This window comes from Devosia sp. Soil_C_22, from assembly GCF_057657195.1.
Map to the genome: position 1 here is coordinate 560,328 of NZ_JBDGIY010000002.1, position 55,799 is coordinate 616,126.

General features: G+C 65.8%; 55 protein-coding genes and 1 tRNA gene (2 of these 56 cut by a window edge). 39 read left to right on the forward strand and 17 right to left on the reverse strand.

The window, feature by feature from the left end:
• Positions 1-1,085, reverse strand: the 5' portion of a protein-coding gene (locus AC3A6I_RS19795; RefSeq protein WP_487545588.1) for an efflux RND transporter permease subunit. Its footprint begins 2,050 nt before the window's first position; the window shows 1,085 of its 3,135 coding nt (coding positions 1-1,085); it begins with the start codon at positions 1,083-1,085; the stop codon falls past the left edge of the window.
• Between the two features lie 3 nt (positions 1,086-1,088).
• On the reverse strand, positions 1,089-2,309 hold the full coding sequence (locus AC3A6I_RS19800) for an efflux RND transporter periplasmic adaptor subunit (protein WP_487545589.1): 1,221 nt from the start codon (positions 2,307-2,309) through the stop codon (positions 1,089-1,091).
• A 157-nt stretch (positions 2,310-2,466) separates the two neighbouring features.
• Between AC3A6I_RS19800 and AC3A6I_RS19805 the strand changes: the two genes are divergently transcribed.
• The 3 genes from AC3A6I_RS19805 to AC3A6I_RS19815 all read left to right on the forward strand — a co-directional run bounded on the left by AC3A6I_RS19805 (position 2,467) and on the right by AC3A6I_RS19815 (position 7,077).
• A complete protein-coding gene (locus AC3A6I_RS19805; RefSeq protein WP_487545590.1) occupies positions 2,467-3,141 on the forward strand; it encodes a response regulator transcription factor in 675 nt (224 codons plus the stop codon).
• Between the two features lie 44 nt (positions 3,142-3,185).
• Positions 3,186-4,511, forward strand: a complete 1,326-nt coding sequence (locus tag AC3A6I_RS19810; RefSeq protein WP_487545591.1) for a sensor histidine kinase — start codon at positions 3,186-3,188, stop codon at positions 4,509-4,511.
• 136 nt (positions 4,512-4,647) lie between these two features.
• Positions 4,648-7,077 (forward strand): membrane-bound PQQ-dependent dehydrogenase, glucose/quinate/shikimate family, encoded by a 2,430-nt coding sequence (locus AC3A6I_RS19815; protein WP_487545592.1) that lies wholly within the window; start codon positions 4,648-4,650, stop codon positions 7,075-7,077.
• Positions 7,078-7,296: 219 nt separating this feature from the next.
• Here AC3A6I_RS19815 and AC3A6I_RS19820 read toward each other — a convergent pair whose 3' ends face one another.
• From AC3A6I_RS19820 to coxB, 5 genes are read right to left on the reverse strand one after another with little or no spacing between them, the layout of a single operon-like run.
• Entirely contained in the window at positions 7,297-8,316 is a 1,020-nt protein-coding gene (locus AC3A6I_RS19820; RefSeq protein WP_487545593.1) for a c-type cytochrome, read from the reverse strand.
• A complete protein-coding gene (locus AC3A6I_RS19825) occupies positions 8,313-9,044 on the reverse strand; it encodes a cytochrome c oxidase assembly protein (RefSeq protein WP_487545594.1) in 732 nt (243 codons plus the stop codon). The genes AC3A6I_RS19820 and AC3A6I_RS19825 overlap by 4 nt, the downstream gene beginning before the upstream one ends.
• Positions 9,041-9,433, reverse strand: coding sequence for a hypothetical protein (locus AC3A6I_RS19830; protein ID WP_487545595.1), 393 nt, complete (start codon positions 9,431-9,433; stop codon positions 9,041-9,043). Before AC3A6I_RS19830 ends, AC3A6I_RS19825 begins: the two co-directional genes overlap by 4 nt.
• Positions 9,434-9,441: 8 nt before the next feature.
• Positions 9,442-11,937: a cytochrome c oxidase subunit I gene (gene ctaD / locus AC3A6I_RS19835; protein ID WP_487545596.1), complete on the reverse strand. Its 2,496-nt coding sequence runs from the start codon at positions 11,935-11,937 to the stop codon at positions 9,442-9,444.
• Positions 11,934-12,788 (reverse strand): cytochrome c oxidase subunit II, encoded by an 855-nt coding sequence (coxB, locus tag AC3A6I_RS19840; RefSeq protein ID WP_487545597.1) that lies wholly within the window; start codon positions 12,786-12,788, stop codon positions 11,934-11,936. Before coxB ends, ctaD begins: the two co-directional genes overlap by 4 nt.
• A gap of 207 nt (positions 12,789-12,995) precedes the next feature.
• Between coxB and AC3A6I_RS19845 the strand changes: the two genes are divergently transcribed.
• The 7 genes from AC3A6I_RS19845 (at position 12,996) to AC3A6I_RS19875 (ending at position 21,596) form a co-directional block, all read left to right on the forward strand.
• Entirely contained in the window at positions 12,996-13,505 is a 510-nt protein-coding gene (locus AC3A6I_RS19845; RefSeq protein ID WP_487545598.1) for a cytochrome b, read from the forward strand.
• 270 nt (positions 13,506-13,775) lie between these two features.
• Entirely contained in the window at positions 13,776-13,862 is an 87-nt protein-coding gene (gene kdpF, locus AC3A6I_RS19850; RefSeq protein WP_487545687.1) for a K(+)-transporting ATPase subunit F, read from the forward strand.
• 12 nt (positions 13,863-13,874) lie between these two features.
• Positions 13,875-15,584, forward strand: a complete 1,710-nt coding sequence (gene kdpA, locus AC3A6I_RS19855) for a potassium-transporting ATPase subunit KdpA (protein WP_487545599.1) — start codon at positions 13,875-13,877, stop codon at positions 15,582-15,584.
• A 6-nt stretch (positions 15,585-15,590) separates the two neighbouring features.
• Complete coding sequence (gene kdpB, locus AC3A6I_RS19860; RefSeq protein WP_487545600.1) at positions 15,591-17,639, forward strand: potassium-transporting ATPase subunit KdpB; 2,049 nt, start codon at positions 15,591-15,593, stop codon at positions 17,637-17,639.
• 8 nt (positions 17,640-17,647) lie between these two features.
• Entirely contained in the window at positions 17,648-18,226 is a 579-nt protein-coding gene (gene kdpC, locus AC3A6I_RS19865; protein ID WP_487545601.1) for a potassium-transporting ATPase subunit KdpC, read from the forward strand.
• Positions 18,226-20,916 carry a DUF4118 domain-containing protein gene (locus AC3A6I_RS19870; RefSeq protein WP_487545602.1) on the forward strand — a complete coding sequence of 897 codons (2,691 nt, stop codon included), beginning with the start codon at positions 18,226-18,228 and terminating at the stop codon, positions 20,914-20,916. Before kdpC ends, AC3A6I_RS19870 begins: the two co-directional genes overlap by 1 nt.
• The gene (locus AC3A6I_RS19875; protein ID WP_487545603.1) at positions 20,913-21,596 is read left to right on the forward strand and encodes a response regulator; all 684 of its coding nucleotides are present in this window, start codon (positions 20,913-20,915) and stop codon (positions 21,594-21,596) included. The genes AC3A6I_RS19870 and AC3A6I_RS19875 overlap by 4 nt, the downstream gene beginning before the upstream one ends.
• Before the next feature lie 86 nt (positions 21,597-21,682).
• On the opposite strand, the gene AC3A6I_RS19880 is transcribed toward AC3A6I_RS19875, so the two are convergent.
• Positions 21,683-21,758, reverse strand: a tRNA-Ala gene (locus AC3A6I_RS19880).
• Between the two features lie 160 nt (positions 21,759-21,918).
• A complete protein-coding gene (locus tag AC3A6I_RS19885) occupies positions 21,919-22,956 on the reverse strand; it encodes an SDR family oxidoreductase (RefSeq protein WP_487545604.1) in 1,038 nt (345 codons plus the stop codon).
• 89 nt (positions 22,957-23,045) lie between these two features.
• On the opposite strand from AC3A6I_RS19885, the gene AC3A6I_RS19890 reads away from it, so the two are divergent.
• Positions 23,046-23,585 carry a TetR/AcrR family transcriptional regulator gene (locus AC3A6I_RS19890; RefSeq protein WP_487545605.1) on the forward strand — a complete coding sequence of 180 codons (540 nt, stop codon included), beginning with the start codon at positions 23,046-23,048 and terminating at the stop codon, positions 23,583-23,585.
• A 280-nt stretch (positions 23,586-23,865) separates the two neighbouring features.
• Here AC3A6I_RS19890 and AC3A6I_RS19895 read toward each other — a convergent pair whose 3' ends face one another.
• The gene (locus AC3A6I_RS19895) at positions 23,866-24,879 is read right to left on the reverse strand and encodes a Gfo/Idh/MocA family protein (protein ID WP_487545606.1); all 1,014 of its coding nucleotides are present in this window, start codon (positions 24,877-24,879) and stop codon (positions 23,866-23,868) included.
• Positions 24,880-25,110: 231 nt separating this feature from the next.
• On the opposite strand from AC3A6I_RS19895, the gene AC3A6I_RS19900 reads away from it, so the two are divergent.
• The gene (locus AC3A6I_RS19900; RefSeq protein WP_487545607.1) at positions 25,111-25,482 is read left to right on the forward strand and encodes a DUF6152 family protein; all 372 of its coding nucleotides are present in this window, start codon (positions 25,111-25,113) and stop codon (positions 25,480-25,482) included.
• Positions 25,483-25,929, forward strand: coding sequence for a hypothetical protein (locus AC3A6I_RS19905; protein WP_487545608.1), 447 nt, complete (start codon positions 25,483-25,485; stop codon positions 25,927-25,929).
• Positions 25,930-26,169: 240 nt separating this feature from the next.
• Here the strand turns inward: AC3A6I_RS19905 and AC3A6I_RS19910 are convergent, their stop codons facing one another.
• Complete coding sequence (locus tag AC3A6I_RS19910) at positions 26,170-27,363, reverse strand: BaiN/RdsA family NAD(P)/FAD-dependent oxidoreductase (RefSeq protein ID WP_487545609.1); 1,194 nt, start codon at positions 27,361-27,363, stop codon at positions 26,170-26,172.
• A 414-nt stretch (positions 27,364-27,777) separates the two neighbouring features.
• Between AC3A6I_RS19910 and AC3A6I_RS19915 the strand changes: the two genes are divergently transcribed.
• The gene (locus AC3A6I_RS19915) at positions 27,778-28,815 is read left to right on the forward strand and encodes an aspartate-semialdehyde dehydrogenase (RefSeq protein WP_487545610.1); all 1,038 of its coding nucleotides are present in this window, start codon (positions 27,778-27,780) and stop codon (positions 28,813-28,815) included.
• A gap of 273 nt (positions 28,816-29,088) precedes the next feature.
• Positions 29,089-29,991 (forward strand): EamA family transporter, encoded by a 903-nt coding sequence (locus tag AC3A6I_RS19920; protein WP_487545611.1) that lies wholly within the window; start codon positions 29,089-29,091, stop codon positions 29,989-29,991.
• A gap of 53 nt (positions 29,992-30,044) precedes the next feature.
• Here AC3A6I_RS19920 and AC3A6I_RS19925 read toward each other — a convergent pair whose 3' ends face one another.
• Complete coding sequence (locus AC3A6I_RS19925) at positions 30,045-30,683, reverse strand: carbonic anhydrase (RefSeq protein WP_487545612.1); 639 nt, start codon at positions 30,681-30,683, stop codon at positions 30,045-30,047.
• A 73-nt stretch (positions 30,684-30,756) separates the two neighbouring features.
• On the opposite strand from AC3A6I_RS19925, the gene AC3A6I_RS19930 reads away from it, so the two are divergent.
• A complete protein-coding gene (locus tag AC3A6I_RS19930; RefSeq protein WP_487545613.1) occupies positions 30,757-30,963 on the forward strand; it encodes a DUF1737 domain-containing protein in 207 nt (68 codons plus the stop codon).
• Between the two features lie 227 nt (positions 30,964-31,190).
• On the opposite strand, the gene AC3A6I_RS19935 is transcribed toward AC3A6I_RS19930, so the two are convergent.
• Complete coding sequence (locus tag AC3A6I_RS19935) at positions 31,191-31,766, reverse strand: NUDIX domain-containing protein (protein WP_487545688.1); 576 nt, start codon at positions 31,764-31,766, stop codon at positions 31,191-31,193.
• A 176-nt stretch (positions 31,767-31,942) separates the two neighbouring features.
• Between AC3A6I_RS19935 and AC3A6I_RS19940 the strand changes: the two genes are divergently transcribed.
• The 19 genes from AC3A6I_RS19940 (at position 31,943) to lpdA (ending at position 49,998) form a co-directional block, all read left to right on the forward strand.
• Positions 31,943-32,176 (forward strand): hypothetical protein, encoded by a 234-nt coding sequence (locus AC3A6I_RS19940; protein WP_487545614.1) that lies wholly within the window; start codon positions 31,943-31,945, stop codon positions 32,174-32,176.
• A gap of 108 nt (positions 32,177-32,284) precedes the next feature.
• Complete coding sequence (gene sdhC, locus AC3A6I_RS19945; RefSeq protein WP_487545615.1) at positions 32,285-32,671, forward strand: succinate dehydrogenase, cytochrome b556 subunit; 387 nt, start codon at positions 32,285-32,287, stop codon at positions 32,669-32,671.
• Positions 32,668-33,060 (forward strand): succinate dehydrogenase, hydrophobic membrane anchor protein, encoded by a 393-nt coding sequence (gene sdhD / locus AC3A6I_RS19950; RefSeq protein ID WP_487545616.1) that lies wholly within the window; start codon positions 32,668-32,670, stop codon positions 33,058-33,060. Before sdhC ends, sdhD begins: the two co-directional genes overlap by 4 nt.
• Positions 33,061-33,063: 3 nt before the next feature.
• A complete protein-coding gene (gene sdhA / locus AC3A6I_RS19955; protein WP_487545617.1) occupies positions 33,064-34,875 on the forward strand; it encodes a succinate dehydrogenase flavoprotein subunit in 1,812 nt (603 codons plus the stop codon).
• Complete coding sequence (locus tag AC3A6I_RS19960; RefSeq protein ID WP_487545618.1) at positions 34,875-35,318, forward strand: DUF3052 domain-containing protein; 444 nt, start codon at positions 34,875-34,877, stop codon at positions 35,316-35,318. The genes sdhA and AC3A6I_RS19960 overlap by 1 nt, the downstream gene beginning before the upstream one ends.
• A complete protein-coding gene (locus AC3A6I_RS19965) occupies positions 35,315-35,605 on the forward strand; it encodes a hypothetical protein (protein WP_487545619.1) in 291 nt (96 codons plus the stop codon). Before AC3A6I_RS19960 ends, AC3A6I_RS19965 begins: the two co-directional genes overlap by 4 nt.
• 7 nt (positions 35,606-35,612) lie before the next feature.
• On the forward strand, positions 35,613-35,867 hold the full coding sequence (locus AC3A6I_RS19970; protein ID WP_487545620.1) for a DUF2164 domain-containing protein: 255 nt from the start codon (positions 35,613-35,615) through the stop codon (positions 35,865-35,867).
• Between the two features lie 2 nt (positions 35,868-35,869).
• The gene (locus tag AC3A6I_RS19975) at positions 35,870-36,196 is read left to right on the forward strand and encodes a hypothetical protein (RefSeq protein WP_487545621.1); all 327 of its coding nucleotides are present in this window, start codon (positions 35,870-35,872) and stop codon (positions 36,194-36,196) included.
• Between the two features lie 33 nt (positions 36,197-36,229).
• Complete coding sequence (locus AC3A6I_RS19980; protein ID WP_487545622.1) at positions 36,230-37,012, forward strand: succinate dehydrogenase iron-sulfur subunit; 783 nt, start codon at positions 36,230-36,232, stop codon at positions 37,010-37,012.
• 44 nt (positions 37,013-37,056) lie between these two features.
• A complete protein-coding gene (locus AC3A6I_RS19985; protein WP_487545623.1) occupies positions 37,057-37,236 on the forward strand; it encodes a hypothetical protein in 180 nt (59 codons plus the stop codon).
• 454 nt (positions 37,237-37,690) lie between these two features.
• Positions 37,691-38,290: an AprI/Inh family metalloprotease inhibitor gene (locus AC3A6I_RS19990; protein WP_487545624.1), complete on the forward strand. Its 600-nt coding sequence runs from the start codon at positions 37,691-37,693 to the stop codon at positions 38,288-38,290.
• A 60-nt stretch (positions 38,291-38,350) separates the two neighbouring features.
• Positions 38,351-39,502 (forward strand): cell division protein ZapE, encoded by a 1,152-nt coding sequence (zapE, locus tag AC3A6I_RS19995; RefSeq protein WP_487545625.1) that lies wholly within the window; start codon positions 38,351-38,353, stop codon positions 39,500-39,502.
• 130 nt (positions 39,503-39,632) lie between these two features.
• A complete protein-coding gene (gene mdh, locus AC3A6I_RS20000; RefSeq protein WP_487545626.1) occupies positions 39,633-40,595 on the forward strand; it encodes a malate dehydrogenase in 963 nt (320 codons plus the stop codon).
• 163 nt (positions 40,596-40,758) lie between these two features.
• Positions 40,759-41,958 (forward strand): ADP-forming succinate--CoA ligase subunit beta, encoded by a 1,200-nt coding sequence (gene sucC / locus AC3A6I_RS20005; RefSeq protein WP_487545627.1) that lies wholly within the window; start codon positions 40,759-40,761, stop codon positions 41,956-41,958.
• Positions 41,959-42,041: 83 nt separating this feature from the next.
• Positions 42,042-42,950: a succinate--CoA ligase subunit alpha gene (gene sucD / locus AC3A6I_RS20010; protein ID WP_487545628.1), complete on the forward strand. Its 909-nt coding sequence runs from the start codon at positions 42,042-42,044 to the stop codon at positions 42,948-42,950.
• Between the two features lie 159 nt (positions 42,951-43,109).
• Positions 43,110-46,106: a 2-oxoglutarate dehydrogenase E1 component gene (locus tag AC3A6I_RS20015; protein ID WP_487545629.1), complete on the forward strand. Its 2,997-nt coding sequence runs from the start codon at positions 43,110-43,112 to the stop codon at positions 46,104-46,106.
• A 35-nt stretch (positions 46,107-46,141) separates the two neighbouring features.
• Positions 46,142-47,452, forward strand: a complete 1,311-nt coding sequence (gene odhB / locus AC3A6I_RS20020; protein WP_487545630.1) for a 2-oxoglutarate dehydrogenase complex dihydrolipoyllysine-residue succinyltransferase — start codon at positions 46,142-46,144, stop codon at positions 47,450-47,452.
• 134 nt (positions 47,453-47,586) lie between these two features.
• A complete protein-coding gene (locus AC3A6I_RS20025) occupies positions 47,587-48,345 on the forward strand; it encodes an SDR family oxidoreductase (RefSeq protein ID WP_487545631.1) in 759 nt (252 codons plus the stop codon).
• A gap of 246 nt (positions 48,346-48,591) precedes the next feature.
• Positions 48,592-49,998: a dihydrolipoyl dehydrogenase gene (gene lpdA, locus AC3A6I_RS20030; protein WP_487545632.1), complete on the forward strand. Its 1,407-nt coding sequence runs from the start codon at positions 48,592-48,594 to the stop codon at positions 49,996-49,998.
• A gap of 147 nt (positions 49,999-50,145) precedes the next feature.
• Here lpdA and AC3A6I_RS20035 read toward each other — a convergent pair whose 3' ends face one another.
• Positions 50,146-50,283, reverse strand: a complete 138-nt coding sequence (locus AC3A6I_RS20035; protein ID WP_487545633.1) for a glycine zipper domain-containing protein — start codon at positions 50,281-50,283, stop codon at positions 50,146-50,148.
• Positions 50,284-50,466: 183 nt separating this feature from the next.
• Here AC3A6I_RS20035 and AC3A6I_RS20040 point away from each other — a divergent pair, with 183 nt between their 5' ends.
• Positions 50,467-50,670, forward strand: a complete 204-nt coding sequence (locus tag AC3A6I_RS20040) for a hypothetical protein (RefSeq protein WP_487545634.1) — start codon at positions 50,467-50,469, stop codon at positions 50,668-50,670.
• Here the strand turns inward: AC3A6I_RS20040 and AC3A6I_RS20045 are convergent.
• Positions 50,667-51,647: a DMT family transporter gene (locus AC3A6I_RS20045; protein WP_487545635.1), complete on the reverse strand. Its 981-nt coding sequence runs from the start codon at positions 51,645-51,647 to the stop codon at positions 50,667-50,669. The two genes, AC3A6I_RS20040 and AC3A6I_RS20045, sit on opposite strands and share 4 nt — an antisense overlap.
• A 373-nt stretch (positions 51,648-52,020) precedes the next feature.
• A complete protein-coding gene (locus AC3A6I_RS20050; protein ID WP_487545636.1) occupies positions 52,021-52,947 on the reverse strand; it encodes a tyrosine recombinase XerC in 927 nt (308 codons plus the stop codon).
• A gap of 136 nt (positions 52,948-53,083) precedes the next feature.
• On the opposite strand from AC3A6I_RS20050, the gene AC3A6I_RS20055 reads away from it, so the two are divergent.
• Together AC3A6I_RS20055 and AC3A6I_RS20060 are read left to right on the forward strand one after the other, a co-directional pair.
• The gene (locus AC3A6I_RS20055; protein ID WP_487545637.1) at positions 53,084-53,404 is read left to right on the forward strand and encodes a hypothetical protein; all 321 of its coding nucleotides are present in this window, start codon (positions 53,084-53,086) and stop codon (positions 53,402-53,404) included.
• Positions 53,405-53,470: 66 nt separating this feature from the next.
• Positions 53,471-54,133: a L,D-transpeptidase gene (locus AC3A6I_RS20060; RefSeq protein ID WP_487545638.1), complete on the forward strand. Its 663-nt coding sequence runs from the start codon at positions 53,471-53,473 to the stop codon at positions 54,131-54,133.
• Positions 54,134-54,341: 208 nt separating this feature from the next.
• Here AC3A6I_RS20060 and AC3A6I_RS20065 read toward each other — a convergent pair whose 3' ends face one another.
• Positions 54,342-54,824, reverse strand: coding sequence for a VOC family protein (locus tag AC3A6I_RS20065; protein WP_487545639.1), 483 nt, complete (start codon positions 54,822-54,824; stop codon positions 54,342-54,344).
• Between the two features lie 127 nt (positions 54,825-54,951).
• Between AC3A6I_RS20065 and AC3A6I_RS20070 the strand changes: the two genes are divergently transcribed.
• On the forward strand, positions 54,952-55,799 hold the beginning of the coding sequence (locus tag AC3A6I_RS20070) for a primosomal protein N' (protein WP_487545640.1). 1,321 nt of this gene lie beyond the right edge of the window; only the first 848 of its 2,169 coding nucleotides appear in the window; its start codon is at positions 54,952-54,954; the stop codon falls past the right edge of the window.

Genomic DNA, 55,799 nt, shown 5'->3' on the forward strand with positions numbered 1-55,799 from the left:
GTGATGACGGTCGAACGCCAGGAGTTGAGGAACAGGAACACGATCAGGACGGCGAGCGCCGCGCCCTCGACGATCATGTTCTGCACGGTGTGGAAGGACTGCTCGACCGGCTCGGCATTGTTGGCCACGACCTCGATGCTTACGCTTTCAGGAAGCTCGCGCTCTTTCAGCGCCTCGATTTCATGCAGCACGGCCTCGGCCACGCCTACCGTGTTGGCGCCCTGCACCTTGATGATGTTGATGGCCAGCGCCCGCTCGCCATTGACGAAGGCAAGGCTTTCCTCGTCGCCCTGGCCCTGCGTGATGGTGGCGACATCGCCCAGCCGCACCGCCTGTCCGCCGGTGCGGGCGACGATGATGTTGCGGAAATCCTCGATATCCTCGAGCCGGCCCTCGACCTGGATGGCGCGTGTGACGGCGCCTTCGGTGATGGTGCCCGCCGGCATGTCGACATTGTTCTGTCCGATGGCCGTCATGACCTCGGCCATGCTGACGCCGAAGGCATCGAGGCGGTCCGGGTCGACCAAGACGTCGATCTGGGCGGGCACGCCGCCCACGAGGTCGGCGCTGCCGACGCCGGAGATGTTGCGCAGCCGGTCGACCAGCACGTCCTCGGCGAGCTGGGTCAGCTCACGCGACGACAGGGCGTCGGAGCGGATGGCCAGCGACAGGATCGGCAATGCATTGGGATCGAAGCGCAGAATCTGCGGCTTGCCCGCATTGTCGGGCAAGTCGGCCTCGATAGGGGAGATCTTGTCGCGAACCTCCTGCACCGCCTCGGTGGACTTCACCTCCATGTCGAACAGCATGATGACCATGGCGGCGTTCTGCTGGGCGATGGACTGCAGCGTGTCGATGCCGCTGATCGAGGCGACGGCGTCCTCGATCGGCTTGATCACGTCATTCTCGACCGACTGGGCCGAGGCGCCGGGGTAGCTCACCACGACCGCCACCACCGGCAGGTCGATATTGGGCATCTGCTCGATAGGCAGGCGAGAATAGGAGTAGATGCCGAATACCAGCAGCGCCACCATGATCATGGTGGCGAAGACCGGATGCCGGACGGAGATCTTGGTCAGAAACATCGATCAGTTCTCCAGCACGGTGACCGGCATGCCCGGCTGCAGGTCATCGAGCCTGCCCGAGACGAAGGTGGTGCCGGCCTCGAGGCCAGTGGAAAGCTCGGTGCTGGCGCCCGCATTCCACGTGCGCACTACATCCACGGCGCGGCGCTCCAGCGTGCCGTCGGCAATCACCAGCACATGGTCGCCCTCGGCGTCATGGCGCATGGCGGCGGTGGGCACCGCAAAGGCGTTTTCCTTCTGCTCGACGACGATCTGGGCGGTAGCGAACATGCCACCGCGCAATACGCCGTCGGGGTTGGCAACGCTGACCAGCACCGGCACTGTGCGGGTGCCTTCGACAGCGACAGGGCTGATACCGTCCACGACACCCTCGAAGGTACTCGGCAGTCCTTCCACCGAGAGGGATACCTTCTGGCCCGGCTGGATGCGCGGGCTGGCGCTGACGGGGACGAAGGCCGTCAGCTCCATCGAGGACAGGTCGACGATCTGCACCAGGGCGGCACCGGCGGTGACCACCTGGCCAGGCTCGATACTGCGGGCAGAAACGACGCCGTCGTAGGGAGCGACGACCGTGGCGTTGCGGATCATGATCTCGGCCGAGGCGACGCCCGCCTCGAGCGCTTCGAGATTGGCCTTGAGCGCCTCGATGCTCGACCGCTCCGATTCAATGGTGGCGTCGGGTGTCAGGCCGCGCTCGGCCAGCCCCAGGCTGCGCTCGAGCTGGCTTTCCGCCTGCGCCAGCTGGGCCCGCGTTGCGGCCGCGGTGGCACGCTGCTGGGTCAGCTGGATGGTGGAGCTCTCGACATCGACCTGCACCAGCAGGTCGCCGGCCTTTACCTGGTCGCCGACGCGCACCGGCACGTCCTCGACGGTGCCGTTGACCTGGGAGGTCATGGACACCAGTCGCCGAGGCGCCAGTGAGCCCGTGGCCTTCAATATCTCGGACAGCGTCTGCGGCTCGGCCGTTGCCACGTCGATGCTCAGTATCTGCTTGGTCACCGGTGTTGCAGTCACCGGAGCAGGGAGCTCTGCCGGCGGCGGTGCCAGCAGGGACGGCAGGACGAAGGCGCCGATGGCGCCCAGCACCACAACGCCGATCACGATCGGCCACGGGAAACGGCGCGGCTTGATGCCGGCTGCGCGCAACGCCTCACGCTCCTGTTCCTTGCGGGTCATCGCCCATTCGGGCTTCACGGCACTGGTCTGTGGTGCGGGCTGATCCATCGGAACGGTCCTGTCGAGAATGGGTTTGCGTGCCTTTGGCGAGCAAAGCACAGCCTATGACGGGACCAACATTGCGCGAACATTGCGGGCATGCCGGCTCTGGCGCAGGGCCGCCATGCCGTTGCCTCGTGGCCGCGTGGCATGGCATGGAGGCGCCATGAGGATTTTGCTGGTCGAGGACGAGCCCGAACTGGCCTCCATGCTGCGCGGCGCGCTGGAGAAGCAGGGCTATGTGGTGGATCACGCTGCAACGCTCGAGGTGGCCGAAGAGGCCGTGGCCCTCATCGAGCACGACGTGGCCCTGCTTGACCGACAGTTGTCCGACGGTGACGGCATTTCCCTGCTCGCGCTGATCCGAAAGCGTCGACCCGGACTGCCGGTCATCGTGATCTCGGCGCTGGGCAAGCCGACGGATCGCATCCATGGCCTCGACAAGGGTGCGGACGACTATCTCGCCAAACCCTTCCTGATCGAGGAGTTGATCGCCCGCATCCGCGCGCTGCTGCGCCGCCCCGCCAACGTGCAGACCGAGGCGGTCACGGTCGCCAATATGGAGTTCGACATCACGCGAGGCATCATCCAGGTGAACGGCACTATCCTGGATTTGCCACGACGCGAGTATCTCGTGCTCGAGACGCTGGTTCGCCGCACCGGCCAGACGGTGCGGCGCACGACGCTCGAGGCCAGCGTCTACGGCGCCGACGACGAGATTCAGTCCAACTCGCTCGATGCCAACATCTCACGCTTGCGCCGTAAGCTCGCCGATGCGGGGGCGCAGGTCGAGATTCATCCGGTGCGGGGCGTCGGCTACCTGCTGAAAGCCACAAGGTGATCGCTCCCGCCACCCGCCCCCTGGCGCACAGGCTGACCCGCCGCATGATCCGGGTCCAGCTGATCACGCTGGGGCTGTTCTTCGGCCTCGTGCTGTTGCCGGTCTTCGTGCTGCCCATCGCCTCGGGCGCGCGTAATGTCCATCCCCCCAATCCCTCGGTCGTGCCGGTGATCGAGGGCTCGTTGAGCATCGAGGGCGGTCAACTGACCCTGACACCGTCGGCCGCGCTTGAAAAGCTGGCCGCGGACTATCCTGCATTCTGGTTCATGGCCGTCCCGACCGACGGCAGTTCGATGGTCAGCCTCGGCCCACTACCCGAGGAAGCCGAAGCCATTCGCAACGGGTTGAACGACATCGTTTCCCTGCAGGTGATGATGGAGCTCTCGACCGACGGTCCCGACACGAGCCCCACCATGCTCGTCCGCACGGTCGATTTACCCGGCGGCACCGTGAAGATCGCGCTGGGCGGTGGTCCCACGCTGGGCGTGCCGGAGATCATCCAGGGGCTGACCCTGACGCTGATGATCGCCACCTTCATCGTGCTCGCCATCGCCAGCGCGATCGCCATCCCACGCTTCATCAGGCTCGAGATGCGCGGGCTGAGCGCCGCCTCGGCGGCGGCGGCCAGCATCGATGTCAACCAGCGTGGGATCCGCATCCCCGAGGGCGACCTGCCGGCGGAGGTGCTGACGCTGGTGCACGCGGTCAACGAAGCGCTGGAACGGCTCGACGAAGCCCATTCGCGCCGCGAGCGCTTCCTTGCGGATGCAGCGCACGAGTTGCGCACGCCCATCGCCGTCCTGCTGGCTCGTATCGAAACGGCCGAGCCGTTCAAAGAGCGCCAGCGCCTGCTCGCGGACGTGAGCAGGCTGGGAGAGCTGACCAACCAGCTGCTCGATGTCCAACGCCTCACGCTGGCCGAGCCGGTGCTCATTCCGGTCGACCTCGTCGAGCTCGGAGCGGCAGTCGTCGGCGACCTTGCCCCACTGGCGATCGCCGCCGGGTATGGATTGGAGCTCGATGCTCCCGATGTGCCGGTAATGGTCGCCGCGGATCCGGGCAGCCTCTATCGGGCGGTGGCCAACCTCGTTCGCAATGCGATCAGCTACGCCGGCAATCGTGGGCGGATCGTCATCACCGTACGGGAGAGCCGTATGATCGAGGTCAGCGACGATGGGCCCGGCATCCCGAGCGGCGAAGAAGCGAAGATCTTCGAGCCGTTTCATCACTCCACTCCGTCGTCGGATGGTGCCGGGCTCGGCCTCAGTCTCGTCGATTCGATCGTCCGTCGGCACGGAGCGAGCATCGCGGTGGGCCGTTCAGCCTCGGGTGGTGCGCGCTTCACCATCGTTTTCCCCAAGCCGGCCTGATCGGCGTTTGACGCGCTGGCCGCTTCAGAACGAGCGATGCGCTCCAATTTGCCGCACCCGCGATACCGGCGGCTAGTCGGAACGACTCCACCCTCCCCACGTTCGCGACATAGCAAGAACAGGTGCGAGGATCGACATGGCCGGAAGCAACGAAGGGGGAATGGGCTTCTGGCTGATCATGGCATTTGCCACCATCGTAGCGCTGGCTGGATTGGCGCTCATCGGGGGCGGCGCCTACCTCATCATGCTGGGTGGCTCCTGGTATTATGGCTTGGCCGGGTTGAGCCTGCTTGCCACGGCCATCTTCCTGTTCCGCCGCTCGCGCCTCGCCGTCTGGATTTACCTGGTGCTGTTTGCAGTCACAGTCGCCTGGGCGCTGTGGGAATCCGGCCTCAACGGCTGGGCGCAAATCCCGCGCATCTTCACGCCGTTCGTGGTGCTCCTCCTCTTCCTGGCCTGTCTGCCTGGTTTGCGGAGCGGGCCCCGATTCCAGCGGAACGCCGTCGCCGCCAGCGTGGCGGGTCTGGCTGGAGCGTGTGCCCTCGGCTTCACACTCAACAGCCTGGATCGCGAGCTCGTGGCGCAGGAGGCGACGCCGGGCACGCCCGCCGAACAGCCGGCGGCCGGGCCCGCGACGCCGCCCGGCGACACCTTCCCCATGCCCGAGATCGGCGCCGATTGGCCCGCTTACGGTGGCTCCAACTTCGCCACCCGCTATTCGCCGCTCGGCCAGATCACCAAGGCGAACGTGACCCAGCTCGAAAAGGTCTGGGAGTTCCGCACCGGGGACCTGCCCGAAGGCAACGAGAAGTTCGGCAACCAGAACACCCCGATCAAGGTGGGGGATCGGCTGTTCGTCTGCTCGGCGCTGAACAAGGTGTCGGCGCTCGATGCCGCGAGCGGCAAGGAGTTCTGGACCTACGATCCGCAGGTCTCGACCGACGCCATCGGCTACAACGCTACCTGCCGCGGCCTCGCCTATTACGAGAATACCGCCGCGGCTGCGACCGACCTCTGCGCCGAGCGCGTGGTCATGAACACGCTGGATGCCCGCCTCATCGCGCTGGACGTCGAAACCGGCCAGCTCTGCGGCGATTTCGGCAATGGCGGCATCGTCAACCTGCTCGACGGGATCGGCGACACGGCGCCGGGCTTTTACTCGCCCACCTCGCCGCCGACCATCGTGCGCAACGTCGTCGTCACCGCCAGCCAGGTGAGCGACGGGCAGACCCGCGAAGCGCCCTCGGGCGTCGTGCGCGGCTGGGACGTGCTGACCGGCGAACTGCTCTGGGCCTGGGATCTGGGCCGTCCGGGCCAGACCGGGCCGCTGCCCGAAGGCGAAATCTACACTCCCGGTACGCCTAACATGTGGACCATCGCGACCGGCGACAACGCGCTCGGCCTCGTCTACCTGCCGATGGGTAACTCCGCCGTCGACTACTGGGGCGGCGACCGCAGCGCCGAGGAGAACCAGTTCTCTACCGCCTTGGTCGCACTCGACGTCACCAACGGCACGGTGCGGTGGTCCTACCAGACCGTGCACTACGATGTCTGGGACTATGACCTCGGCTCGCAGGGCACGCTGCTCGACTATCCCACCGCCGATGGTCCGGTTCCGGCCCTGCTGCTGCCCACCAAGCAGGCCGAGTTCTACGTCTTCAACCGCGCTACCGGCGAACTGCTGGTCAACGTAGAGGAACGGCCTGTGCCGCAGGGCGGCGTCGAGCCGGAGCGGCTGTCGCCGACGCAGCCCTTCGTCACCGACTTCCCCAACCTGCTGAAGGCCGATCTGACCGAGGCGAACATGTGGGGGATCACCCCGCTCGACCAGCTGTTCTGCCGCATCCAGTTCCACGAGGCGAGCTACGAGGGACGCTATACCCCGCCGACCACGGACACGTACTGGATCCAGTACCCCGGCTATAATGGCGGCGTGGACTGGGGCGGTGTCGCCGTCGACACGCAGCGCAACATCCTCGTCACGAACTATAACGACACACCGAACTACAACCGACTCGTCCCGCGCGAGGAGGTCGACCGCATCGGCATCGTCCCGCGCGGCGATCCTGGCTATGCCAATAACCCGCAGGGCACCGGGATCAGCCCGCAGGCCGAGACGCCCTTCGGCATCCATGTGAATGCCGGCTGGCGTGTGCCGCTGACCGGCATGCTGTGCAAGGAGCCGCCGTATGGGGGCATTGCGGCCATCGATCTCAACACGAAGCAGGTCCTGTGGGACCGGCCTTTCGGCACCGCCCGCAAGAACGGTCCGTTCGGCATTCCTTCGATGCTGCCCTTCGACATCGGGACGCCGAACAACGGGGGCTCGGTCGTAACGGCCAGCGGATTGATCTTCATCGCCTCGGCCACCGACGATCTGATCCGCGCCATCGACATCGATGGCGGGGAGACGATCTGGACCGACGAGTTGCCCGCCGGTGGCCAGGCCGGTCCGATGGTGTACGAAGCCGAGGGGCGGCAGTTCCTGGTCATCAATGCGGGCGGGCACCAATTCATGCAGACGCCAATCGGCGATTACTTCATCGCTTACGCGCTGCCGGAATGAGGCCGAGACGGCCCGAGTCTACCTCCCGTTCGGGGGAGTGGTCCTTCGGATGCAATTGCCCACCGGGTCATCCCCGCGGAAGCGGGGACCTCCGTTTGATGGCATCCACCGCAAACAGAGATTCCCGCTTTCGCGGGAATGACTCCGCGCAGAATGGCCTCTCCGATACGCAGTCCAAGCTGAACACTTCCCCATGAGGCCGGGAGCGGGAGATCTCCATCAGTCAGTCGCCCCGCCGTAGTGGTCCGCCAGCGCCTCGATTTCCTCGTGCGTCAGCGGACCTCCTTCCATGCCCGGCAGCACCCGCAGCGCCTGGGCCATGATCTCGGCGTGGGCGCCGCCGCGTTCAGCGCCGTGTTCGTTGAACAACTTCAGCTGCCGGACCAAGTAGTGTCGCTCCTGTCCCATGAGGCGAGGATACTCGGCCCGCGCCCCACCATGGCAGGAGTCGCAGGCGGCAATGTCGCGATCCGGCAGGCCGCGTGCTGCGATCTCGGCGCCCGGTCCGGCTCCCGCGGCTTCAACCACCACGCGCTGCCCGAAATGGGCCGACAGCTCGGCAATCTCGGCATCGCTCAACCGAGCAGCGGCCGTCATCATTGGGCCGCTGGGGCGTGATCCGTCCCGATAGGCGGTCAGCGAGGCCGCGAGATAATTTGGGGACTGGATGTTGAGCCGCGGAGCAGCAGCCGTGCCCTCGCCGTTTTCGCCATGGCAGCTGGCGCAACCCTCGCGCGCCAGGCCCGCCAGTTCGGCATATTCCCGCGCGGGCATGGCCGCCATCTGGTTGAGGAACGCGACCATGTCCCACACCTCGTCATCCCGGATCTGCGCAGGCCAGGCCGGCATCGCGGTATGCTTGATACCGTGCTTCACGGTCCAGAATACCCGTGCGTCGGGGTGCCAGTTGTCCATCTGCTCCATCAGCCGCGGCGGCCGCGGCACCAGGTCGTCGGCGAACTGCTGCGGAGGGCCGGCGGGGCTGCCATGACAGTTGGCGCAGACCAGTTCGTAGTGACCGGCGGCACGGGCGGCCGCGCGTGCATCGTCGAGGTCGGGAACAGCGAGACCGGCCGATCGCAGCGTAATCGATTGCTGCGCCGCCGTGCCAAAATACCAGTCGGTAATGTCCCACTGTCCGCGGCTTGCGTCGTAATCGAGGAGGCCGGTCAGGGGCACAATCGCGGCCGCCATCACGCCTCCGATGGCGCCGACGATGAAGGGCCGGTACTTCTTCATGCCGGCCTGCGCCTCAGCACGCGCGCCATCAGGACCAGCCCGCCGATCAGGTAAACCACTCCGCCGATGGCCAGCATCACCACTCCGCCCATCTGCTGGTCGGCGAGCGGAGACAGGCCCAGCCATCCCTGGCCAGTATCGTGGTGGCCGGCATAGAGAGGCCGCGGCGCGAGGCCCAGCAAGGCGCCGAGCAGCGTCATGTGCATCGAGGTGAAGAACAGCGTCATGGCCCCGCCCAACGCGGCGTTGCCCTGCATTGCTGTCGGTGTCCGCTCCCCTCCCCCTTGCGGGGAGGGGTTGGGGGTGGGGGTGGCGCGGTGATCGCCGATGGACCCCCACCCTCGTTCCCTCCCCGCAAGGGGGAGGGAGGCGATGGAACCGCTCCCCAGCGCCACCACCCACACCAGCAGGGAGATGCCAAAGAAGCTCGCCTGCTCCAGCGCCAGCGCCCAAGGCAGGCTGCGCGAGGCATGGTGCAGGGCCGGGGCGTGCCAGCCCCAGACGACGACGAAATCCAGAAGGCTGACGACGATGGGCAGGACGAGTGCCGAGGTGAAGGCGAGCCGCGGCGCCAGCCAGGCCGCAATCAGCGGCACCGCGACACCGACCACCAGCATGTGCAGCCACATATGCGCGGCAAAGCTCTGCGGTACCAAAGCTGGGAGTGGTCCCGCCCAAGCGAACAGCAGGACCAGCCCGCCGGCGATGCCCACTACGCGCGAACTCATCGGCAGCTCGTGAGGTAGAGCATGGGGATCGCCACATAGAGCACAGCCACGGCCGACAGGACGCACAGCATGAGGGCGACATGGCTGAGGAAGCGATGGCGCTCCTCGGGCGTATTGTGCTCGAACTCGAAGTCGTTGTCGGTGAGGCTGCGGCCCCGTACTCGCCAAAGGTGCAAGGTCGAGGCGGCAATCAATGCCAATGCAACCGCCGTGGCGACCACGATCACCAGCGTCGGGCCCGCAAGCGAGGCGTCACGCCCCGCCTTGGCGCAGTAGATCGCCCCGTAGACATAGCAGAACAGGAAGTGCAGGGCCCAGACGATGGGCGCGGCGATGACGCGCCACAGGTCGGTGCCCGTGCCGGTCTCGCGCTGGACTTCGTTCTCCATCCTGCCTGTCATGCGAGCAACGGAAAGCCTCCGATCACGATTGCAGTCAGCAACGCGCCGAACCCGGCGAAGTGCCAGTAGAGCGTGACGTTCCACAGGTCCGCGTCGTAGCGCGGCGTCATCTTCCCGTAGATCGACCGGGCGAGGCAGTAACCCTGCATCAGCATGCCGGTCGCGAGGTGCAGCACGATCCACACCACGAGCGCCCACACAATCGCCGGGTACGCGTTGGTCGTCGGGTCGAGCCCGGTGGTCACCGGCCCGGCAATCAGTGCCGCGGTCGAGGCGGCAGCGGCGAGAAATCCGCCAACCAGCGCCGCGCGGGCCTGGATGACGCGCTCGGCTGCGTTCAGGAGCCGCGCTGCCAGCGTCAACCCCCAGGCTGCAACGGCCAGCACTGCCGACGTTGCCGGCCACACCCAGCCGGGCCCCTCAATACCTTCGGGTGGGAACTGCGGGTGCACCGTCCAGAAGAAGAAGTAGCCGAAGATCAGCGACAGGAACGCCGTCAGGTCGCCGGTCATGGTGATGAACATCGCCCACCAGCCGGTCGAGCGTACGCCGGAGATGTAGAGCGGCAGGCGGATGCCGTGGCCGATATCCTTGCTCTGCTTTTCGGGGATTGTCGCGGTGCCCGTCCACAACCACCACAGCACGGCGGTGACAAAAACCACGCCGCCGGCCGCCGTCGGCCACCAGAGCTTGTAGGTCGAGAATATGAAGACCGCGCCGAGCCCGAAGGCTGCAATCATGGGCAGCCAGGTCGGCGCCCCAACGCGCAGCACCTGGAGCGGCTGTGCATCCAGCACCGAAGTCACCAGCGTCTCGCGCTTTCCCTCCCTGGCGTCGGCAAGCAATCCCTTGCCTTCGTCCATCGTCTCCAGGAAACCCTCCTGCTCCCACAGCGGGTAACGCGTGTCGACGGTTGGGATCGAACGCATGCCATAGGCTGGTGGCGGCACTGGCGACGCCCATTCGAGCGTTCCGGCATTCCAGCTGTTGCGCGGCGCATCCGGCTGCTTGCGCTTGGACCGTACACAGTCCCATGCGAATATCAGGAAGCCAGCGGCAAGCACGAAGGCGCCAATGGTCGAGACGAGGTTCAGCCAGCTCCAGCCCATGTCGGCGCCGTAGGTGAACACGCGCCGCGGCATGCCGAGCAGGCCCGTCAGGTGCATGGGCAGGAAGGCGGTGTTGAAGCCCAGGAACATCAACCAGAACGACCAGATGCCGAGCTTGCGCGACAGCGTCTTCCCCATCGCGAAGGGATAGTAGTACTGCACGCCAGCCATCACCGGGAACAGCATGCCGCCGATCAGCGTGTAGTGCAGGTGAGCCACGATGAAGTAGGTGTCGTGCGCCTGGAAATCGAAGGGCGCGACGGCAACCATCACGCCGGTCAGCCCGCCGACGATGAAGATGGCGAGGGCTCCGAGGCAGTAGAGCATTGGTACTGAACGTATGACCGTGCCCAGCATCACTGTAGCGATGAAGGCGAAGATCTGGATGCCGGTGGGAATGGCGACGGCTTCCGACGCTGCGGAGAAAAAGCCGAGCGAGATCGACGGGAGTCCCGTCGTAAACATGTGGTGGACCCAGAGCCCGAAGCTCAGGAAGCCGGTGCCGAGCGCCGAAAGCACGATCCACGAGTAGCCGGCGATCGGCCGCTGCGCGAAGGTCGGCACGATCATCGCCAGTAGCGCGATGGCCGGCAGGAAGATGATGTAGACCTCGGGATGGCCGAAGATCCAGAACAGATGCTGCCACAGTATCGGGTCGCCGCCGCGCGTCACGTCGAAGAATGGCCAGTCCAGCAGTCGCTCGAGTTCGAACAACAGGTCGCCGGCGATCAGTGGCGGGAAGGCGAAGAGGATCATCGCGCCGACGATCAGCACATACCAGCTGTAGAGTGGCGTGAGATTGATGTGCATGCCCGGCGCCCGGCATTTGAGTACGCCGACGATCAGTTCCACCGCCGCGGCGATGGAGGCCACTTCGATGAAGGAGAGGCCGAGCAGCCAGATGTCGGCGCCGATGCCCGACTGCTCGGTGGAAAGTGGCGGGTACATGAACCAGCCAGCATCGGGCGCCTGACCGAAGAAAATCGAGGACGAGACGAACACGCCGCCAATGAGGAAGCACCAGAAACCGAAGGCGGAGAGCCGGGGGAAAGGCAGATCGCGCGCACCCAGCATGGCGGGCAGGATCAGGATCGCCACTGCCTCGAAGATCGGCACGGCGAACAGGAACATCATCACCGTGCCGTGCAGGGTGAACATCTGGTTGTAGGTCTCGGCCGACACCAGCGTGTTGTCGGGCACCGCCAGCTGCAGCCGGATGATCAGCGCCAGCGCGCCGGCGAACAGCATGAAGGCGAAGGCGGTCGCGATGTACCAGAGCCCGACCGTCGAATTGTTGACGTCCGACCAGTAGTGCCAGCCCTTCGGCCGGGCCCAGACGCATTCCAGTTGTTCGACCTCGGCCGCCTTGTCGTCGACTGTCATCTGAGCCCCATCAGGTAAGCCGCCAGTGCCTCGCGATCGGCTTCGGGCAGCGAGGCAAAGCTCGGCATGCCGGCGCCCGGCTTGATGGCCTGCGGATCGGCCAGCCAGGCGAGGAGGTTGTCCCGCGTGCTCGGCAGCGTGGCCGCGGCGATGGTCGTGCGACTGCCGAAATGCGTGAGGTCGGGACCGACCGTGCCGTTCTCGGTTACGCCGCGAACGGTGTGACAGGCACCGCAGCCCGAGGCCACGAACAAGTCGCCGCCGCTCGCCGCGGGTGCACGCTCGCGCTCGAGCCAGGATGCGTAGTCTTCGGCGTCATGCACCACCACCGGAAACGCCATGAACGTGTGCGATGGTCCGCAGAACTCGGCGCACACACCCCGATACGTTCCGGCCCTGGTCGGCGTCAGCCGCAACACGTTCGTGCGGCCGGGAATGGCGTCCATCTTCCCGCCCAGCGCCGGGATCCAGAACGAATGGATCACGTCGGTGCTGGTCAGCGCGAACTCCGCCGTCGCATCATTGGGCAGATGCAGCTCGTTTGCGGTCTCGAGCGTTGTGCCATCCGCCAGCTCGTAGCTAAAGCGCCACCAGTATTGTTCGGCCCGCACATTGATCCTCAGCGCCGGTTCTTCCGCCGAGGTCCAGCTGGGGAGCAACGACAGCCCGTAGATCAGCAAGATCGCCAAACCGATGGTCGGAAACGCCACGCCGCCGCCCAGGATGAAAGCGTCGGCGAATTTCTCGGTACGGGGGCGCTTACGGCCTAGCACGGCATAGACGGCTACGCCCATTACGATGGCCCACACCACCACCGCCCCGCCGAACATGAACCAGGTCAGTCCGGACAAGTGCTCAGCGTCGCGTCCTGCCGGATGCAAGGCGCTCTGCTCGTAGGCGCAGCCGGCCAGCAGCGTGCATACGCCCGCCGCCAGTGGAAGAAGCCATTTCGTTCGAGCAGGGTGACGCGCCAACTAACCCCCGACGTGATTGCGATGGGGCCGGAACGTCCCGCGAGCGCAGGAGTTGCTGTGCAAGAACGCCGCACCGGAGAGCATATGGCGACCCGCACTGCCCCCCGGGGCTATTCACTGCTGCAGATCGTGCTGCACTGGACCATAGCGGGGCTGGTCATCTTCCAACTGGCGGTCAACGAAGGCGTGCAGGATGCATTCAAGGATCGTTCAGACGGTGGGCAAGGCGACGGCGAAATCGGGGCGGCGCTGCACATTATTGTCGGGCTGACCATCTTCGCGCTCGCCACTATCCGTCTGGCCATCCGGCTGTGGCGCGGCGCCCCGGACCCGCATGCGACCAACCCCTGGCTCGTCAATCTTGCCGGCCATGCCGCGCATGTCCTTCTGTATGCTTTCCTTTTCGCCATGCCGCTGACCGGCGCCATAGCCTGGTTCACCGGCCTCGAACTCAGCGCCGAGCTCCACGAGCTTGGCCGCCTGGTTCTCATCCCGCTGATCCTGCTGCACGCCCTCGGCGCCCTGGCCGAGCACTTCGTGTTCCGCACCAACTCGCTGACCCGCATGTTGAAAGCAGAACCGCCCGACCGATAAGGGGTCCCGGTGCGGAGCCCCTGCATCAGCGGAGCGTCCTACCTGCGCGTGTGGGTCAACGGGCCGTGACCTGCAGTATGTCCCTTATGAAATCCTTACGCCTCCGGATCGTCTTCCCAATCGAACACTGATGCGCTGAGCGCGACATAGCCGACGGTTTCATTGTCGGAGTTTTAATCATGCTCGATCTCGTCTACCTGGGGCTCGGCGTCGGCGTGCTCGCCGCGCTCGGGCTTTACGCTCGCGCCATCGGCAAGTTGTGAGGACGCCATGTTCGAGCTCGTCCTCGGTCTCGCCGTCGTCGCGGGGCTCGCGATCTACCTGGTCGTGACGCTCATCGCACCCGAGCGCTTCTAGCGGAGAATTTCGATGACCCTGATGGGATGGCTGCAGATCGGCCTGATGGCCGGTGCGGTCGCGCTGGTGGTCAAGCCACTCGGTATCTACATGGCGCGCGTCTTCTCTGGCGAGCGGACGTTCATGACGCCCGCGCTCCGTCCGGTCGAGCGCATCTTCTACGGCACTTCCGGCGTTGATCGCGACAGGGAGCAGGGCTGGCTTGGCTACACGCTCGCCATGCTGGCCTTCTCGATTGCCGGCTTCGTGTCGCTCTACCTGATCCTGCGCTTTCAGGACCTGCTGCCGCTGAACCCGCTGGGCTTTGCCGGCGTCGCGCCGGATCTCGCCTTCAATACGGCGGCAAGCTTCGTCACCAACACCAACTGGCAGTCCTATGCGGGCGAAGCCACGATGAGCAATCTCAGCCAGATGGCCGGGCTTGCCGTGCAGAACTTCGTCTCGGGCGCTACCGGCATCGCGCTAGCCATGGCGCTGACCCGCGCCTTCGTGCGCTCGGCCGGCACCACGGTGGGCAACTTCTGGGTCGATCTGACCCGGGCCATACTCTACGTGCTGCTGCCCATCGCCGTTATCATCACCATTGCTTTCATGGCGCTCGGCCTGCCGCAGACGCTCGATGGCTCGGTGACGGCGACGACGCTCGAGGGCACGCAGCAGACCATGGCGCTGGGGCCGATCGCGAGCCAGGAGGCGATCAAGCAACTGGGCACCAATGGCGGCGGCTTCTTTAATGCCAATGCGGCCCATCCGTTCGAGAATCCCAACGTCATCAGCAGCTTCATCAATGTCTTCGCCATGCTGATGGTCAGCGCGGCGCTGGTCTACAGCTTTGGCAATATGGTCCGGAACAGGCGCCAGGGCTGGGCCATCCTGGTGACCATGGGCATCCTGCTGTTCACCGGCATCGGCGTCATCTACTGGGCCGAGACTGCGGGCAATCCGATCTTCACCAGCTTCGGGCTCGACGCCGCCATGGGCAACATGGAAGGCAAGGAGGTCCGCTTCGGCCAGGCCGCCACGGCTCTCTATGCGGGCGTCACCACAGGCGTGTCGAATGGCGGCGTCAATGGCATGCTGGGTTCGTTCACCGGGCTTGGCGGGCTGGTGCCGATGTTCCTCATCCAGCTCGGCGAGATCCTGCCGGGCGGCGTTGGATCGGGCCTTTACGGCATCCTGGTGTTCTCGGTCCTCGCCGTGTTCGTCGCCGGCCTGATGGTCGGCCGCACGCCCGAGTTCGTGGGCAAGAAGATCGAAGCGCGCGAGATGAAATACGCCATGTTGGCGGTGCTCGTCCTGCCGCTCTCCATCCTGGGCTTCACCGCCATCTCGGCCGTGCTGCCCTTTGCCGTGACCTCGATCGGTACAGCCGGCCCGCATGGGTTGAGCGAGATCCTCTATGCCTTCACCTCGGCGACCGGCAATAACGGTTCCGCGTTCGGCGGGCTCTCGGCTAATACGCCCTGGTTCAACACCACGCTGGGCATCGCCATGTTGCTCGGTCGCTTCGCCTATGTCGTGCCGGTAATGGCGATGGCGGGCTCGCTCGTCGCGAAGACCCGGGTGCCGGCCTCGTCAGGTACCTTTCCCACCGACCGGCCGCTGTTCGTCGGCCTGCTGATCGGCATCATCCTCATCATGGGCGGCCTTCAGTTCTTCCCCGCGCTCGCCCTCGGCCCCATCGTCGAGCACTTCCTGATGCTCGCCGGCCAGACCTTCTGAGTTGAAATGGCTACCAAAGCAAAATCCCTCCCCATCCTCGCTCCGGCCCTGTTGAGACCGGCGCTCGCTGGCGCGTTCAGAAAGCTCGATCCGCGCCAGATGGTGCGCAATCCGGTGATCTTCGTCACCGAGATCGTGGCGCTGGTCGTGTCGATCCTGTTCGTCCGCGACGTCGTGATCGGCGACGGCGAAGCCGTGTTCTCGGGCCAGATCGCCGTCTGGCTATGGTTCACGGTGCTGTTCGCCACCTTCGCCGAGGCCGTAGCGGAAGGTCGCGGCAAGGCGCAGGCCGACAGTCTGAGGCGCACTAAATCTCAGCTCGTCGCCAAGCGGCTCACGTCCGGCGAGGGCGCGGCGTACGACACCATCCCTGCTACCGAACTCCGGGTGGGCAATGTCGTCCTGGTCGAGGCCGGCGACATGATCCCCGGCGACGGTGAAGTGATCGAAGGCGTCGCCTCGGTCAACGAGAGCGCCATTACCGGTGAGTCCGCCCCGGTGATCCGCGAGTCGGGTGGCGACCGTTCGGCAGTTACCGGCGGCACGACGGTGCTATCGGACTGGATCAAGGTGCGCATATCGACCATGCCCGGCGAAACATTCGTCGATCGCATGATCGCGCTGATCGAGGGTGCCAAGCGCCAGAAGACGCCGAACGAGATTGCGCTCTCGATCCTTCTGTCGGGCCTGACGCTGGTCTTCCTCATCGCCGTGGCGACGCTCTCGGGGCTGGCCGCCTATTCCGGCACGGTCGTCGGCATCACCGTGCTGGCGGCGCTGCTGGTGACGCTGATCCCGACCACGATCGGTGGCCTGCTGTCGGCCATCGGCATCGCCGGCATGGACAGGCTGATCCGCTTCAATGTCATCGCTACCTCTGGTCGCGCCGTGGAAGCGGCGGGCGATGTCGACACACTCCTGCTCGACAAGACCGGCACGATCACCTTCGGCAACCGCATGGCGACCGAGTTCCTACCCGTGCCGGGGGTCAGCGAGAAGGAGCTCGCCGAGGCAGCCCTGCTGGCCAGCCTCGCTGACGAGACGCCGGAGGGCCGCTCGATCCTGGCTCTCGCCAAGGCCGACTTTGGCTTGGGCGAAAAGGACGTCGCGACCATCGGCGGCACGGCCATCCCATTCACGGCCGAGACCCGGCTCTCGGGAATTGACCTTGGCGGTCGCTCCATTCGCAAGGGTGCCGTCGATGCCGTCCTGCGCTTCGCCAAGGTAGCCGCCGGCTCGGCGCCGCAGGCCTTCACTGTCGCTGTCGATGCCGTCGCACGTACCGGCGGCACGCCGCTCGCCGTGAGCGAGGGCAACAGGCTGCTTGGCGTCGTGCATCTCAAGGATGTGGTCAAGCCTGGCATCAAACAACGCTTCGCCGAGCTTCGCGCCATGGGCATCAAGACGGTGATGGTCACCGGCGACAATCCGATCACTGCGGCGGCGATCGCGTCGGAAGCCGGCGTCGACACCTTCCTCGCCGAGGCCACGCCGGAGCAGAAGCTCGACTATATCCGCAACGAGCAGAAGGGGGGCAGGCTGATCGCCATGGCCGGCGATGGCACCAATGACGCGCCGGCGCTGGCCCAGGCCGATGTCGGCGTTGCGATGCAGACCGGCACGCAGGCGGCGCGCGAGGCAGGCAACATGGTCGACCTCGACTCCTCGCCGACCAAGCTCATCGAGATCGTCAAGATCGGCAAGCAGATCCTGATGACCCGCGGTTCGCTGACCACCTTCTCGATCGCCAATGATGTGGCGAAATACTTCGCCATCATCCCGGCACTGTTCGTGGTAACCTACCCACAGCTCAACGCCCTCAACATCATGGCGCTGAGCTCGCCGAAGTCGGCAATCCTGAGCGCCATCATATTCAACGCGCTGATCATCGTCGCGCTGATCCCGCTGGCGTTGCGCGGCGTCGCCTACAAGGCGGTAGGCGCCGCAGCGTTGCTCCGTCGCAACCTCCTCGTCTACGGCCTCGGCGGCCTGATCGTGCCCTTCATCGGCATCAAGCTCGTCGATCTCGCCGTGTCGGCCCTGCATCTGGTGTGAGGCAGATCATGCTCGAACATACTCGTCCTGCCATCGTCATGATGGCACTCTTTACTCTCCTTCTCGGCCTCGCCTATCCACTGGCGATGACGGGTATCGGCCAGTCGGTCTTTCCGGCCGCCGTTAATGGCAGTCTCATCGTCCGTGACGGGACCGTAGTCGGCTCGGCCCTGATCGGGCAGGGCTTCACGCAGTCCGGCTACTTCTGGCCGCGCCCTTCGGCTGCCGGCGCCGGCTATGACGGCATGGCCTCGTCGGGCTCAAACCTCGGTCCCACGAGCCAGAAGCTGAAGGACCGGACTGCCGAGACAGTCGCGAGACTGCAGGCCGCCGGGATCACCGCTTCGCTCACTGGCGACGCGGCGACAGCGTCAGGTTCGGGACTCGATCCTGACATCTCTCCCACCTATGCTCGCCTGCAGATCACTCGTGTCGCGAAGGCCCGCGGTCTGTCCGAAGACCGGGTGACGACACTGGTCAATCAGCATGTAGAGGGCCCGATGCTGGGCCTTCTCGGCGAGGAGAGGGTCAACGTGCTGAAGCTCAACCTGGCGCTGGACGAGCTCGCGACAACCCCGGCGAACTGATGTCCACGCCCAATACCGAGCGGAGACCCGATCCAGATGCCCTATTGGCGCTCACGGCCGGTGGGCGTGGCAAGCTTACCGTCTTCCTCGGTGCGGCTCCCGGCGTGGGCAAGACCTACGCCATGCTCAATCGCGCCCGGCGGCTGAAGACCGCCGGGATCGACATTGTCATTGGGCTGGTCGAGACGCATGGCCGCGCCGAAACTGCGGCGCTGCTCGAAGGCCTCGAGGTCCTGCCGCGCCGCAAGGTCGAATATCGCGGGCGCGTCCTCGACGAGTTCGATGTCGACGCCGCGCTCGCCCGCAAGCCGCAGATCGCAGTTGTCGACGAGATGGCGCACTCCAACCCCGAAGGCAGCCGCCATCCCAAGCGCTTTCAGGATATCGCCGAGTTGCTCGGCGCTGGCATCGACGTATGGACGGCGCTCAACATCCAGCACCTCGAGAGCCTTTCCGACCTCGTGACCCGCATTTCAGGGGTCGATGTCCGGGAAATCGTCCCTGACATCGCCTTCAAGTCGGCCGATGAGGTGATCCTCGTCGACTTGCCCCCAGCCGAACTGATCGAACGGCTCAAGGAGGGTAAGGTCTACCTGCCCGACAACGCACAGCGGGCCATCGAGGGCTTCTTCCGGCCCGCCAACCTCACCGCGCTGCGCGAGCTCGCCCTGCGTCGCACCGCGGACCTGGTCGACGATCAGATGGTCGACTTCCTGCGCCAGAATGCCATCGAGGGGCCCTGGGCGACGGCGGAACGTCTGCTCGTCCTGGTCGGCGGCGATCCGTTGTCTCAGCGTGTCGTGCACACGGCAAGCCGGCTCGCCTCGGGCCTGAACGCGCCCTGGCTGGCAGTTTCCCTGAGCAAGCCGGATGCTGCCGCCAGACCGGAGGAAACACAGCGACTCGATGAGACCATGCGTCTTGCCGAGCGGCTGGGGGCCGCCACAATGCAGGCCACGGCGGAGGATTTCGTGGCCGAGATCTTGCGCATAGCCCGGCGCCAGAACATTACTCAGATCGTCGTGGGTCGACCGCGCCGATCGCTGTTCGCCCGGCTGGCGCGGCAGGCGCTACCGGACCAGTTGCTCGCGCGGTCAGGGGACATCAACGTGCACGTCGTGTCCGGCGATGATCGGGAGGACGAGGGGGTAGCGAGGACGGTGGGCGCGTTCGTGAGCAGTCGCCCACTGCGCCGCTGGGCGGAGGCTGTCGGCCTCGCCGTTGCCGCTCTGGTGATCGCTACCCTCATCGGCATCTCGCTCACCACCATCGTGCCGTTGCAGAACATCTCGCTGCTTTACCTGCTGGCGGTCATCGTATGCGGCGTGTTCAACGGCCGGATTTCGGCAGTCATCGCGGCGGTACTCTCCTCGCTTGCGTACAACTTCTTCTTCATCGAGCCGCGCAACTCGTTCTCCATAGCCTTGCCGCACGAGGTGTTCGGTCTCGCGGTGTTTCTCGCGGCGGCACTCCTCGGCGGTGAACTCGCCGGGCGAATGCGCGAGCAGACGGAACGGGCGCGACGGCAAGAACGGGCCACCCAGGCGCTGAACGAGTTCAGCCGCAAGCTGTCCGGCTCGGCCCGGCTCGATACCGTGCTGGAGGCGACCACCGCGCATCTCCACGCTACTACGGGCATGGGCGCGGTGCTGCTGCTGCCGGAGCAGTCCGAACTGGTCGTCGGCAGCATCTGGCCACCGGACCTGTCGCTCGACCCCACTGACATGACTGCCGCTCGCTGGGCCTTCGACAAGCGCGAGCCGGCCGGGCGCGCCACCGGCACGCTGCCGCAGATCTCCTGGCAGTTCCGGCCGATCCTGCAGGGGGCCCTTGCCACCGGTGTGCTTGGCCTCCGCCGGGCGGAGACTGACGGACGGATCCTGGCGCACGAGGAGCAACTGATCGCGGGCGTGCTGCAGCAGACAACAGTGGCGATGGACCGCGCCCGGCTCGCCCAGGAAAATATCCGTACGGCGGCGCTCGAAGAGAGCGAGAAGCTCAACGCGGCCTTGTTCTCCTCCCTGTCGCACGACCTCAAGACTCCGCTCGCGACCATCACCGGTGCGGCGAGTACGCTGCGCGAGCTGGGCGGCAAGATGGATCATGAGACGCGCGACGACCTGCTGGGCTCAATCGAGGATGAGGCGTCGCGCCTCGGCCGCTTCGTTTCCAACCTGTTCGACATGACCCGCATCGAGGCAGGCACGCTGAGGCCACGCCGCGAAAGCATCGATGTCGCCGATGCCGTCAACGTGGCCGTCGAGAGGGCTCGCAAGCTCTACCCGGGCCACCAGTTCGAGCTGAGCCTTGCCGCCGACCTGCCGATGGCGCGTGCCGACAGTGCCCTGCTCAACCAGGTGCTGTTCAATCTCATCGACAACGCGTGCAAGTATGGGGGACCAAGCGGACCGGTGGCGCTTTATGCGCGGCGCGAGGGTAGGGAGGTGGTGATCTCGGTGACCGATCAAGGCAAGGGCATTCCGACGGGCGATCTCGAACGCATCTTCGAGAAATTCTACCGCCGCGCCGAGGGCGACGGTCGCGCGGCCGGCACGGGCCTCGGGCTCTCCATCGCCCGTGGCTTCGTCGAAGCGATGGGCGGCAGCATCAAGGCTGAAAGCCCGGCTGCCCGGCGGCGCGGCACGCGCTTCAACATTCGCCTGCCGGCCGACGTGGATGCGAGCCCGTGAGCGAGGGCCGCATCCTGGTTGTCGACGACGAGCCGCAGATCCATCGGTTCCTCGGTCCGGCGCTGACCGCCGCAGGCTATGATCCCCTCGCGGCCCATACCGCCGCCGAAGCGGAGCGGCTCGTCGCCACAGCCGCGCCCGATCTGATGGTGCTCGACCTGGGGTTGCCCGACCGGGACGGCAAGGAGGTCATCCGCTCCCTCCGCGGCTGGTCGAGGCTCCCGATCGTCGTGCTCTCTGCCCGCGACCGGGAGGCAGAAAAGATCGAGGCACTGGATCTCGGCGCCGACGACTACGTGGAAAAGCCCTTCGGCATAGGCGAACTGCTCGCTCGTATCCGCACCGCCTTGCGCCGGCGCGAGCCGGGCACCGTAGCTACCAGCACGTTTCAGATGGATGGCTTCGGGATCGACTTCGTCCGTCGCGTGGTGACGCGTGACGGCGAGCCGGTGCATCTCACGCGCAAGGAATACGACCTGCTCGCCCACATGGCCCGGCATGCCGGCCTCGTCATGACGCACCGGCAGCTGCTCGCGACCGTGTGGGGACCCGCCCATGTCGAAGATGTCCAGTATCTGCGTGTGTTCGTGGGCCAGCTGCGCAGCAAGATCGAAGCAGATCCGGCAAGACCCAGCCTGATCCGAACCGAGCCCGGCATCGGCTACCGCTTTGCCGAATAAGTGTTCGCGCGGGTTGCCAGCAGGCGCCAGATCGGCCTTGTGCCCAGCATGCGAGCCAGACGGCGGATGTCAGGAAAGATCGGAGATGGTGGAGCTGAGGGGAATCGAACCCCTGACCTCATCATTGCGAACGATGCGCTCTCCCAACTGAGCTACAGCCCCGCTCCGATCGGCGGCTTGTTAGCTGATCCTCTCGGTTTGGGCTAGTGATTTTTTGGGCACCGGGCACCCGCCTTATCTCTTACCGCCCGATCTGTCTTCCGTGCCGATTCCGATGTGCGCACGATAGCACTGCCAGTGATGACGGGGACAAATCGCCGCTTCAGATCTTTATCAGGCCGTGCGCGATGGCACTATGGGCGGTGGCCAGAACGGCGTCGCGGGCGGGGATGGTCTGGCGACCGATCAGGGTGCGGCCGGCGCTGCCGTCGAGACGCTTGGGACGGCCAAGCTCGGCGACATTGTCGCGGATCTGGCGGTCGAACAGGCCGGCGAAGCGGATCAGACAGTTGGGCAGTTCGAAGCGCGGTGTCCTGAGGTTGGGCCGGTCGAGGCCGGCGCGGAGGGCCTGCGCGGCTTCGAACAGCGTGATCTCGCTATCGGACAGGATGAAGCGGCGGCCGCCGGCGGCGGGATCGGTCATGGCGGCGACCTGGGCGGCGGCGACGTCGCGGACATCGACCGAGGGCATGGTCATCTTCGGGGCGCCGGGCATGGAGCCATCGAGGAGGCGCAGGACGATCTGGCCGGAGGTGCCGGGATCCTCGTCGAGGAGGGGCCCGAAAATGCCGGCGGGATTGATGACTGAGAGCCGCTCGCGCGCCCCGAACGCCTCGACGATGCGCCAGGCCTCCTGCTCGGCGCGGGTCTTGGACTCCTGGTAGGCCGGCACGTTCGGGCTTTCGAGGTTGGTCCAGTCCGCTTCGGTGAAGACGCGGTCGGACTCGGCTTCGTGGCCATAGGCGATGGCGGCGATCGAGGAGGTGAGGACGATGCGCTCGATGCCGGCCGCCAGCGCGGCATTCAGCGCGCGGCTGGTGCCTTCGACGGCGGGGCGGATCAGCTCGTTGCGGTCCCTGGGCTGTTCGATGACGAAGGGCGAAGCGACGTGCTGGAGGTAACGCACGCCCTCGACGGCGGCCTGCCAGCCGGCGTCGGAGAGGAGGTCGAGCTCAACGAGCTCGAGGCGGGAGAGGTCGGCGCCATGGGCGGCGAGCGTCTTTCTGACCTTGTCGGCCTTCTTCAGGCTGCGGACCGAGCCGCGCACGGTGTAGCCGGCGCGCAGCAGTTCGAGGGCGACGTGGCCGCCGAGAAAACCGGAAATGCCGGTGACGAGAACGCGGTCGGATGTGGTAGGCATCGGATGTCCCTCTGGAGCAGAATTGAACGAAATGTACGAGTACCGTTCAATTCGTTCAATAGGGACTCGAGATTCTTTTTGAGGCGAATGTGGCGGAAGCGGAGAAGCGGGCGGAGATCCTGTGGGCGGCACGGCAGCTGGCGCTGCGGCACGGCCTGAGCGGAGTGACCATGGAGGCGATCGCCAAGGAGGCGCGCGTCGCCAAGCCTACGCTCTACAAGTATTACGGGGATAGATCGGCGGTGTTCTCGGCGTTGGTCACCGACCTGTTGGTGGAGCTGCACGGCAAATTCAGCGCCGCGCTCAACGGCCCGGGTACGACGAGCGAGCGGATCGCGGCGGCGCTGGTGGCAAAATATGCGGCGGTGACCGAGTTCATGGCCGGTTCGCCGCATGCCGACGAGCTCTACAACGAGCACGATCTGCTGACGGCTCCACAGGTGACCGTGGCCGAAGCGGAGGCCGATGCGGCGGTGGTGCGAGTGCTGCGCGAGGGCGGGGTGAAAGACGCCGAGGCGGTGGCACGAGTACTGATCGGCGGCGCGTACGGGATCTTTCGCAAGGCACGGGCGGGCGAGGAGATCGGGCCGCCAGTGCGGATGCTGGTGGAGCGGGTAGTGGGGGCATGAGGTAGAAGGTAGAAGGTAGAAGGTAGAAGGTAGAAGGTAGAAGGTAGAAGGTGGCTGCCTGGCTTCGTTGGGGCCTCTCCTCGTAGGGGAAAGGGGCTCGCTTCGGACGCAATTGCCTGCCGGATCATCCCCGCGAAAGCGGGGATCTCCGTTTTAGTGCACGCGCCCAAACAGAGGTTCCCGCCTTCGCGGGAATGACTCCGTGCAAGTGGCATCTCCGTGGGGCAGTCCCCGTTGATCCTTCCCAAGGGCGGGGGATCCACGGAGGGCCGGCGTAGCCTCAGACCTTGGCCCAGGCGCCGGTTTTCTCGCTTTCGTAGACGGCGTCGATGACGCGCATGGTCTTGATGGCATCTTCGACGCCCCATTCGAGCGGCTTGTTATCGAGGATGGCGCGGCAGAAGGCGTTGGCCTGCTCGGTATACTGGTCGCAGGGGGCGATGATCTCGCGGCGGCTGAGATTGCCGCTGACGTCGTAGTCGCGGTCGACGAGAATGGCGGTAGCGCTGCCGGCGTCGGGGGTGAAGGGGACGAGGAGCTCGAGGCGGCCCTTCGAACCCAAGATTTCCAACGACTGGCCGAGATTGGTCTGGGTGGAGCAGATGAAGCTCGCCTGGCGGCCATTGCCGAAATCGAGCATGGCGGAGGCGAGGCGGTCGGTCTTCAGGGCCGGATCGCGATCGACCAGCGAGACGGCGCGCAACGGCTCGGCGTCGAACATGTAGCGCGCCGCGGTGATCGGGTAGCAGCCGATATCGTAGATGCCGCCACCGCCGATATCGACCTGGTTGCGCACGTTGGTGGGGTCGGTGAGGAAGTAGGTGAAGGTGCCACGCACGGCGCGCAGCTCGCCCAGCTCGCCCGAGCGGATGATCTCGCGGGCGCGGGCCCATTGCGGGTGGAAGCGCACCATGAAGGCTTCGTAGAACACGATACCGGGCGGAAGCTGGCGCAGCTGCTCCGCCTCCCTGGCATTGAGCGCAATGGGTTTTTCGCACAGCACGTGCTTGCCGGCGCGGGCGGCGGCGAGGGTCATCTCGACGTGAAGATGATTGGGCAGCGGGTTGTAGATGGCGTCGACATTGGGGTCGGCGAACAGGGCTTCGTAGGAGCCGTGGGCAGTGGCCTTGCCGGTCAGGCCGAGCTCGGCGATGTACGCGTTGGCCTTGTCGAGATCACGCGAAGCGACGGCGACGACCTCGCTGTAGGGCGACTTCAGGATCGCCGGTGTGACCTTCTTGAGCCCGATATTGGCGGTGCTGAGGATGCCCCAGCGGATCTTCTTTTCGGCCATTGCTGCCTCCGTTCGAGTGGTCGCGCTTTCGAACCGGAAAAGTCAAAGCGCTCCAGAGTGCCGGGAACCTAGCGGAAGGGCAGGAGCGCTGCCATAGGCCTCGTGATCGGATGAATGGGTCATTGACGGCGGATGAACAAAAGCGTGACGGCCATCCCGAAAATCGCCGCTGGATTGCCACGCCGATGAACGGCTAGGGTGGCGCCAGGAGAGAGAACCGAGGAGGAAACGATGCGGTTTCGGACTCTGGCACTGAGCGCGCTGCTGGCGCTCGCACCCGTGAGCGCGGCGCTGGCCCATCATGGCTGGACGTGGACGGCGGATGGGTTCTTCGAGCTGACCGGGATCGTCAAGGCGGTCTATGTCGGCAACCCGCACGCCACGATCGACCTCGATGTCGAGGGCGTGGTGTGGCGGGTGGAACTGGCGCCGCCGGGCCCGACCCAGGCGGCCGGCTTCACCGAGACGACGGTTGCGCCCGGCGACGAGATCACCGCCATCGGCAACCGCTCGCTCGATGCCAACGAAACGCGGATGAAGGCGGTGCGCGTGGTGGTCGACGGGACCAACTACGACGTCTACCCGGCGCGGGCGCCGAACTAGTTGGAAACCCTGCTGCTTGCGATCGAGCAATCGGCGCCGGCAGCGGCGCTGAGGCTGTCGTTTTTTGCCTATCCGGTGGTGAATGCGCTGCATATCCTCGCCATCGGCGCGCTGGTGACGAGCGTGGCGTTCATGGATTTTCGGGTGCTGGGGGCGTTCCGCTCGCTGCCGGAAGAGCCGTTCACGCGGTTGATGCGGCGCGTCGCGATCGGCGCGTTCATCGTGGCGCTGGTCGCGGGGCTGGCGCTGTTTTCCGTGCGGGCCAGGGAATACGCGGCGATGCCGCTGTTCTGGGTGAAGATGGCGGTGGTGGGGGTCGCCGGGGTGAATGCGGTGGCGTTCGCTCTGGTGCGCGGGGTCGGCGTGAAGCGGGTGCTGGCGGGGGTGTCGCTGGGGCTGTGGGGCGCGGCGGTGCTGGCGGGGCGGTTTTTGGGGTTCGTGTTGTAGGAGGCGGGCGCCCGCACGGGAAGATACCCCCCCACCCTATCCCTCCCCCGCAAGGGGGGAGATGACCCTGTGGCGATTGCCTTCGTTCCACCAACACCGGCGTTTGCTAGAGCGTCTCCCTCCCCCTTGCGGGGAGGGGACAGGGGTGGGGGTATCTGTCTGAGCCGGCGCGTGTGGCCGCCCCCTCCACCGGCTTCGCCGGTCCCCCTCCCCCGCCGTGCGGGGGAGGATCAAGAGCGGCTACGCCGCTTGCCCCGCAGCCCAGCCGGAGGCCCAGGCCCATTGGAAGTTGTAGCCGCCGAGCCAGCCGGTGACGTCGACGGCTTCGCCGATGAAGTAGAGGCCGGGGACGGTGCGGGCGGCCATCGTGGTCGAGTCGAGGCTGGCGGTGTCGATGCCGCCCAGGGTGACTTCGGCGGTGCGGTAGCCTTCCGAGCCGGTGGGCTTGATGGTCCAGCGGCGGAGCGCGTCCTCGATCTTTTGGAATGACTTGTCGCTCATGTCGCCGAGCATGCCAGTGATGCCGATGTCTTCGGCCAACATCTGGGCGAGGCGCTTCGCCAGGTGGTTCGAGAGGACGGTCTGGAGGTGGTTCTTGGGAGTTTCGGCACGCGCTTGGCGCAGGATGTCGCCGAGATCGCCATTGGGGAAGAGGTCGATGACGATGGCGTCGCCTTCCCGCCAGTAGCTCGAAATCTGGAGGACCGCGGGGCCGGAAAGGCCGCGGTGGGTGAAGAGCATGGCTTCATCGAAGCTGCGCTTCCCGACGGAGATGCGGGTGGGGTCGACGGCGATGCCGGAGAGTGGCGCAAGCTTTTCGAGGATGCGGGGCTCGAAGGTGAGGGGGACGAGGGCAGGGCGGGTTGGCGTGACGGCGAGGCCGAACTGGGTGGCGAGCTGGTAGGCGAGACCGGTGGCGCCCATTTTCGGTATCGACTTGCCGCCGGTGGCGACGATCAGGGCGCCGGCGGTGAAGCTCGCATCCTCGGCGTTGACGGTGAAGATGCCATCGGCGTGCGTGACGTTCTCGATGATGGTTTCGAGGCGGAGGGTGGCGCCGGCCTTGCGCAGCTCGCTCAGCAGCAGGTTGACGATCTGCTGGCTCGAGCCATCGCAGAAGAGCTGGCCGAGGGTCTTTTCGTGGAAGGGGATCGAGTAGCTGTCGACGAGCGCGATGAAATGGTCGGGCGTGTAACGGGCCAGCGCCGAGAGGGCGAAACGCGGGTTCTGGCTGAGGAAGCGGTCGCGGCCGGCTTTGGTGGTGGCGTTGATGTTGGTGAAGTTGCAGCGGCCGCCGCCGGAGATGCGGATCTTCTCGCCGGCATTCTTGGCGTGATCGAGCACCAGCACCTTGCGGCCGCGCTTGCCGGCCTCGATGGCGGCCATGAGGCCGGCGGCGCCGGCGCCGAGGACGATGATGTCGTGTTGGGTCATGCGGGTGGGATTACACCGGGTGGGCGGCGCTGGATAGGGTGGCTCGTGTGGCCCCACCCCCTCCGAGCTGCGCTAGTTCGCTGACGCTCACAAGCTACGCTTGCCTCCCCCATCAAGGGGGAGGTGGGTGGGTGGACGGGAAATAGGAGTTGTCCTATTGCCCGTTGACTATTTGCGATTTCGGCGTAGAAACGCCGGGCCGTTCAGCAAGGATACTTCGCGTGCGCGTGGATCGGGACTTGGGTGCGATGACGAAGGTGGCCACGGCCGCCCGCTTCGCCACGGCAACCAAAACTACCAAAACCCCCTGAGCCGATCCCCGGGCCTCTCCCGCCGGGGAGCGGCCGGAGCTGTTAGCCGCCGGGCGTGGATGCGCCGGTGCGGGGGGACCTGAGGCAAAGAGGACTTTCCAAAATGGGTTATCGCGTCGCGGTGGTTGGTGCCACGGGCAATGTCGGGCGTGAGATGCTGAACATCCTCGCCGAGCGCAAGTTTCCGGCGTCGGAAGTGATCGCGCTGGCTTCGGCCCGGTCGCAGGGCCAGGAGATCAGCTTCGGCGACAAGCGGCTCAAGGTGCAGAACCTCGAGAATTTCGATTTCACCGGCGTCGATTTCGCGCTGATGTCGGCGGGCTCGTCGGTCGCCAAGGAGTATGGCGAAAAGATCGGCAAGACCGGTTGCATCGTGGTCGATAATTCGAGCTTCTGGCGCTACCACGCCGACGTGCCGCTGGTGGTGCCGGAAGTGAACGCGCATGTGCTCGACGAGTACATGGCGCGCAACGACCGCAAGAATATCATCGCCAACCCGAACTGCTCGACCGCGCAGCTGGTGGTGGCGCTGAAGCCGCTGCATGACCTCGCCCAGATCAAGCGCGTGGTGGTGGCGACCTACCAGTCGGTTTCGGGCGCGGGCAAGGAAGGCGTCGACGAGCTGTGGGCGCAGACCAAGGGCATCTTCGTCAATGACAGCCCCACGCCGAAGAAGTTCACCAAGCAGATCGCCTTCAACGTCATCCCGCATATCGATGTGTTCATGGAGGACGGCTACACCAAGGAAGAGTGGAAGATGGTCGCCGAGACCAAGAAAATCCTCGATCCCAAGATCAAGGTGACGGCGACCTGCGTGCGGGTGCCAGTGTTCGTGGGACACTCGGAAGCGGTGAACCTCGAGTTCGTCAACCCGATCACCGCCGACGAGGCGCGCGATGCGCTGCGCGAGGCGCCGGGGATTTCGGTGATCGACAAGCGCGAGGCCGGTGGCTACGCGACGCCGATCGAGGCGGTGGGCGAGTACGACACCTATGTTTCGCGCATTCGCGAGGACGTGACGGTGGAAAACGGGCTGGCGCTGTGGGTGGTGAGCGACAACCTGCGCAAGGGCGCGGCGCTCAACACGGTGCAGATCCTCGAGACGCTGATCGAGCGGGATCTGGTAAAGAAGGCGGCTTGAGCAGGGCCGGTTGAGAGCTTAGCCGCCCCCTCCACCGCCTACGGCGGTCCCCCTCCCCCGCCACGCGGGGGAGGATCAAGAGCGGGCTTCGCCCGCACCCCTCATCCGCCCTTCGGGCACCTTCTCCCGCAAGGGGGAGAAGGCGTTCACCGCAGCATCTCAGTCGGGGACTCCCTTCTCCCCTTGTGGGAGAAGGTGGCGCGGAGCGCCGGATGAGGGGATCGCATCGCGACAGCGATGTGCGCGCCACACGGCGCGGCAATGGAGTAATCTATGCCTACCCGTCACATCCTGCTCGCCCTTGCCGTTGCCTTTGTCTGGGGCCTGAGTTTCGTGGCCATCAGCTGGGGGGTGGAGGAGGTGCCGCCGCTGTTGCTGACGGCGCTGCGCTATGTGTTTGCGGCACTGCCGGCGGTGTTTTTCGTGAAGCGGCCGGCGGTGAGCTGGGGGTTGCTGGTTGGCTATGGGCTGGCGATCGGGGTGGGGCAGTTCGGGCTCTTGTTCGTCGCGATCAAGCTCGGGATGCCGGCTGGGCTGGCGTCGCTGGTGATCCAGCTGCAGGTGTTCTTCACCATCTTTCTCGCGCTGGTGTTTTTTGGTGAGCGGCCGGGCTGGGCGCAACTCGTTGGGGCAGGGGTGGCGCTGGCCGGGATCGGGGTGATCGGGGTCGAGCGGCTCGAGGGGGCGGCACTGCTGCCGCTGGCCCTGACCATTATTGCCGCCGGGTGCTGGGGGCTGGGCAACATGGTGGGGAAGGCGGCCGGGCGGATCGACATGCTCGGCTTTGTCGTGTGGTCGGCGCTGGTGCCGCCGATTCCGCTGCTGCTGGCCTCGCTGGTGCTCGATGGCCCGGGAGCGATCCCGCTGGCGCTGTCGCAGCTGACGTGGCGCGGGATCGGGTCGATCGCCTTCATGGCGTATCTGGCGACGCTGTTCGGGTTCGGCGCCTGGGCCTGGCTGCTGAGCCGCTATCCGGCGAGCCGGGTGTCGCCCTTCGCGCTGTTCGTGCCGGTGGCGGGAATCGGCAGCGCGGCGTTGCTGCTGGGCGAGGCGATCACGCCGATGGAGGTGGCGGGCAGCGTGCTGGTATTCGTGGGGCTGCTGGTCAACGTGTTCGGGGCGCGACTGATGAGAAGGCCCCCTCACCCTGGCTCTGCTACGTCGCTGCGCTCCTAGCGGCGCCACCCTCTCCCCGACGGGGCGAAGGGACGGGCGGCGAGATCGAGTCCCTAGATCTCGGGACGATAGAAGTCGCCGTCGTCGTTCATGATCCAGAGCTCGCCGGTCGAGATGTCGAACCAGGCGCCGTGAATGGCGATCTTGCCTTCGTCCTCGAGTTTTTTGACGTAGGGGAAGGTGCGCAGGTTGTCGATCGAATGACGGATCGAGAAGCGCTCCAGCATAGTCTGGCGCTCCTTGTCGGTGAGGAGGGTATATTTGCTTACCGCCTCGGAGACCGGCGCCAGCATGTTCATCCATTTGCCGATGAAATCGCCCTGGGCGAGTGGCGGGCCGGCGGGGTTGAGCGCAGCGCGGATGCCGCCGCAGCGGCCGTGACCCATCACCACGATGTTCTTCACCTTGAGCGCGACGACGGCGAACTCGATGGCCGCCGAGGTGCCGTGCTGGCCGGCATCGGGCTGGAAGGTAGGCACCAGATTGGCCACGTTGCGCAGCACGAACAGCTCTCCGGGACCGGCATTGAAGATCGTCTCGGGGGCGGCGCGACTATCGCAACAGGCAATAATCAGGGTGGTCGGCGACTGGCCTTTATCGGCCAATTCCCGGTAACGGCCCTGCTCGGGGTCGTAACGGTCGGACATGAACGACTTGTAGCCGTCGAGCAAAAATGCTGGAAACCGTTCCATACCGCAGCGATTAGCGGTTCATTGAAGCAATTTCAATCTGCTCAGAAGAGCATGCGCGGGGGCGCTACGCACAATGTTGATCTACAGATTCCTCTCGGGCGAGGACGATTCCGCCTTTTGCCACAAGGTTACGAAGGCCCTGAGCGAGGGTTGGCAGCTCCACGGTTCTGCCAGCTATGCGTATGACGCAATGAACAAAAAGATGAAGTGCGGGCAGGCGGTGACCAAGGTCGTGCCCGAACAGCCGTATGATCCGGACAAGAAGCTCGTCGACTACTGACGGGGCAACTCGGGGCAGGGGCCGCAAGGCCCGCCTTCTGCGGAGGCCGGCGCGTGGGGCTCCACCCCCTCCGAGCTGCGCTAAGGTCGCTGTGCGAACCAAGCTACGCTTGCCTCCCCCATCAAAGGGGGAGGTGGGGCCGGTGGGTGGGGCCGCCCCCTCCACCGCCTTTGGCGGTCCCCCTCCCCCGTGAACGGGGGAGGATCACGGAGAGGCCGGTGTGATGGCTAGAGGATGCCCGCCAGCCTGACGTGCTGCAGCAGCATGATGGTTTTGGCGTCGGCGATTTCGCCGGTGGGGATCATGCTGAGGGCCGCGTCGATGTCGAGTTCGAGGACCTCGATGTCCTCGCCTTCGTCGACGAGGCCGCCGCCGGCGGAGATCTTCGTCGTCGCGTCATATTCGGCGATGAAGAGCGAGAGCTTTTCGGTGACCGAGCCGGGGCTCATATAGGCGGCCATGACCAGCTCGACATCGTGGACGCGGTAGCCGGATTCTTCCTCGGCTTCCTTCTTGGCGGTGGTGACGGGGTCGTCGCCGTCGAGCTTGCCGGCCACCACCTCGATGAGCCAGCCGGGCTCGCCATGGCTGTAGACCGGGAAGCGGAACTGGCGGGTGAGGATGACGGTGCGCTGGGCCCGGTTGTAGAGCAGGATGCCGGCGCCATCGCCGCGATCGTAGGTCTCGCGCACCTGGCGCTGCCACTCGCCGTTCGAGCGCATGAGCTCGATGGTGGTCTTCTTGACCGTGCCCCAGTTGTTGGAGAGCAGCTCCTCGTCGATGACTTTGACCCGCTCGCGCACCACAAACTCTTTCAAAATCGGACCGCCTGGAACCGCAGGAGATGACACGCGTTGCTGAACCGAATGTGAATACCGGCTTCACGGCGAGGCCAGAGGGCCGGTGTTATTCACGACGCCAAGCAGCGGACCCCGAACGTCTCCAGACCTCCACGGGGCGCCCGCAACAGGACGAAAGAATGGACAGACTCGTAAGCGGCATCGTCAGTGTCATCGCATTCCTCGCGATCAATGGCGGCCTCGTGCGGGGTGTACAGGATGACGAGCAATTGCGCTCCGAAGCCGAGCTTTCGTCCACCACACCGGTCGCGTCAGGCCATCGCAGCGAGCGTGTGCTAAGCCTTGTGCTGGCACTCGAGGCGCTGCGGGCCGCGCCGGATGTGCTCACTCCCGGCAGCGCGACGAAAGGGTAGCGCCGCCCGGATATGAGCCTTTGACGTTCGCGGTGCTCGCCGTTAGAAGTCTCGAACAATTCCAAACTGGACGCCCGGCCCTCCCGGCGGGCGGGGCGCGAGACAAGTATGGCTCCTTCTACACGGCCGCTTTCGCCGCATCTGTCGATCTATCGCTTCACCCTCACCATGACTATGTCGATCGTGCACCGTGCGACCGGCATTGCGCTCTATGGCGGCACGCTGCTGCTGGTGCTGTGGCTGGTGGCGGCGGCGTTCGGCGGCGGCTTCTTCGACTTCGTGGTCTGGCTGTTCGGCAGCTGGTTCGGCCAACTGGTGCTGTTCGGCTATACCTGGGTGCTGTTCCACCACATGCTGGGCGGCATCCGCCACTTCGTGTGGGACGCCACCAAGGCGATGGATCCGATGGGGCGCGAGCTGATCGTGCGGCTCCAGCTCGGCGCCTCGATCCTGTTGACGCTCATCGTCTGGGCAATCTTCGTGTGGTTCAAATGAGTGTTTCCAGGCCGACGCAGGCGCAGATCCAGACGCCCTCGACCCATTACGGCAATGCCAAGGCCTCGACCCGGCACTTCGTGCTGCAGCGGGTGACCGGCGCGATCAACATCGTGTTCGCGCTGTTCATCATCTGGTTCGTGGTGAGCCTCGCCGGCAAGGCGCCGGCCGAGATGATCGAGCTGGCGCGCAACCCGTTCGTCGCGATCGGGCTGGCGCTGCTGGTGGTCAACGTGTCGCTGCACATGCGCAACGGCATGCGCGACACGATCGAGGACTATTTCGACAAGGGCGAGCATAGCTGGGCCATGCTCGCCAACAATGTCTTCGTCGCCTTCTTCGTCGTGGTGGCGCTGGGCGCCATCGCCAAGCTTGTTTTCTGGGGTTAGCGCATGGCCGCTTACGAGATCATCGACCACGAATTCGACGTGGTCATAGTCGGTGCGGGCGGCGCCGGATTGCGCGCGACCCTCGGCATGGCCGAGCAGGGGCTGAACACGGCCTGCATCACCAAGGTGTTTCCGACGCGCTCGCACACCGTCGCGGCGCAGGGCGGCATCGCGGCTTCGCTGAGCAACATGGGCCCGGACAGCTGGCAGTGGCACATGTACGACACCGTGAAGGGGTCGGACTGGCTGGGCGACAACGACGCGATGGAATATCTGGCGCGCGAGGCGCCGGCGGCGATCTACGAGCTCGAGCACTACGGCGTGCCGTTTTCGCGCACGGAAGAGGGCAAGATCTACCAGCGGCCGTTCGGCGGCCACATGACCGAGTTCGGCGATGGCCCGCCGGTGCAGCGCACCTGCGCGGCGGCGGACCGGACCGGCCACGCCATTCTCCACACGCTCTACGGCCAATCGCTGCGCAACAACGCGCAGTTCTTCATCGAGTATTTTGCGCTCGACCTGATCATGGGCGCGGACGGCTCGTGCCAGGGCGTGATGGCATGGAAGCTCGATGACGGCACCCTGCACCGGTTCCGCGCCAAGCTCGTGGTGCTGGCGACCGGCGGTTATGGGCGCTCGTATTTCTCGGCGACGTCGGCGCATACCTGCACCGGTGACGGTAATGGCATGGTGGCGCGGGCCGGGCTGCCGCTGCAGGACATGGAGTTCGTGCAGTTCCACCCGACCGGCGTCTATGGCGCGGGGGTGCTGATCACCGAGGGGGCGCGTGGCGAGGGCGGCTACCTGACCAACTCGGAGGGCGAGCGCTTCATGGAGCGTTATGCGCCCAACGCCAAGGACCTCGCCTCGCGCGACGTGGTTTCGCGCTGCATGACGATCGAAATCCGCGAGGGGCGAGGCGTGGGACCGAAGAAGGACCACATCTTCCTCCATCTCGACCATCTCGACCCCAAAGTGCTGCATGAGCGGCTGCCGGGCATCACCGAGAGCGCCAAGATTTTTGCCGGCGTCGACCTGACGCGCGAGCCGATCCCGGTGCTGCCGACGGTGCATTACAACATGGGCGGCATCCCCGCGAACTATCACGGCGAGGTGCTGTCGCCGGTGGAAGGCGATCCGGACCGCGTGGTGCCGGGGCTGATGGCGGCGGGCGAGGCGGCTTGCGCCTCGGTGCATGGCGCCAACCGGCTAGGCTCGAACTCGCTGACCGACCTTGTGGTGTTTGGACGCGCGGCGGCCTTGCGCGCGGCCAAGGTGGTGGACAAGGGCGCGATGGTGCCGGCAGTGGTGAAGTCGGAGGATGACCGCATCCTTGCGCGCTTCGACCGGCTGCGCCACGCCAATGGCAACTCGCCGACCGCCGTGGTGCGCGACAAGATGCAGCGCATCATGCAGGAAGACGCCGCGGTGTTCCGGACCTCGGAATCGCTGAAGTCGGGCGCCGAGCGGATTTCGGCGCTGTGGCGCGAGATGGACGACCTCAAGGTCACCGACCGCTCGATGATCTGGAACTCGGACCTGGTGGAAACGCTGGAGCTCGAGAACCTTATGGCCTGCGCGGCGACCACGGTGGTCTCGGCCGAGGCTCGGCATGAAAGCCGAGGCGCCCATGCGCACGAGGACTTTCCGAACCGCGACGATGCCGAGTGGCGCAAGCATACGCTGAGCTGGATCGATACCAAGACCGGCGCGGTGACGCTGGGCTATCGGCCGGTGCACGTGGACCCGCTGACGCCGGAGAGCGAGGGCGGGATCGAGCTCAAGAAGATCGCACCGAAGGCTCGGGTGTACTGATGTCGTCAGGGCCCGGCTATTCCGGCACGCCGTTGCCGCAGAAGCTTGGGCTCAAGGATGGGCAGCGGGTGTTGCTTGTCGGGACGCCCAAGGACGAGTTTGTTGACCAACTTCGCTATGCTGCCAAGTTCGCCGAACGGGCCGAAATCGAGTGGGATCGGCTCGAGCGTGAGCCGTTCGTCTACGAGTATATCCACGGCTTCACGGCATCACGGGCGGTGCTCGAGGCGAACGCCAAGCACCTTATGACTAAGATCGTGCCGGATGGGATGATCTGGATTTCGTGGCCGAAGAAGGCGAGCAAGGTGCCGACCGATATCACCGAGGATGTGATCCGTGAGGTGGTGCTGCCGATCGGGCTGGTGGATGTGAAGGTGGCGGCGGTGTCCGACGTGTGGTCGGGGCTGAAGCTGGTGATCCGGAAGGAATTGCGGGGCAAATGACGCGAGTGATCGTGGCGCTGGTGGCGCTCGGAATGCTGACGGGCGGAGCGATGGCGGCGGCGCCGTCGGCCGAGCAGAAGGCCGATTTCTACAAGACCTGCATGGGGATCGCGTCGGACGAGGCGCTGTGCTCGTGCAAGGCGGACGCGGCGATGACGCTGATCGATGCCGAGTTCATGGCGATGGTGATCGCCTCGATGAAGGGCAAGTCGCCGCCGGCCGGCGAGTATGCGGCCTATAACGTGTACGTCGCCAAGTCGAACCAGGTCTGCAAGCCGAACTACTGAGGTGCCGATGAAGCCGATCAAGTTCGAGAAGGAAGAGCGCGCGGAGATCGTCTCCCGCATCCAGACATATTTTCGCGAGGAACTGGACAGCTCGATCGGCGAGATCCCGGCGGAGCTGCTGCTCAACTTCTTCAGCGAGCAGATGGGCGCCTTCTACTACAACCAGGGCCTCGCGGACGCCAAGGCCGTGCTCGGCAAGGTGGTGGAGGATGTCGAGGAGCGGATCTATTCGCTGGAGCGGCGCGAGGCACGGGTGAGATGAGAGTGATGACGACGATGCGGGCCGGACTATTGGCGACGGCGCTGGCCGCGGCGGGTGTACTGCTGGCAGGCTGCGGGCTGTCGCCCGAGGCGCAGGCAGTGGCCGATGCGTGCTCGAAGATCCCGCGCACGACGGCGGAAAGCTGCCAGTGCTATGCCAAGGAACTGCAGACCAAGCTGAAACCGGAGTTGATGCGGCTCGCCGCCTATGCGCAGACTGACCCCGCGAAACTGCTCGACCCGGCGGTCATCGGCAATGTGAGTGCCAATGACGTGATCATGGTCACCAATGTTTCAGCGCAGGCGCTGCAGACGTGCAAGATTGTTTGAGACTGCCCCGGCGGTCGTTGTTAGGACTCGGAAATGGCTGAACTGACCCTTCCCAAGAACTCGCGGATCGTGCCCGGCAAGACGTGGCCGAAACCGGCAGGGGCGACGCGGCTGAAAGAGTACCGGGTCTATCGCTACGATCCGGATTCCGGACAGAATCCGCGGCTCGACACCTATTTCGTCGACCTCGACGATTGCGGGCCGATGATCCTCGACGGGCTGCTGTGGATCAAGAACAAGGTCGATCCGACGCTGACGCTGCGCCGGTCGTGCCGCGAAGGCATTTGCGGGTCGTGCTCGATGAATATCGGCGGGGCCAACACGCTCGCCTGCACCAAGGGCATGGATGAGTATCCGGGCCATATCAGCGTCTATCCGCTGCCGCACATGCCGGTGGTGAAGGACCTCGTCACCGACCTCACGACCTTCTACGACCAGCACCGCTCGATCCAGCCGTGGCTGAAGACGACCTCGCCGACGCCGGAGAAGGAATGGCTGCAGAGCCGCGACGACCGGGCCAAGCTCGATGGCTTGTACGAATGCATCCTGTGCGCCTGCTGCTCGACTTCGTGCCCGAGCTACTGGTGGAACGGCGAGAAGTATCTCGGGCCAGCCGTGCTGCTGCAGGCCTATCGCTGGCTGATCGACAGCCGTGACGAGGCGACCGAGGAGCGGCTCGACAATCTCGAGGATCCGTTCAAGCTCTATCGCTGCCACACGATCATGAACTGCGCCAAGGTGTGCCCGAAGGGGCTGAACCCGGCCAAGGCGATTGCCGAGATCAAGCAGATGATGGTGAAGCGGGAGTTCGCCTGATCTACGAGACCGTTGCCGAGATCGAGGATCCGTCAGTTGCGCGCGTGCTGATCGCGGCGCTGAAGGCGCATGGGTTTCATCCACGCGAGGGAGCCGAGCACGGTTTGCCGGGGCTGGCGGGGGTGTATGGTCCCAAGGGGATTCCGATCGAGCTGCCGGAGGAAGAGGCGGCGGATGGGAAGGTGCTGGCGGAGGCGCTGGTGAAGGAGATGACGGCGCGGTAGGGGCGGGCGGTGTCTTCCACGACCCCCTCTCTTGCGAAAACTAAGGCTTGGCGAAGGGCCAAACCTAAGTTTTCGCTTTCTCCCCCGCCTAGGGGGAGAAGCTCACCGTAGACTGCGGTGCAAATGGCGGGCGCCCCTCTCCCCCTTGGCGGGGGAGACGCGAGACTTGCGAGCGTCAGCGAGTTAGTCGCAGCAGAGAGGGGGTGCGGTGAGGCACCGTGCTTGTGGCCGCCCCCTCCACCAGCTTCGCTGGTCCCCCTCCCCCGCCACGCGGGGGAGGATCATGGAGAGGCTGGTGTGTGGTCTTAACCAGTCTTTCGTGGCCACGTCTTCGCCCCATAACTCTGCCACATTGGTTGCAGCATAGGAAAAGCGCTGGTTTAGCGGTTGAAGGGGACTGGGGCGGACGGTATAGCCCGGTCATCATTTGTTAATCATTGGCGGAGCAGGGCCGATGCGGATTTCGAAGCGCGCGAGCGTTTCCATGGCGGTGATGGGTGCGGCGGCGTTGCTGCTGAGCGGCTGCGCCTCGAGCGGCGTGACGACGCGCAGCGTCGCGACGACCGAAACGATCACGCCGATCCAGAATTCCTCCGTCGCGAGCTCGGATCTCACCGTGCTGCCGGGTACGCAGGTGCAGCCGGCTTCGATCGGCCAGCCGGCGCCGTTGACGCCGCCGGGGCAGCCGGCGCAGGTGGCGGGTGCGGATGGTTCGTTCGTGACGCTCGACTCGATGGGCGCGACCACGGCGGGCCGCGACCTCAGCACCGGCCTGACGGTCGAAAAGCTGCTGGGCGGCTGGACCGTGGTGTCGGGCGCCGATCAGTGCCGGCTCAACCTGACGCAGACCGCCAAGGCCGGGACCAGCCGGTACCGCGCGTCCTCGCCCGGGTGCACGCTGGCGGGGCTTAACGTCGTTGCGAGTTGGCAGCTCTTGGGCAACCAGGTGCAGCTGTTCGACGAGAATGGCGATATCATCGCCTCGCTGATCGTGTCGGGGAACCGCTTCATCGGTACGCTGGCCGGCGGCCAGGGCATCTCGATGGTCGGTTGACGCCCCCGGCGTCGCGTGGTCGAACCGGCTGGTTGCAATCACCTTGGCTGAGCACGCTTCATGAGTTCGCGCCCGCGGAAGGGGCCCGCTGGCACTCCCGTCACCGACAGGCTGAAGGCGCTTACCGCTTCGGGGGCGCTGTCGGCTGACCTGCTGCAGCTCAAGGCCGCGGCGGTGCTCGATCGCGTGAGCAACGAGCTCGCGGTGCAGAACGGTTCGCGCGGGTTTCTCGGCGGACTGTTCGGCGGTGCGGCGCAGCCGGTGAAGGGGGCTTACCTCGTCGGGCAGGTCGGGCGTGGCAAGACGATGCTGATGGACCTGTTCTTCGCGCTGGCGCCAGTGCGTGGCAAGCGGCGGGTGCATTTCCATGAGTTCATGGACGAGATGCACACGGCGATCGCCGAGTTCCGCAAGTCGCGGCAGGGGCAGGCCGAGGATGCCGATCCGGTGGCGGCGGTGACCAAGCCGCTGATTGGCGAGATCAAGCTGCTCTGCCTCGACGAGTTCCAGGTGCAGGACATCACCAATGCCATGCTGCTCGGACGGTTGTTCGGACGGCTGTTCGAGGCCGGGGTGACGATCGTCGCGACCTCCAACACGCGGCCGGACGATCTCTACGAGAACGGGCTCAACCGGCAGCTGGTGCTGCCCTTCATCGCCGAGCTGAAGCGGCATGCCGAGATCGTGATGCTGGACGGGCCGACCGACTATCGGCGGCTGAAATTCGAAGGCGAGGCGGTCTACCAGTTTGGCACGGGCGCCGAGGTCGACGCGGCGATGGAGCGGCTGTGGCTGCGCTTCACCGGCGGCGAGGCGGGCGAGCCCGAGGCGGTGATGTCGCTGGGGCGGGCCATCCCGGTGCCGCGCGCGGCGATGGGCGGGGCGCGGTTTTCGTTTGCCGAGCTATGCGAGAGGCCGCTGGGGGCACGCGACTATGTGAAGATCAGTCATGCCTATGAGGCGCTGATGGTGGAGGATGTGCCGCAGTTCGACCGGACGCGGACGGACGCGAGCAAGCGCTTCATCCTGCTGGTCGACACGCTCTACGACCGAGGCGTGAAGCTGATGGCGAGCTTTGCCACGCCGCTCGATGAACTGGGCAAGGACGACAAGACCAAAGCCGAGTTCGCGCGCTGCGTGTCGCGGCTGGTCGAGATGCAGTCGGCCGAATACCTCGCGGCCGGGCACAAGGGGGAGTCCGGCAAGGCCTAGCGACTTCCGCATCAAATATGTGCACCGACGGTATACCAACGTTTGACAGCCCAAGAGCTGACTTGCCCCCGTCAAACGGGAGGGTTAATAGGGGCGCGAAATTTTCCAGCAGTGAAACGGGGGTTCGTGGATGGCGCGCAAGAAGATCGCTCTGATCGGTGCGGGGCAGATTGGTGGCACATTGGCTCTGCTGGCCGCCACCAAAGAACTTGGCGACGTCATTCTGTTCGACATCATGGACGGCGTACCGCAGGGCAAGGCCCTCGATCTCAGCCAGTCCGGCCCGGTTGAGGGCTTCAACTCCTCGCTCAAGGGCACCTCGGAATACAAGGACATCGTCGGCGCCGACGTGGTGATCGTCACCGCCGGCGTGCCGCGCAAGCCCGGCATGAGCCGCGACGACCTGCTCGAGATCAACCTCAAGGTGATGGAGCAGGTGGGCGCCGGCATCGCCAAGTATGCGCCAGACGCATTCGTGATCTGCATCACCAACCCGCTCGACGCCATGGTGTGGGCGCTGCAGAAGTTCTCGGGCCTGCCCGCCAACCGCGTCGTCGGTATGGCCGGCGTGCTGGACTCGGCGCGCTTCCGCTTCTTTATCGCCGAGGAACTGAAGGTTTCGGTCGAGGACGTCACGGCCTTTGTACTCGGCGGCCACGGCGATACCATGGTGCCGCTGCCGCGCTACTCGACCGTTGCCGGCATTCCGTTGCCCGATATCGTCAAGATGGGCTGGATGAGCAAGGACAAGCTCGAGCAGATCATCCAGCGGACCCGCGACGGCGGCGCCGAGATCGTCGGCCTGCTCAAAACCGGTTCGGCTTTCTACGCCCCGGCGGCTTCGGCGATCGAGATGGCCGAGAGCTACCTCAAGGACAAGAAGCGCATCCTGCCTGCCGCCGCCTACCTGAAGGGCGAGTATGGCGTGAAGGGGACCTATGTCGGTGTGCCGGTGCTGATCGGCGAAGGCGGGGTCGAGAAGGTGGTCGAGATCTCGCTGTCCTCGAGCGAGCAGAAGCAGTTCGACAAGTCGGTGGCTTCGGTCAACGGGCTGGTCGAGGCCTGCAAGAAGATCGCGCCGAAGCTGGCGTAAGGACCTTTCGGAAGTCGACTAAACACCGGTGTCATTCCCGCGAAGGCGGGAATCTCCGTTTCGGGACGTGCCGCACCATCGCAAACAGAGGTTCCCGCTTTCGCGGGAATGACCTGGTGGCAGCTGCCAGTCCAAAGCCCAGATCGCAGACGGAAGTGAAACGATGAACATCCACGAACACCAGGCCAAGGCCCTGCTCGCAACCTATGGCCTGCCGGTGGCCAAGGGCGTGGCGATCTTCTCCGCCGACGAGGCGGAAGCCGCGGCCAAGCAGCTGCCGGGCCCGCTCTATGTGGTGAAGAGCCAGATCCATGCCGGCGGGCGCGGCAAGGGCAAGTTCAAGGAATTGTCGCCCGAGGCCAAGGGTGGCGTGCGGCTGGCCAAGTCCGTCGAGGACGTGGTGACCAATGCCCGAGAGATGCTGGGCAACACGCTGGTGACCAAGCAGACCGGTCCCAACGGCAAGCAGGTCAACCGGCTCTATATCGAGGACGGCGCCGATATCGCTCGCGAGCTCTATTGCTCGCTCTTGGTCGATCGCTCGACCGGCCGCGTATCGTTCGTGGTTTCCACCGAAGGCGGCATGGACATCGAGGCGGTGGCGCATGACACGCCCGACAAGATCGTTGCGGTCGACATCGATCCGGCGACCGGCGTCACCACCGACAATGTCGAGGAAATCGCCAACGCGCTGAAGCTCGAGGGCGCTGCGCGCACCGATGCGGGCCTCGTGTTCCCGGCGCTCTACCGCGCCTTCGTCGAGAAGGACATGAGCCTGCTCGAGGTGAACCCGCTCATCGTCATGCAGAACGGGCACCTGCGCGTGCTCGATGCCAAGGTGAGCTTCGACAACAACGCCGCCTTCCGCCACGACGAGCTGAAGCCGCTGCGCGACCTCACCGAAGAGGACGCCAAGGAAATCGAGGCAAGTAAGTTCGACCTCGCCTATGTGGCGCTCGACGGCAATATCGGCTGCATGGTCAACGGCGCCGGCCTCGCCATGGCGACGATGGACATCATCAAGCTCTATGGCGCCGAGCCCGCCAACTTCCTCGACGTGGGCGGTGGCGCCTCCAAGGAGAAGGTGACGGCGGCGTTCAAGATCATCACGGCCGATCCGGCGGTGAAGGGCATCCTGGTCAACATTTTCGGCGGCATCATGCGCTGCGACATCATCGCGGAAGGCGTGATCGCGGCGGTGAAGGAAGTCGGCCTCAAGGTGCCGCTGGTGGTGCGTCTCGAAGGCACCAACGTCAAGGAAGGCAAGGCCATCCTCAATTCGTCCGGGCTCGATGTGATCAGCGCCGACGACCTCGACGACGCGGCGCAGAAGATCGTCAACGCGGTCAAGGAACGCGGCTGAGCGTCCGAACGGGCGCCAGAGCCGGTGCCGATAACTTGTTGCTGAACCGGGCCTGACCCGAGCTACCGAGCGAGCAGAAGAACATGTCCATCCTCGTCAACAAAGACACCCGCGTGCTGGTGCAGGGCCTGACCGGCAAGACCGGTACGTTCCATACCGAGCAGGCGCTGGCCTATTTCGGCACCAAGATGGTGGGTGGCGTGAACCCCAAGAAGGCTGGCGAGATCTGGACGTCGGGGCTCGACGCTTCGGCGACACTGCCGGTGTTCGCCTCGGTGGCCGAGGGCCGCGAGAAGACCGGCGCCGACGCTTCGGTGGTCTACGTGCCGCCGGCGGGTGCCGCGGACGCCATCATCGAGGCGATCGAGGCCGAGATCCCGCTGATCGTATGCATCACCGAGGGCATTCCGGTGCTCGACATGGTGCGGGTGAAGGGCAAGCTCGAAAAATCGAAGTCGCGGCTCTTGGGTCCGAACTGCCCGGGCGTGCTGACGCCGGAAGAGTGCAAGATCGGCATCATGCCGGGCTCGATCTTTTCGAAGGGCTCGGTGGGCATTGTTTCGCGCTCGGGCACGCTTACCTATGAAGCTGTGTTCCAGACCACCAATGAAGGCCTCGGGCAGACGACCGCCGTGGGTATCGGCGGCGACCCGGTGAAGGGCACGGAGTTCATCGACGTGCTCGAGATGTTCCTCGCCGACGACGCCACCAAGTCGATCATCATGATCGGCGAGATCGGCGGCTCGGCCGAAGAAGACGCGGCCCAGTTCCTGATCGACGAGGCCAAGCGCGGCCGCAAGAAGCCGATGGCCGGCTTCATCGCCGGCCGGACTGCTCCGGCCGGTCGCACGATGGGCCATGCCGGCGCCGTAATTTCGGGCGGTAAGGGTGGCGCGGAAGACAAGATCGCGGCCATGGAAGCGGCAGGCATCAAGGTGTCAAGTTCGCCTGCCAGGATTGGCCAAACCCTCGCGGAAGTTCTAAAAGGCTGAGCGAGGGCATGTTGGACTAAATGACGGGGCGCGGGCACACCACCCGCGCCTTAACGTCAAACAAAGGACTAGACGGGCATCTAGGCCCGTGCGCACAGGGCTCGGTCAAATGTTCCGGGCGGCAGAGAAGGATGGCGGGGTCAACGCCCCGCGACGGACATGACCCGACAAGACCAGAACGAACAGTTCTTGCTCTCCTCGTTCCTCTACGGCGGCAACGCCGACTACATCGAAGGGCTCTACGCCCGCTACAAGGCCGATCCGAACTCGATCGACCCCACCTGGGCCAGCTATTTCAGCCGGCTGGAAGATACCCCCACCGACATATCGAAGAATGCCGAGGGCCCCAGCTGGCAGCGCCGCGACTGGCCGCAGCAGGCGAACGGGGATCTGGTTTCGGCGCTCGACGGCAACTGGGGCGAGATCCAGGTCAAGGTGCAGAAGGCGGTGACCGAGAAGGCCAAGGCGGAAGCCGCGCCGGCGCCGACGCCCGTCGACGTGCTGCAGGCGACGCGCGATTCGATCCGCGCCATCATGATGATCCGCGCCTACCGCATGCGGGGGCACCTGCATGCCGACCTCGACCCGCTGAAGCTGAAGGCGGACGAGCCGGCGCCCGAGCTCGACCCCAAGAGCTACGGCTTCACCGAGGCCGACTACAGCCGCAAGATCTTCATCGATAACGTGCTGGGGCTCGAGTACGCGACGATCCCCGAGATGCTGGAGATCCTGACCCGCACCTACTGCTCGACGGTGGGCGTGGAGTTCATGCACATCTCCGATCCGGAATCCAAGCAGTGGATCCAGGAGCGGATCGAGGGCCCCGACAAGTCGATCAGCTTCACGCCCGAGGGCAAGAAGGCGATCCTCAACAAGCTGGTGGAGGCCGAGGGCTTCGAGAAGTTCCTCGACGTCAAGTATACCGGCACCAAGCGTTTCGGCCTCGATGGCTCGGAGGCGCTGATCCCGGCGCTCGAGCAGATCGTCAAGCGCGGCGGCGCGCTGGGCGTCAAGGACATCGTGCTCGGCATGGCCCACCGTGGCCGCCTCAACGTGCTGACGCAGGTGCTGGCCAAGCCGCACCGCGCGCTGTTCCACGAGTTCAAGGGCGGGGCGTTCTACCCCGAGGAAGTCGAAGGTTCGGGCGACGTGAAGTACCATCTGGGTGCTTCGGCCGACCGTGAGTTCGACGGCAATACGGTGCACCTGTCGCTGACCGCGAACCCCTCGCACCTCGAGATCGTCGATCCGGTGGTGCTGGGCAAGGCGCGGGCGAAGCAGGACCAGCGTTCGGCGGTGAACGGCAAGTTCCTCGCCGATGTGCGCCAGACCGACCGCTCGGTGGTGCTGCCGCTGCTGCTGCATGGCGATGCGGCGTTTGCCGGCCAGGGCGTCGTGGCGGAGTGCCTCGGGCTCTCAGGCCTCAAGGGGCACCGCACGGGTGGCTCGATCCACTTCGTGATCAACAACCAGATCGGCTTCACCACCGCGCCGATGTTCTCGCGCTCCTCGCCGTACCCGACCGATGTCGCCAAGATGATCGAGGCGCCGGTGTTCCATGTGAACGGCGACGATCCGGAAGCGGTAGTCTATGCCACCAAGGTGGCGGTGGAGTACCGGCAGCGCTTCGGCAAGCCGGTGGTCATCGACATGTTCTGCTACCGCCGCTTCGGCCACAACGAAGGCGACGAGCCGAGCTTCACCCAGCCGCTGATGTACTCCAAGATCCGCGGCCACGAGACGACGCTGGATATCTACTCCAAGCGCCTCGTCGCCGAAGGCCTGGTGTCGACCGACGAAGTCGACAGGATGAAGGCCGACTGGCGCGCCAACCTCGAGAAGGAATTCGAGGCCGGGCAGGACTTCCGTCCGAACAAGACGGACTGGCTCGACGGCGTGTGGAAGGATCTGAAGCGCGCCGATATCGAAGGCCCGCGCCGCGGCGAAACCGGCTTCAATATGGCCGAGCTCGCCGGGATCGGCCAGAAGCTGACCCATGTGCCGGCCGGCTTCAACGTGCACCGCACGGTGAAGCGCTTCATGGACAACCGGCTCGCCGCGATCGAAGCGGGCGAAGGCATCGACTGGGCGACGGGCGAGGCACTGGCTTTCGCCACCCTGCTCAAGGAAGGCCATCCGGTGCGCCTGAGCGGTCAGGACGTGGAGCGCGGCACGTTCAGCCAGCGCCACACGGTGCTGAACGACCAGGAAAAGGACAACGAGACCTACACCCCGCTCAACAATATCGCCGAGGACCAGGCCCGCTACGAGGTCATCAACTCGATGCTGTCGGAAGAGGCGGTGCTGGGCTTCGAGTATGGCTACTCGCTGGCCGAGCCCAACACGCTGACGCTGTGGGAAGCCCAGTTCGGCGATTTCGCCAACGGCGCCCAGGTGGTGGTGGACCAGTTCATCTCGTCAGGCGAGCGCAAGTGGTTCCGCATGAGCGGCCTCGTGATGCTGCTGCCGCATGGCTATGAGGGGCAGGGGCCGGAGCACTCGTCGGCCCGCCTCGAGCGCTACCTGCAGCTATGCGCCGAAGACAACATGCAGGTCGCCAACTGCACGACGCCGGCGAACTACTATCATATCCTGCGCCGGCAGATGAAACGCGACTTCCGCAAGCCGCTCATCCTGATGACGCCCAAGTCGCTGCTGCGCCACAAGAAGGCGGTATCGGGCCTCGCCGAATTCGGGCCGGATTCGACCTTCCATCGCCTGCTGTGGGACGACGCGGAATCGCCGGGCGTGCCCAAGACCACGATCAAGCTGGCGCCCGACGCGGAAATCCGCAGGGTCGTGCTGTGCTCGGGCAAGGTCTATTACGACCTGCTCGAAGAGCGCGAAAAGCGCGGCATCAACGATGTGTACCTGCTGCGGCTGGAACAGCTTTATCCGTTCCCGGCCAAGGCGCTGCTCGACGAGCTCAACCGCTTCAAGAACGCCGAGATCGTCTGGTGCCAGGAAGAGCCCAAGAACATGGGTGCCTGGGCGTTCGTGCAGCCCTATATCGATTGGGTGATGGAGCAGATGGGCCGTCCGGGCGACCGGCCGCACTACGTGGGCCGCGCGGCTTCGGCGGCGACGGCAACCGGCCTGATGCGCAAGCACCTGCAGGAGCTGCAGGCTTTCCTCGAAGAAGCATTCGCCAGCTAAATTGAATAGCGGCCAAGGAACTGAAGGACCAAACGATGGCGACTGACATCCGGGTGCCCACGCTGGGCGAAAGCGTCACCGAGGCGACGATCGGCCAGTGGTTCAAGAAGGTCGGCGACACCGTCGCGGCCGACGAGCCGGTGGTGGAGCTCGAGACCGACAAGGTGACGATCGAGGTGCCGGCACCTGCGGCAGGCGTGCTCGAGTCGATCGCCGCCAACCCGGGCGATACCGTCAATGTCGGGGCGCTGATCGGCGCCATTGGTGCGGTCGGCTCAGCTGCCGCGGCGGCTCCGGCTGCAGCTCCCAAGGCGGTGGAAGTGCCGCCGACCCCGGTGGCGGTTGCCGCCGAGCCGGCCAAGGTTGCCAACAGCAACGGCGCCACCGTGCCGCCGGCGCCGAGCGCGGCCAAGCTCGCCGCCGAGAACAACGTCAACACCGCCGAGCTCGATGGCTCGGGCAAGCGTGGCCAGGTGCTGAAGGAAGATGTGCTGGCGGCGATGGCCAAGCCCGCGACCGTTGCAGCCGCCCCGGCCGCGCCGGTAGCCGCCCCGGCAGCGAAGCCCACGCCGGCTCCGGCCGCTGCTCCCGCCCCGGCACCTGCTGCTCCGGCACAGGCCCGTGGTCCGGTGAACGCCGCCGACGAAGTGCGCGAAGAGCGGGTGAAGATGACCCGCCTGCGCCAGACCATCGCGCGCCGGCTCAAGGACGCGCAGAACTCGGCGGCCATGCTGACCACCTTCAACGAGGTGGACATGAAGCCGGTGATGGACCTGCGCAACCAGTACAAGGACCTGTTCGAGAAAAAGCACGGCGTGAAGCTCGGCTTCATGGGCTTTTTCACCAAGGCCGTGACGCATGCGCTGAAGGAAATCCCGGCGGTCAATGCCGAGATCAACGGCGACGAGCTGATCTACAAGAATTACGCCCATATCGGGGTGGCCGTGGGCACCGACAAGGGCCTCGTGGTGCCCGTGGTGCGCGATGCCGACCAGATGTCGATCGCCGCGATCGAGAAGGAAATCGGCCGGCTGGGCAAGCTCGCCCGCGACGGGCAGCTCAGCATGGCCGATATGCAGGGCGGCACGTTCACGATCTCGAACGGCGGCGTCTACGGTTCGCTGATGTCGACGCCGATCCTCAACGCGCCGCAGTCGGGCATTCTGGGCATGCACAAGATCCAGGAGCGGCCGGTGGTGGTCGAGGGCCAGATCGTCATCCGCCCGATGATGTACCTGGCGCTGAGCTACGACCACCGCATCGTCGACGGCAAGGAAGCGGTGACCTTCCTCGTGCGCGTCAAGGAAAGCCTCGAAGCGCCGGAGCGGCTGGTGCTGGATCTCTGATCCGGCCGCAACGATGGAATTATAAAGGGCCCGCTTCGGCGGGCCCTTTGCTTTTGGGCCGGTGCAGGCGGCTGCGTGTGCTGGTCTCTCGGCAAGCGGTCATGGCATACAGTTCGCAAACAGGGAGAAGGAAAATGGCGGAGCGGGTGCTGGTGGTGACCGGCGGTGGCCGGGGCATCGGGGCGGCGACGGCGCGGCTGGCGGCGGCGCGCGGGTTCGGTGTGGTGGTGAACTATGCCGACAACGTCGCGGCGGCCGAGGCGGTGTGCGCGGATATCCATGCGCATGGCGGCGAGGCTGTGGCGGTGCGTGGCGACGTGAGCAATGGCGATGACGTGGAGCACGTGTTCCGCGCCGCCGACCGGATGGGTCGGCTCGCGGGGCTGGTCAACAATGCGGGCACGATCGCGCCGGCGTTGCGGCTGGAGGAGATGGACGCCGAGCGCATCTCGCGGGTGCTGGCGGTCAATGTGACCGGCACGATGCTTTGTTCGGCCGCCGCCGTCCGCCGCATGTCGAGCAGGCATGGCGGGCAGGGTGGGGCCATCGTCAATCTCAGCTCGGCTGCGGCCAAGCTCGGCGGTGCGGCCAGCTATATCGACTATGCGACGAGCAAGGGCGCCATCGATACATTCACGGTCGGGCTGGCGCTGGAGCTGGCGGGCGAAGGGGTGCGGGTGAACGGCGTCCGCCCGGGCATCATCGATACCGAGTTCCACGCCCAGGGCGGAGAGCCGGAGCGTGCGGTGCGGCTGGCGCCCAGCCTGCCGATGGGCCGGGCGGGGACGGCCGAGGAAGTGGCCAACGCCATCCTGTGGCTGCTGTCCGACGAGGCGAGCTATGTGACCGGAACGACGGTATCGGTGACGGGGGGCAGGGCGATAATGCCGTGACGCGCGGAATCATGCGGAATTCGCATGGCGGGTGCGACAGGCGGGGTTACATCCAAGTGCCTGGTGGTTTAACCCGTTAGCCGATCCTAGATATGTGCTGCGTTTGCTTGAAACGCATCCCAATCTAGGTTTTCTGGTTGGTCGCGGGATCGAACCGGAAAAGTCTGAACTTTTCCTGATCCCGCTCACATATCGGCAGCGGGGCGCCCGTCCTCACCGGCGCCGGATCAGCCTTTCGGAGCGAACATGGCGGACAATTTCGACCTCACCGTAATCGGCAGCGGCCCGGGTGGTTATGTGGCGGCAATCCGCGCGGCGCAGCTGGGCATGCGCGTGGCCGTGGTCGAGAAATGGCCGACCTTTGGCGGCACCTGCCTCAATATCGGGTGCATTCCCTCCAAGGCGCTGCTGCATTCGTCCGAGCTGTTCGAGGAGGCCGGCCACCAGTTCCAGCAGTTCGGCATCGATGTGACGCCGCAGCTCAATCTCAAGCAGATGCTGCAGCACAAGGACGATACGGTGACCTCCAATGTCGGCGGCATCGAGTTCCTGTTCAAGAAGAACAAGATCACCACCTTCCGCGGCACCGGCTCGATCCCGGCGCAGGGCAAGGTGCTGGTAACGCCAGAGAGCGGCGCGCCGACGACGATCGAGACCAAGAATATCGTCATCGCCTCCGGCTCGGTGCCGGTGAGCCTGCCGGGCATCACCATCGACGAGGAGAAGGTGGTTTCATCCACCGGCGCGCTGAAATTCGGGCAGGTGCCGAACCGGCTGCTGGTGATCGGTGGCGGCATCATCGGGCTCGAGCTCGGCTCGGTGTGGGGCCGGCTGGGCGCGAAAATCCAGGTGGTGGAGTTCCTCGACCGGATCCTGCCCGGACTCGACAGCGAGGCGGCGCGGCAGATGCAGCGTACGCTGCAGAAGCAGGGCATGGAGTTCAAGCTTTCCACCAAGGTGACTGCGATCGAGAAGCAGGGCGACGGCTCGCTGCGCGCCAAGCTGGAGCCGGCGGCGGGTGGTGAGGCCACCTATGCCGAGGCCGATGCAGTGCTGGTGGCGGTGGGCCGCAAGCCGTTCACCGAAGGGCTGGGGCTCGACGTGGTCGGCGTGGCGCTCGACGAGCGTGGCCGGGTGCGCACGGATGCGCAGTTCAAGACCAATGTGCCGGGCATCTATGCCATCGGCGACGCGGTGGCCGGCGCCATGCTGGCGCACAAGGCGATGGACGAGGGCCATGCCGTGGCCGAGATCATCGCCGGGCAGAAGCCGCACATCAACTACGGCAACATCCCCTCGGTGATGTACACGAGCCCGGAAGTCGCCTGGATCGGCAAGTCGGAAGACGAGCTGAAGGCGGCCGGGATCGAGTACAAGGCCGGCAAGTTCCCATTCACGGCGAATGGCCGCGCCAAGGCGATGCTGGCGACGCAGGGTTATGTGAAGATTCTCGCAGACGTCGCGACCGACCGGGTGCTCGGCGCGCAGATCATCGCAAAGAATGCCGGCGAGATGATCCACGAAATCGCGGTGCTGATGGAGTTCTCGGGCTCGGCCGAGGATTTGGCACGGACGACGCATGCGCACCCGACGCTCAGCGAGGCGGTGAAGGAAGCCGCGCTGATGACCGGGGACGGAGCGATCCACATCTAGACTGCGCCCGCAGGCGGGACTTCGTTCGAGACCCGATCATGCAGCGATGCACGGAGTCATCCCCGCGAAAGCGGGGATCTTCGTTTGGGTTGCCACCGTTAACAGAGATTCCCGCTTTCAGGGGAATGACCGGCGGAGGCAGCGCCGCTAGTTCCGTTGCCAGAGGCTGCCGGCGGCGATGCCGATAGCAAGGCCCACGCCGATGCCGAGGCCGATATTGTCCATGGCAACACCGATGGCGGCGCCGACTGCGATGCCGATGGCTATGGCCGATCCAAGTTTCATCGTTCTGCTCCTGGCCGTTGGGGAAGAGGATAACCCTTGGCGGGCGGATAGGTTCGGAGGCCGGTGCGTGTGGCCACCCCCACCCACCCGCTGCGCGGGTCCCCCTCCCCACAAGGGGGAGGGAGGTCGTGCCCCATCCTCCACCTCGGATTTCCTTCCCCTTGATGGGGAGGGTAGTGGAGCTTGGCCGCTTGCGGCCTAGCGCAACTGGGTGGGTGGGGCAACACGGCGATCGAGACGCGCGGCGAGGAGCAGGTGGTGACGGCGCTGGTCGAGGGCGATTTCCCCAAGGCCGGGCTGCCCGATCCGCTGCGGCTCGAATATCGCTTCCGCCTCGTGGGCGGGTTGATTTCGAGCCTGTCGATCGGGCTGCCGCGGCGGCCCTAAGCCGTCTGCTCTTCGAGCAGCTTGTCCCTGGGCTTTTCCTTGCGGGTGAAGATCCAGACGCCGCCGAGGACGAGGATGGTGCCGATGGCGTGGTAGACGGTGAAGACCTCGCCGAGCACGAAGATGGCGAGCACCACCGTCACCACCGGCGAGACATTGCCGACGATGGCGGTTCTTTCCGAGCCGATGAGGCCGATGGCGGCAGAGGTGCAATAGGCCGGCAGCACCGTCGATACCGTGCCGATGGCGAGCATCAGCAGGAACCCGTTGCCGGTGATGGCCATGTCGGTGAGCGGGTGGGTGAAGATGAAGTGGGCGATGACCAGTGGCCCGGCGCCGCTCATGGCGATCGAGGTGAAGAGTTCGGGGCCGAGCCGATCGATCATGGGCTTGGCGACGATCTGGTAGACCGCATAGACGATGGCCGAGCCGAACACGAGGCCGACGCCGAGCAGCACATCGTCGCCTTCGAGCGAGAGATCGTGAAAGAAGATCAGCGCGATGCCGAGGTAGCTGACGAGCAGCGCGACGACCATGGGCAGGGTGATGCGGCGGCGGAAAAACACCGCGCCGAGCAGCACGACGAAGAACGGATAGGTGAGCAGGATCAGCCGATCGAGCTGGGCCGAGATGTATTCCAGCGCCTGGAAATCGAGGTAGCTCGCCACGTAGTAGCCGAGCGCACCGATGCCGAGAGTCTGCAGCATGACGGGCCAGGTAACGAGCGGCGGGGCGTCGGCGGGGCGCCTCTTCAAGGCGCGGCGATAGGAGAAGACGCCGACGCTGACGAAGATGGGCAGCGCGATGACCATCCGCCAGGTCAGCGTGGTGATGGGCGAAATGCCCTCGGCGATGGCGAGCTTGATGACGATGCCCTTGGTGGCGAACAGGGCCGCGCCGAGGATGGCGAAGACGAGTCCGGCCCAGGCGAGGTTGGAGAAGCCGTAGCGGGAGGCAGGCGCAGTGTCGGTGGACATGAGACGGGGTCCGGTTGTGGGCCCTGCCATCAGATCACCGGATGTTCTCCCGCGCCTGATGGCGGGGTCCGGTGAGCATGCGAAGGGTCAGCCGCGCGCGTTCCGGTCCCCGAAGGGGCCAAGGCAAATGCTGCCAATAATTAGGATGCAAGCGGTCATGAGCGGATAGATACGCGGTGGTATGCCGGCCGTAAAGGGGGACGTTGGGTGAACGGTGTGTTCGGGGTGGCGGGAGAGCAAGACCCCTCACCCGTCCCGGCTTCGCCGGTCCACCCTCTCCCCGACGGGGAGAGGAATAGTGGTGGCCAACGCACTCCCGGTATTCTTCTGTCCGTCGGGGAGAAGGTGGCGCGTAGCGCCGGATGAGGGGCGGCTACGCCCGTGGATGCGCCGCCCTGTAGGCGTCGAGCAGGCGGTCGGTGTCGACGGCGGTGTAGATCTGGGTGGTGGAGAGGGAGGCGTGGCCCAGCAGCTCCTGGATCATGCGCAGGTCGCCGCCCTTGCCGAGGAGGTGCGTGGCGAAGCTGTGGCGCAGGGCGTGCGGGGTGGCCGATGGCGGCAGGCCGAGGGCGCCGCGCAGCTGCTGCATGCGCAGCTGGATGAGGCGGGGAGAGAGGATGCCGCCTTTTTCGCCGCGGAAGATCGGTTCGTCGGGTTCGGGGTGGAACGGGGAAAGGCCGAGATAGGTGTCGATGGCCTGGCGGACCTGGGCGATCAGCGGGACAAGGCGGGTCTTGCCGCCCTTTCCGGTGACGCGGAGCGAGGCGGCTTCGAGATCGGCGCGGGTGACCGCGAGGGCTTCAGAGATGCGGAGGCCGGCGCCGTAGAGCAGCGAGATCACCGCCATGTCGCGGGCGGCGACCCAGGGCTTATCCTCCATTTCATCGACGGTCCTGATGGTATCCTTGGCCTCGGCGACGGTCAGCGCCTTGGGCAGCGATCTTGGCTGCTTTGGCGTGCGGACAGCGCCAAGTGACTCGGTCGAGAGAATGTCCTGGCGCTCGAGATAGCCGAAGAAGCTCTTGATGGCGCTCAGGGCCCGGGCGAGCGAGCGCGAGCCGAGATCGTCGCCGCGGCGCGCGGCGAGGAAAGCACGGATATCGGCGGCGCGCAGCTCCTTCAGCGTCGCGAGCGAGACGGTGCCGCCGGCATGGGTGTTGAGGAAGGCGAGGAACTGGCCGAGGTCGCGCAGGTAGGCTTCGAGCGTCAGCGGCGCGAGGCGGCGGACGGCGCCGAGATCCTGCTGCCATTCGGCGATGTGGGCGGAAAGGGTCGCGTCGGCGATGAAGGCGTGGGACATGGCGCCAGGTTAGCGGGAGCCGGTTAGCGTTCGGCAAACACGGGTGTTGCCGATCGGCATCACTCGTGGCGATGGAGCAACACAGGGGCGTGAGACGCCTTTCGGACGCCGCATTCGGCGGCCTATCGACTGGGCCATGCGCCGCCTTATTTGCATCATCAGCACGCTCCTGGCCGTGCTCGCCCTCGCGAGCCCGAGCTTTGCCACGGGCGTGTGCGTGGCGCATGGCGGGTTGCCGGCGGTAACAAGCTCTGACGAAACGCCGGTGCAGTTGCCCAACCCCTGCGAGATGCAGGGCGGCAAGCGGGTGCTGCCGGCGCAGTCGGATTTCCGGCGGCATGCAGTGATCGAGTTGCCGCAGGCGATGGCGGCGCAGTGGGCGCGCGGGCTGATGGACGAGCCCGGGCTCGAAGGCCGCAGCCCGGCGATGGAACTTCCGCCGCCCCGGCGCGGTTAAGCGCGGCCGAAATCGCCATTCCTTCCCTGATCCGCGGTCGCACCGACCGCTCACGAGACATTCGAGATGACTGAACTTCTGATCGGCCGCCGGGCGTTGCTCGCCGGGGCGGCCAGCTTGGCAGCCCTGACGCTGGCCGGCTGCGCCACAAACGGCGCCGACCTCGAGCCCGAGACCGTGCGCATTCCCGAGGACGTGCTCGCCATGTATGCGGCACGGCCGGACGAGCGCTTCCCGATTCCGGCGGCGCGGGTCGACCTGATCGAGCCGCAGTTCTGGCGGCAGATCGTCGCCGACCCGACCGGCGAGCGGCCGGGCACGGTGGTGGTCGATACGGCCAACCGCTTCCTCTATCTGGTCCAGGAGAACGGCAAGGCGCTGCGCTACGGCGTCGGCATCGGTCGCGACGGCTTCACCTGGTCGGGACGCGGCGTGATCCAGTACAAGCGCGAGTGGCCGACCTGGACGCCGCCGTCGGAGATGATCGCGCGGCAGCCCGAGCTCGAGCCCTATCGCCACGGCATGCAGCCGAGCCTCGAGAACCCGCTGGGGGCACGGGCGCTCTACATCTTCAAGGACGGGCGCGACACGATCTACCGGCTGCACGGGGCGACGGACGAGCGCACCATCGGCAAGGCGATCTCGTCGGGCTGCGTGCGGTTGCTGAACCAGGACGTGATCGACCTGTACCAGCGGGTGCCGAGTGGGTCGCCGATATTGGTGATGTGAGGCGGGCGAGGATGGCTTCCCTCCCCCTTGCGGGGAGGGACTGAGGGTGGGGGTAGTGCGGTGATCACCGATAGACCCCCACCCCCGCCCCTCCCCGCAAGGGGGAGGGGTGCTACGGTCAGCGCTTGCGGCCGCCCCCGCCACCAGCTTCGCTGGTCCCCCTCCCCCGCCACGCGGGGGAGGATCACGGAGAGGCCGGTGGCTCGTTCTAGCCCCTCAGCGCATGCGCCAGCGAGTCCTGCACATAGGCCATCGGCGTCGACCACGCCGGGTCGGTCCAGCGCCGTTGCAGCTCGTCGGCCGCGATGTCCTCGATGTGCTGCTGCAGCCACCAGATGTTGCCGAGAGGATCACGGATGCGGGCGACGCGGTCGCCGAAGGCGAGGAGGGTCGGCTTGGTCACCTCGGTGGCGCCGGCCTGGATGGCCCGGGCGAAGGCGACGCGGGCATCCGGCAGATAGAGGCGGATGAAGGCCGGTTGCGGCGGCGTGCCGGCCGGCGCGTCGAAGGCCATGACGACGGCGTCGCCGATGCGGATTTCGGCGTGCACGATGGCGCCCCTGTCGTCCGTCATGCGGCTCATCTCCTCGGCGCCGAAGGCGTCGGCGAGGAAGGCGAAGAGCTGGCTGGTGTCGGAGGAAATGATCCACGGGGTCACGGCGGTGTAGCCGTCGGGGATGGTGCTGGTCATCGGATGCTCCTCATGGGCGTTGCTTCACGAGACTGGCCGAGGCCTGCTGCCAGAACGCGGCAGCAGGGGAGATGGGTGCAGATAGGGCTTGCAAATGCCGCCCCGCCCGTGAACAAAGCGGGCACAGATGGCAGAGCTTCCGGACATCGTGGCGGTGATGGTCAGCGTGTCGGTCGATGGACCGTACAGCTACCGGGTGCCCTATGGTCAGAAGGTCGAGCGCGGCTCGATCGTCGCCGTGCCGCTGGTCGGGCGGCTGACGCTGGGCGTCGTGTGGGGCGTGCCCAAGGACAATTACGCGCATAACCGGCTCAAGGACATCGCGCGCATCTACGACGTGCCGCCGCTGTCGGAAGAGCTGCTGACGACGGTCGACTGGGTGAGCAAGTATACGCTGGCGGCGCCGGGACTGGTGCTGCGCTCGGTGCTGCGCTCGAGCGAGGCCCTGGAGCCCGAGCGGCTGATCGCGGCGTTCCGCGCGACCGGGGTCGCGCCCGACAAGCTGACCCGCTCGCGCGAGAAAGTGCTCGACGTGCTGATGGACGGCGAGGCCTGGGCCAAGGGTGCGCTGGTCGCGGCGGCTGGCGTATCGGCCTCGGTGGTCGAGGGGCTGGAGCGGGCGGGGGCGATCGAGCGGCTCGAAATGCCGCCGCCGCCGGTGGCGCTACCGCCGAATCCCGATGCCGAGCCACCAGTGCTGAGCGAAGGGCAGGCCAGGGCGCTCGAGGAGATTCGCGGGATCGGGGTCGACCGGTTCGGGGTGGCGCTGCTCGATGGCGTGACCGGAGCGGGCAAGACCGAGGTGTTCTTCGAGGCGGTGGCTGACACGATCAGGGCCGGCCGGCAGGCACTGGTGCTGCTGCCCGAGATCGCGCTGACCTCGACCTTCGTTTCGCGCTTCACCAAACGGTTCGGGACCAAGCCGGGCGAGTGGCATTCGGACATGACGCCGCCGCAGCGGACGCGCACCTGGCG

Excerpts from the sequence above, each read along its gene's own strand:
- AC3A6I_RS19800 (WP_487545589.1), bottom strand. The coding sequence starts at position 2,309 with ATGGATCAGCCCGCACCACAGACCAGTGCCGTGAAGCCCGAATGGGCG.
- AC3A6I_RS19805 (WP_487545590.1), top strand. The coding sequence starts at position 2,467 with ATGAGGATTTTGCTGGTCGAGGACGAGCCCGAACTGGCCTCCATGCTG.
- AC3A6I_RS19810 (WP_487545591.1), top strand. The coding sequence starts at position 3,186 with ATGATCCGGGTCCAGCTGATCACGCTGGGGCTGTTCTTCGGCCTCGTG.
- AC3A6I_RS19815 (WP_487545592.1), top strand. The coding sequence starts at position 4,648 with ATGGCCGGAAGCAACGAAGGGGGAATGGGCTTCTGGCTGATCATGGCA.
- AC3A6I_RS19820 (WP_487545593.1), bottom strand. The coding sequence starts at position 8,316 with ATGAAGAAGTACCGGCCCTTCATCGTCGGCGCCATCGGAGGCGTGATG.
- AC3A6I_RS19825 (WP_487545594.1), bottom strand. The coding sequence starts at position 9,044 with ATGAGTTCGCGCGTAGTGGGCATCGCCGGCGGGCTGGTCCTGCTGTTC.
- AC3A6I_RS19830 (WP_487545595.1), bottom strand. The coding sequence starts at position 9,433 with ATGGAGAACGAAGTCCAGCGCGAGACCGGCACGGGCACCGACCTGTGG.
- ctaD (WP_487545596.1), bottom strand. The coding sequence starts at position 11,937 with ATGACAGTCGACGACAAGGCGGCCGAGGTCGAACAACTGGAATGCGTC.
- AC3A6I_RS19845 (WP_487545598.1), top strand. The coding sequence starts at position 12,996 with ATGGCGACCCGCACTGCCCCCCGGGGCTATTCACTGCTGCAGATCGTG.
- kdpF (WP_487545687.1), top strand. The coding sequence starts at position 13,776 with ATGTTCGAGCTCGTCCTCGGTCTCGCCGTCGTCGCGGGGCTCGCGATC.
- kdpA (WP_487545599.1), top strand. The coding sequence starts at position 13,875 with ATGACCCTGATGGGATGGCTGCAGATCGGCCTGATGGCCGGTGCGGTC.
- kdpB (WP_487545600.1), top strand. The coding sequence starts at position 15,591 with ATGGCTACCAAAGCAAAATCCCTCCCCATCCTCGCTCCGGCCCTGTTG.
- kdpC (WP_487545601.1), top strand. The coding sequence starts at position 17,648 with ATGCTCGAACATACTCGTCCTGCCATCGTCATGATGGCACTCTTTACT.
- AC3A6I_RS19870 (WP_487545602.1), top strand. The coding sequence starts at position 18,226 with ATGTCCACGCCCAATACCGAGCGGAGACCCGATCCAGATGCCCTATTG.
- AC3A6I_RS19885 (WP_487545604.1), bottom strand. The coding sequence starts at position 22,956 with ATGCCTACCACATCCGACCGCGTTCTCGTCACCGGCATTTCCGGTTTT.
- AC3A6I_RS19895 (WP_487545606.1), bottom strand. The coding sequence starts at position 24,879 with ATGGCCGAAAAGAAGATCCGCTGGGGCATCCTCAGCACCGCCAATATC.
- AC3A6I_RS19900 (WP_487545607.1), top strand. The coding sequence starts at position 25,111 with ATGCGGTTTCGGACTCTGGCACTGAGCGCGCTGCTGGCGCTCGCACCC.
- AC3A6I_RS19910 (WP_487545609.1), bottom strand. The coding sequence starts at position 27,363 with ATGACCCAACACGACATCATCGTCCTCGGCGCCGGCGCCGCCGGCCTC.
- AC3A6I_RS19915 (WP_487545610.1), top strand. The coding sequence starts at position 27,778 with ATGGGTTATCGCGTCGCGGTGGTTGGTGCCACGGGCAATGTCGGGCGT.
- AC3A6I_RS19920 (WP_487545611.1), top strand. The coding sequence starts at position 29,089 with ATGCCTACCCGTCACATCCTGCTCGCCCTTGCCGTTGCCTTTGTCTGG.
- AC3A6I_RS19925 (WP_487545612.1), bottom strand. The coding sequence starts at position 30,683 with ATGGAACGGTTTCCAGCATTTTTGCTCGACGGCTACAAGTCGTTCATG.
- AC3A6I_RS19930 (WP_487545613.1), top strand. The coding sequence starts at position 30,757 with ATGTTGATCTACAGATTCCTCTCGGGCGAGGACGATTCCGCCTTTTGC.
- AC3A6I_RS19940 (WP_487545614.1), top strand. The coding sequence starts at position 31,943 with ATGGACAGACTCGTAAGCGGCATCGTCAGTGTCATCGCATTCCTCGCG.
- sdhC (WP_487545615.1), top strand. The coding sequence starts at position 32,285 with ATGGCTCCTTCTACACGGCCGCTTTCGCCGCATCTGTCGATCTATCGC.
- sdhD (WP_487545616.1), top strand. The coding sequence starts at position 32,668 with ATGAGTGTTTCCAGGCCGACGCAGGCGCAGATCCAGACGCCCTCGACC.
- sdhA (WP_487545617.1), top strand. The coding sequence starts at position 33,064 with ATGGCCGCTTACGAGATCATCGACCACGAATTCGACGTGGTCATAGTC.
- AC3A6I_RS19960 (WP_487545618.1), top strand. The coding sequence starts at position 34,875 with ATGTCGTCAGGGCCCGGCTATTCCGGCACGCCGTTGCCGCAGAAGCTT.
- AC3A6I_RS19965 (WP_487545619.1), top strand. The coding sequence starts at position 35,315 with ATGACGCGAGTGATCGTGGCGCTGGTGGCGCTCGGAATGCTGACGGGC.
- AC3A6I_RS19970 (WP_487545620.1), top strand. The coding sequence starts at position 35,613 with ATGAAGCCGATCAAGTTCGAGAAGGAAGAGCGCGCGGAGATCGTCTCC.
- AC3A6I_RS19980 (WP_487545622.1), top strand. The coding sequence starts at position 36,230 with ATGGCTGAACTGACCCTTCCCAAGAACTCGCGGATCGTGCCCGGCAAG.
- AC3A6I_RS19990 (WP_487545624.1), top strand. The coding sequence starts at position 37,691 with ATGCGGATTTCGAAGCGCGCGAGCGTTTCCATGGCGGTGATGGGTGCG.
- zapE (WP_487545625.1), top strand. The coding sequence starts at position 38,351 with ATGAGTTCGCGCCCGCGGAAGGGGCCCGCTGGCACTCCCGTCACCGAC.
- mdh (WP_487545626.1), top strand. The coding sequence starts at position 39,633 with ATGGCGCGCAAGAAGATCGCTCTGATCGGTGCGGGGCAGATTGGTGGC.
- sucC (WP_487545627.1), top strand. The coding sequence starts at position 40,759 with ATGAACATCCACGAACACCAGGCCAAGGCCCTGCTCGCAACCTATGGC.
- sucD (WP_487545628.1), top strand. The coding sequence starts at position 42,042 with ATGTCCATCCTCGTCAACAAAGACACCCGCGTGCTGGTGCAGGGCCTG.
- AC3A6I_RS20015 (WP_487545629.1), top strand. The coding sequence starts at position 43,110 with ATGACCCGACAAGACCAGAACGAACAGTTCTTGCTCTCCTCGTTCCTC.
- odhB (WP_487545630.1), top strand. The coding sequence starts at position 46,142 with ATGGCGACTGACATCCGGGTGCCCACGCTGGGCGAAAGCGTCACCGAG.
- AC3A6I_RS20025 (WP_487545631.1), top strand. The coding sequence starts at position 47,587 with ATGGCGGAGCGGGTGCTGGTGGTGACCGGCGGTGGCCGGGGCATCGGG.
- lpdA (WP_487545632.1), top strand. The coding sequence starts at position 48,592 with ATGGCGGACAATTTCGACCTCACCGTAATCGGCAGCGGCCCGGGTGGT.
- AC3A6I_RS20035 (WP_487545633.1), bottom strand. The coding sequence starts at position 50,283 with ATGAAACTTGGATCGGCCATAGCCATCGGCATCGCAGTCGGCGCCGCC.
- AC3A6I_RS20045 (WP_487545635.1), bottom strand. The coding sequence starts at position 51,647 with ATGTCCACCGACACTGCGCCTGCCTCCCGCTACGGCTTCTCCAACCTC.
- AC3A6I_RS20050 (WP_487545636.1), bottom strand. The coding sequence starts at position 52,947 with ATGTCCCACGCCTTCATCGCCGACGCGACCCTTTCCGCCCACATCGCC.
- AC3A6I_RS20055 (WP_487545637.1), top strand. The coding sequence starts at position 53,084 with ATGCGCCGCCTTATTTGCATCATCAGCACGCTCCTGGCCGTGCTCGCC.
- AC3A6I_RS20060 (WP_487545638.1), top strand. The coding sequence starts at position 53,471 with ATGACTGAACTTCTGATCGGCCGCCGGGCGTTGCTCGCCGGGGCGGCC.
- AC3A6I_RS20065 (WP_487545639.1), bottom strand. The coding sequence starts at position 54,824 with ATGACCAGCACCATCCCCGACGGCTACACCGCCGTGACCCCGTGGATC.